This window comes from Mesorhizobium sp. LSJC285A00 (assembly GCF_000503155.1).
Lineage (GTDB): Bacteria > Pseudomonadota > Alphaproteobacteria > Rhizobiales > Rhizobiaceae > Mesorhizobium.
In genome coordinates, this window is the sequence record NZ_AYVK01000032.1 from 1 (window position 1) to 56,043 (window position 56,043).

Genomic DNA, 56,043 nt, shown 5'->3' on the forward strand with positions numbered 1-56,043 from the left:
CGCCAGAGGCAAAGGCGGCGGAAACGCCTGCAGTCGCCTCGGCCAGCGATGCGGCTCCGGTCGTGCCGGCATCGGCGCCGGCCCCCGCCGCCGTAGAGCCAGCCGATCCCACCGACGCCGCCATGGCGAGGACGCGTCGCCAGCTCGATTTGATCGACCAGATGCTTGGAGCAGCCCCGAAATGACCACCAATGTTGGCCAGGCCCTGCCGGCTCCCGCGCACGCCGGATCGAAGCAGTCGGCCTCAAACGCCAAGGGCGGCGACAAAAGCTTCGGCGACATGGTGCGCGGCGACGACGATGCGCCGACACCGATAGGCCAGGGAGCAATTGAGGCCGCGTCGCACGAGCCGCATTGGGCCAAACGCAGCCCTGCCGGTCCCGGCAAAAGCGAAATCCCACACACCCAGTCTGGCAAAACGGGGACGAAATCCGCTGCCGGCAAGGCCGCAAAAGAACATGCCGATAGTGGCCCGGACAAACCATCCAAGGACGCTGAGGTGGCCGGACGAGACGCGGATGCAGGATCGCTGCAGGATCATTTGCCACTGGTGCTGGCGTTGCACGATATCAGGCATTTCTCAACGGTCCGGACAAGCGGGAACGGCATCGCGACGAATGGACAGACTGGACAACCGGCGCCCGCTGGCGAGGCCATTTCTGCACAGACGTCGCCTCTGAAGAGACACCGCGCAGCGTCCGGCATTGACGACAGACTCGACACGACGACGCGATCCGAACGGGCCAAGCCCGGTACCAGCGTTTCCGCACAGGATCAGGCGCAAAAGCTGCCCGCGATCGGGCTCCAGTCCGGCAAACTGCCGCACCAGGATGGTCCGACGCCTCCTCTACCGGCGGACCAGACGGCAAGCGACGTTTCGGCACCCGAGGCAAAACGGTCCGCGCCGTCGGCGAAGTCCGTCGATGGAGCCCATTCCGCGGCATCGTCCACACAGGGAAAACAGCCGCCATTCGCTGCGCGCGTCGACATTGTCGCCGAACAGAGCTTCCCCGCGCCGGCGCATAGTCCGATAAACCAAACGACTTCGGCGCTTATCGACGCGCTGGCTTCGGATAACGGCCTGCGGCAAGCGGTTTCGACGCCGTCGACGACCGCCCAGACGGCCGGTTCTGTTGCCGTTCCGACACATATATTGAAGATCGAGCTTCACCCGGCAGAGCTCGGCATGGTCACCGCCAGTCTCAGGCTTTCCGGAGAACAACTTTCGATAGAATTGAAGCCCGAAACCCATGAGGCTTACCGCCGTCTCGCCACCGACAGCGACGCCATCGTGAAGTCGTTGCGCGGGCTCGGCTTCGATGTCGACAAGGTCACCATCCTGCAACCCTCGATAGCGATCCACGCAGCGGCCCGCAGCGATGCAGCGAACTCGCATCCAATGCCGCAAGGCCGCGACCAGTCCGCTTTTCAGCCCGGAAACTCGAGCGGCAACAATACGGGTTCGGGCGGCCAGCAGTCGGGAAGAAACCGCAATGACGATGCCCAGGAATTCGGCCGCGCTGGCGCGCCTGCTGGCGAGCGCGCTGGCGACGATATGTTTATCTAGCCTCGCCACCAAGCCGGCCACCGCCGCCACCAACCCTTGCGAGCCCGAGATTTTGCGTGCCGCCGACCGCTATGGCGTGCCCGCCGGCATCCTCTATGCGGTCGGGCTGACCGAGACCGGCAAGAAGGGTAGCTTGCAACCTAATGCGTTGAATATAGAGGGGAAAGCGGTATTTCCAAGGAACCGCACCGAGGCCCTGGCCACCTTCGAAGCAGCCCGGCGCGACGGCAAGACACTCATCGATCTCGGCTGCATGCAGATCAACCATCACTATCACGCCGCGCATTTCCGCAGCGTCGACGACATGCTCGACCCGCGCCAGAATGTCGACTATGCCGCACGCTTCCTGGCCAGCCTGCATGCGCGTCATGTCAGCTGGTCGATGGCCGTCGCCCGCTACCACGCCGGCCCCGACAATGATCCCGCGCAGAAATTCTATGTCTGCCGCGTCATCGCCAATATGGTCGCCACCGGCTTCGGCAAATGGACCCCGAACGCCCGCAATTTTTGCAACCTTTAGGTGAATCATCTCTTGCGAACGGCTGCAAATCCACGCCCGGCGGGTGACGTGCCACGTCACCCGTTCGGCAACCAACGATACAACCTCCTGATTGCGGTTATTTCGAAACTCGAAATAACTCCCAAGAAAATAGCTACAAGAAATGACGGTTGTTCAGGATTCCCTGCACCGGTTACGCCTCTTCCCACGGGGCAGATGATCTGATTCGGAGGCGGGGCCGATGATTGTAATCGTTGACGAGCGAGAGCTCGTAACTGAAGGCTATAATTCACTTTTCGATCGTGAGGGCGTTGCCTGTGCAGGCTTCGCGTCCGGTGAATTCGGCGAGTGGGTGACATCGGCCGCCGACACGGATTTGCGATCAGTCCGAGCCTTCCTCATCGGCGACTGCCGCGAAGGCGCCATCTCGCCACGCCAGATCCGCGACCGCACCGGCGCTCCGGTCATTGCGCTGAGCGAACAGCACTCGCTCGAGAATACGCTGCGGCTGTTCGAGAGCGGTGTCGACGACGTCATCCGCAAGCCGGTCCATATTCGGGAGATCCTGGCCCGCATCACCGCCATCCGCCGCCGCGCCTATGAGGACGTCAGCTACACCGAGATCGGCGCCATGCGCATCTTCATGGATGGCCGCGATCCCGAGATCGATGGCCAGCCGCTGCCTCTGCCGCGCCGCGAACGCCGCATCCTCGAATATCTGGCGAGCAACCGCGGACGCCGCGTCACCAAGACCCAGGTCTTCAACGCCATCTACGGCATCTTCGACGAAGAGGTCGAGGAGAACGTCGTCGAGAGCCACATCTCCAAATTGCGCAAGAAACTGCGCGAAAAGCTTGGTCAGGACCCAATAGATTCCAAGCGCTTCCTCGGCTACCGGCTGGTGTTCTGATGCCGGTCTGCGCCAGCCTCGCGCAAGACAAAAATTATATCCTCGCGACCACAGACATAGGCCCAACGATCTTGGGCATTGAGGAGACGTTTCGATGAGCCTTTACGGAATGATGCGGACCGGCGTTTCCGGCATGAACGCCCAGGCCAACCGCCTGTCCGCGACAGCCGACAACATCGCCAATTCCGACACCACCGGCTACAAGCGATCCTCGGCCGAGTTTTCGACGCTGATCATGCCGCAGGTCGGCGGCGCCTATAATTCCGGCGGCGTCAACACCACCATCCGCTCGGCCATCAGCGCCCAGGGCGTGCTGCAGTACACGACCTCGGTTTCCGACCTTGCGGTCAACGGCAACGGTTTCTTCGTCGTCCAGGACCCCAGCGGAACGCCTTTCCTCACCCGCGCCGGCGCATTCGTTCCCGACGCTCAGGGCAGACTGGTCAACGCCGCCGGCTACCAGCTGATGGCCTACAGCTACGCCAACGGCACACCGGCTGCCACCGCCAACGGTTTCGAAGGGCTGGTGCCGGTCCAGATCTCCGACCAGGAAATGACCGCGACGCCCAGCACCACGGGCAATTTCAATGCCAATCTGCCGGCTGGCGCCACGCCGCCCGCCGGTCCGCTGCCTTCCACCAACAGCCCGACCGCCGAATACACGTCGAAGTCCTCGATGGTCACCTACGACAATCTCGGCAACAAGAAGCTGCTCGACGTCTATTTCACCAACACCGGCACCGGCGCCTGGTCGGTCTCTGTGTTCGACCAGTCCCAGGCGACGCCGGGCACATCCTTCCCCTATACGGGCGGCGCGCTGGCCACGGCCAACCTGACCTTCGACACCACCACCGGCAAGCTAACCGGCGCGGTCGACAGCATAACGATCCCCGTACCGGGCGGTGCGTCGCTCGACCTCGATTTGTCCAAGCTGACTCAGCTCGGCACCGGCTTCACGGTCTCCGAAGCCAAGGTCAACGGCAACGCGCCCAGCACGATCGAAAAGATCCAGATCGGCGAGGACGGAGTCATTTACGCCCAGTATCAGGACGGCTCGACCAAGCCGCTGTTCAAGATCCCACTGGCCGACGTCCAGAGCGCCGACAACCTCACCGCACTGCCTGGCAATGTCTATGCGCAGTCCACCGACTCCGGCACCGTGCGCATCGGCTTCGCCAATGAAGGCAAGCTCGGCAGCATCATCTCCGGCGCGTTGGAAAATTCCAACGTCGATATCGCCGAGGAATTGACCAACATGATCGCGGCGCAGCGCAGCTACACCGCTAACTCGAAAGTGTTCCAGACCGGTTCCGACCTCATGGATGTCCTTGTCAACCTGAAGAGATAAACGACGGGCGCCAGGGGAATGAACCCAAACCAGAGCAGCGCGGTGCGCGGATTTCGAATTCAAGGCCACACCGGCAAACCGGCCGGGGTGGTCTGGAATTGCAGGTTTCCGAACGCCGACGCCGCCGACAGGGCAGAGACGTCATCCCCTCCCCACTGGCCTCGTGAAAGACCCGCATGTCGCTGACTTCCGCATTGACCATAGCCCAACAGTCGCTTCAGACCACATCGAAGCAGACCAGCGTCCTTTCCCGCAATATTGCCGACGCCAGCAACCCCGACTATGCCCGCCGCACGGCGGTCGTCGTCAGCAGCGCGCCCGGCGCCCGCTCGGTCGAGATCCAGCGCGCCACCAACGCCCTGCTGTTTCGCCAGAACCTTAGCGCGCAATCGGCATGGAGCGGCCAGAGCACGCTTTACAGCGGAATTGACCGCCTCGCCGTTGCAGTCAACGGCGTCGACAACGCCTCCTCTGCCTCGACCGCGATCGGCAAGCTGCAGAACGCGCTGCAGCTTTACGCCGCTACGCCATCCAACCAGAACCTCGGCTCCAGCGTCATCGACGCGGCCCAGCAGGTGGTGCGCGCTCTGAACGACGGCACCAACGCGATCCAGGATTTCCGCACCCAGGCCGATGGCGAGATATCAACGGCGGTTAACGATCTCAACTCGCTGCTTAGTCAGTTCCAGGACGCCAACAAGGCGGTCATCTCCGCAACCCGTTCGGGTACCGACGCATCCGACGCGCTCGACCAGCGCGACGCTTTGCTGAAGAAGATCGCGGACTATGTGCCGGTGTCGACCTTCACGCGTGGCGACAACGACATGGTCATCACCACCAGGGATGGCACGACACTGTTCGAGACCATTCCGCGCTCGGTAAGTTTCACCCCGTCGGCGGGCTACACGGCCGGCACACCAGGCAACACCATCTACATCGACAATGTGCCGGTCAGCGCCGGGGCTGGCGGCAACACCAGCGCCGACGGCAAGCTCGCCGGGCTCATCACCTTGCGCGACGGCGTCGCGGCGACGATGCAGAGCCAGCTCGACGAAGTGGCGCGCGGCCTCATCACCGCCTTTGCCGAAACAGCACCTTCGCAGCCCGACCGAACCGGCCTGTTCACCTGGTCGGGTGCGCCCGCCATTCCGGCCGCCGGCACGCTGATCGACGGGCTTGCCGGCTCGATCAAGGTCAACGCCGCAATGGACTCGAGCGTCGGCGGCAATCCGGTGCTGCTGCGCGACGGCGGCGCCAATGGTGCGGCCTATATCGCCAACACTGCCGGCAACGCCTCCTATTCGCAGCTCTTGATCGGCTATGGCGACAAGCTCGACAAGCCGATGCCTTTCGACGCTGCGGCCGGCATCACCGTCACGTCCAGCGTCTCCGACTACGCCGCCAATGCCATTGGCTGGTTCGAAGGCCAGCGCCAGCAGGCCTCGAGCAATGCAGACGCCAAGGAAGCGCTGGCATCGCGCACCGCCGAGGCGCTGTCCAACGACACCGGCGTCAATGTCGACCAGGAGATGTCGCTGCTGCTCGACCTCGAACACACCTATCAGGCCTCGGCGCGCATGATGAAAACCGTCGACGACATGCTGTCGGCCCTGCTCGATGCCGTAGGATAAGCCATGAAAGCCACATCCGTCTCATCAGCCGCCCTCTCCAACGCCGCGCGCTATCAGCAGATGCGCATGCAGGCCGAACTGGTCAAAGCCACCAAGGAATCGACGACCGGCACCGTCGCCGATGTCGGTCTGGCGCTCGGCGCGCGCACCTCGCAGGCGGTCACCTTCTCGCGCGACCTCGACCGGTTGAACGTCATCATCGATTCCAATTCGCTGGTCACCGCGCGGCTGTCCTCGACGCAGGCTGCGCTTGGCCAGCTTTCCGACACTGCGCAGAATTTGCTGACCGCGCTGACCGCCGCCGGCAATTCCTCGAGCACCATCACGCAGCAAGCCGGCAAGGCCGCCGTGCAGCAGATGACCTCTATCCTCAACGCCAGCGTCAACGGCGAATATCTGTTTGCCGGCACCAACACCGACGTCAAGCCGATCGACGATTTCACCGCCGCGGGCTCGCCGGCCAAGGCGGCGTTCGACGCTTCCTTCTCGTCGTATTTCGGCTTCACGCAGGCCGATCCGCTCGCTGCCAACATCACCGCCGCCCAGATGGACGGCTTCATCACCAGCAATGTCTTGCCGCAGTTCATGGGCTCCGGCTGGCAGGCCAACTGGTCGAACGCCACCGACCAGCAGATCGTCAGCCGCATTTCGCTGGGCGAAACCACCCAAACCTCGGCCAGCGCCAATGACGACAGCATCCGCAAGCTCGCCATGGCTTCCGCCCTGATCACCGGCCTGCTGTCCGGCAATATCAGCCAGGCGGCGAAGACCACCGTTGTCGGCCGCGCCCAGGCGATGGTCGGCGAGGCGCTGGGCGGGCTAGGGCAACTGCAGGCCGAGACCGGCCTTGCCGAGAAGCGGGTCTCCGACGCCAGCGACCGCATGAAGACGCAGGTCGACCTGTTCGAGCGCCATATCCTTGATCTGGAAGGCGTCGACCCCGCCGAGGCAGCCACCCGCGTCGCGGATCTGACGCAGCATATCGAGACGTCCTTCGCGCTGACCGCGCGCCTGCAGCAGATGAGCCTGCTGAACTACCTGACCTGACAATCTCAACCGCAACGGTAGAGCCAAACGATGTACCAATTCTCCTACGCCGACATCCAGACCGACTCCGTTGCCGATGCGAAAGATCGCGAGCGGCAGCTTTTGACCCGCTCGATCGAAATGCTGGCGGCGGCGGCGGCGGTCGGCCACACCTCGATGGAGGCGGTCGAAGCGCTGCACTTCACCAACCGGGTCTGGACCACCTTCGTCGAGGATCTCGGTTCCAGCGACAATGTCCTGCCCAAGGAACTGCGCGCCAACCTCATCTCCATCGGCCTGTGGCTGCTGCGCGAGGCCGAGGACATCCGCCAGGGCCGCACCGACAATTTCGAAGGGCTGATCGAAGTGTCCCAGATCATCCGGGACGGCATTCAATGACCAACACGCTGAAGATATCGCTGAAGCCGAACGAGAAGATCTACATCAACGGCGCCGTCATCCGCGTCGACCGCAAGGTCACCGTCGAGCTGATGAACGACGTACAGTTCCTGCTCGAGAACCATGTCATCCAGGCCGACGATGCCTTGACGCCGCTCAAGCAGCTCTATTTCATCCTGCAGGTGATGCTGATGAACCCGGCCGGCGCCATCGAGGCGCGCGCCATGTTCCGCCGCTCGCTGCCCTTGCTTTTGGCAAGCTTCGAGGATGAGCAGATCAGTGGCGCGCTGAAGCAGATCGACCGCATGGTCGGCGAAGACCATATCTATGAAGCGCTGAAGGCTATCCGTGCGCTTTATCCGCTCGAACGCCGCGCACTTGGCGGCAATGACGATGTTCAGGGTGCGAAGCGCCCGCTGGCCGTGGGAGCACAATACTGATGAATGTGGACATGACGACGACGATCCCCACGGGCGCCAACCAGGGCACCCAGCAGACGTCGAAGACAGCGGTCGACTACCAGTCGTTCCTGAAGCTGTTGATCGCCGAGATGAAGAACCAGGATCCGACGAAACCGATGGATTCGACGCAGTATGTCGCCCAGCTCGCCACCTTCTCGCAGGTAGAGCAATCGGTGCAGACCAACACCAAGCTCGACCAGATCATGCAGTCCTCGGCGCTGTCGCAGGCCGATGCCTTGATCGGCCGCTCGATCACCTCGGCCGACGGCAAGACGACCGGCGTCGTGGCCTCGGTCAAGCTTGCAAGCAACGGCGTGATCGCCGTGTTGCAGAACGGCACCGAAGTGCCGGTCGGCGCGGGCGTTTCGATAAAGCCGGCCAGCTAGACAGTTCCATAGAGGCGCGCTCACATGAACGAGGCCGACGCACTCGACATCGTCCAGTACGCGGTATGGACGGTGCTTGTTGCTTCCGCGCCGGTGGTGCTGGTCGCCATGGTGGTCGGCATCGGCATTGCCCTGATCCAGGCCCTGACCCAGATCCAGGAAATCACCCTGACCTTCGTGCCCAAGATCGTCGCCATCATGCTGGTCGTGGCGCTGACCGGTCCGTTCATCGGCAGCCAGATCTCGGCCTTCACCAACGTCATTTTCGAGCGCATTGAAAACGGGTTCTAGGCAGCGCTTGCAGGCGGCTGTGTTCCGGCTAGATTGCAGGCCATGACTCAGGCAGAACTCACCGGCAGGCCATGTGCGGAATAGCCGGCGTCTGGCGCAAACGAAACCCGATCGACGCCAACGACCTGTCGGATGTCGCCAGCATGATGCAGGCGTTGGTACATCGCGGCCCCGACGATCATGACAGCTGGCACAACAATCGGCTGGCGCTCGGTCACCGCCGACTTACCATCATCGATCCCTCGCCCGCCGCCCGTGAGCCGATGCTGACTTCTTCCGGCGATGGCGTTCTCGTCTACAATGGCGAGGTCTACAATTACCGCTCGCTGCGCGAAACGCTGCAGGCGCAAGGCGTCGTCTTTCGAACCATCTGCGATGCCGAAGTGGTTCTCGAAGCCTTGCATCACTGGGGCCCCGAAAAAGCCGTGCCGCTGTTCGACGGGATGTTTTCCTTCGCCTATTTCGACGCTCGCAGCAGTGCGCTGTGGCTTGCGCGTGACCGTCTTGGAATCAAGCCGATGTCGGTGGCCGACACGCCGGAGCGAATCCTGTTCGCCTCGGAGGACAAGGCGATCCTCGCCTGCGACGGTTTTCCGCGCGACATCGACAGCCGCGAGATCACCTTGCGGCTTGCCTGGCAGAGCCGCGATTCCAGCTACAGCCTGTTCGACCGCATCGAGCGCCTGCCGCCCGCCGGCCTGTGGAAGATCACCGATGGCGTTATCGAGAAGCGCCGCTTCTGGCATGTGCTGGACGTGCTGGAGACCGCGCGCATTACCGGCGATGCATCCGCTGATGCTGAACACATGGCGACGCTCGAGGCGTTGCTCAAGGACAGCGTCGGACTTCACTGCATCGCCGATACCAGCGTTGCCACCGCCTGCAGCAGCGGTGTCGATTCCGGCCTGATAACGGCGCTGGCAAAGCGGTTCAGGCCGGAAGTCCACGGTTATGTCGTCGACCCGCAGCTCGGCAACAGCGAGGCCGAAGACGCCGAACGCACCGGCCGCCATGTCGGCGTGCCCTTGCGCCGGGTGCCGGTCGACAGGAACCGGTTTTTCGAACTTTGGCCAAGGGTAATCTGGCATCTTGAAAGCGATGGCTGGCACGCCAGCCATGTCGCACTGCTGGCGCTTGCCGAACGATGCCGGGCCGATGGCGTCAAGGTGCTGCTCACCGGCGAAGGCGCAGACGAATTGTTTGGCGGCTACCCCTTGCAGGCCTTGAGCATGAAGAAGTGGCGTTCCTGGTCGTGGCCCCGGCGCCTGGTCCATTCGAAGCGCTCGCTCGACCGGAGATTCGAGCAACAGCGTCATGCCCCCTACAAGGTCTCGGCTGGAAGCCACTCACAAATGGATCGCAGCATGGTCCTGCGTGCTTTGTCGCCGGAGCTGAATTTTCTGCAAACCGAGATCTTCGACCGCCTGGAGCCGGTTATGCCGCCCGCGGATCGCGCCTTTCTCGGTAGTTGCCTCTACGACCTCTATTCGCATCTGCAGGACATCCTGCACCGGCACGACCGGCTGAGCATGGCGGCGTCCGTGGAACTGCGGGTCCCGTTCCTGGAAAACCGCCTGATCGACTTCGCCATCCATTTGCCGAGGCGGCAGAAATACCGCGACAAAACAGGAAAATGGCTTTTGCGAAAGGTCGCTGAAAAGCATATTCCGCGCCAGAACGTCCAGGCGCGCAAGATCGGCTTCGAGATGTCCTCGCAATTTTCGGCCGGCACGGAGACTTTGCTACGCGGCGGTTTCCTGCACGATGCCTTGAAATGGCCCGCCGCGAATTTGGAGGACATGGTCCAGTTGGCGCGGCGCGAGCCACCGTCCAGGCTGCGGCTTGTCGGCATGGAGCTTTTCCTGCGCCTTCACGCCGGCGGCGAGACGACAGGCACGCTGACCGAAGCCTTGCATACCGCTGCCCGGGACAGAAGCTGACTTCGCGCGCGGCCGACAGCCCCGCGCAGTGGACCAATGAGAACATCGCTCTGGGTAGCGGACCATTCCCGGCTGACGTATTTTCGCCTTGCTATCCTGTTGTTGGACCATGATCTTTTTCGAAGACGCGTTCGCCCTTTTGGATGTCGTGCTCTATTTCAAACGGATGCCATGATTGTCGTCCCCGCGGACGAAACCAGCACGTTAAGGTGGGACAGGTCTGATGATCGATGACGAGCCGGACAGCGAACGCGTTTCGGCGCTGGCGCCGTTCCGACACGGCATCTTCCGCGCCGTCTGGTCGGCCAGCCTGGTGTCGAATTTCGGTGGCCTGATCCAGGGCGTCGGCGCCGCCTGGATGATGACCACCATCGCCACGTCGCCCTATCAGGTGGCGCTGGTCCAGGCCTCGGCCACTCTGCCGATCATGCTGTTTGCACTCGTCGCCGGCGCCATCGCCGACAGCTTCAACCGGCGCAAGGTGATGCTGATCGCCCAAATCTTCATGCTGGTCGTCTCTGCACTTCTAACGCTGTTCACCTGGAACGGCTGGATGACGCCGTGGACGCTGCTTGCCTTCACCTTCCTAATCGACAGCGGCACGGCGCTCAACAACCCGTCCTGGCAGGCATCGGTCGGCGACATGGTGCCGCGCAACAAGCTGCCGGCCGCGGTTGCACTCAATTCACTGGGCTTCAACCTGACACGCAGCGTCGGCCCGGCGATCGGCGGCATCATCGTTGCCGCCGCTGGTGCGGCTGCTGCGTTCGCCGCCAATGCGCTGAGCTATATAGGTCTCATCATCGTGCTCTTCCGCTGGAAGCCGGAGCTGCCGGTCTCGACGCTGCCGCGCGAGACGCTGGGCGCCGCCATGGGCGCCGGCCTGCGCTATGTCGCCATGTCGCCCAACATCGGCAAGGTGCTGGTCAGGGGCTCCGCCTTCGGCTTCAGCGCCGGCGCGGTTTTGGCGCTGCTGCCGCTGGTGGCGCGCGACGTCGTCAAGGGCGATGCCTTGACCTACGGCATCATGCTCGGCGCCTTCGGCATCGGCGCCGTCGGCGGCGCGCTGATAAGCGTGCGTCTCAGACAATTGCTGTCCAGCGAGACGATGGTGCGGATGGCCTTCGCCGGCTTTGCCGTCTGCGCCTTCAATGCCGCCATCAGCCTCAATGCCTGGCAGACTGCGGCGGGTTTGCTCATCGGCGGCGCCTGCTGGGTGATCGCGCTGTCGCATTTCAACGTCACGGTGCAGATGTCGACGCCGCGCTGGGTCGTCGGCCGGGTGCTGTCGGTCTACCAGACGGCGACCTTCGGCGGCATTGCGCTGGGCAGCTGGATCTGGGGCGTCGTTGCCGATGCGCATGGCGCCGAAACCGCGCTGATTGCGGCGGCCATCGCGATGCTTGTTGGCGGCGCCATCGGCCTGTTCCTGCCGCTGCCGCAGCAGACGACTCTCAACCTCGACCCGCTCAACCGCTTCAAGGAGCCGCATCTCGGCCTCGACCTGAAGCCGCGCAGCGGCCCCATCGCCATCATGATAGAGTACATTATCCGCGACGAAGATGTACCCGAATTCCTCGCCACCATGGCCGAGCGCGGGCGCATCCGCCGCCGCGACGGCGCCCGCAACTGGACGCTGGCTCGGGACCTAGAAAATCCCGCAGTCTGGATCGAACACTACCACACGCCGACCTGGCTGGAATACATCCGCCACAACCGGCGCGCCACCCATGCCGACGCCGTCGTCGGCGAGCGGGTGCGGGCGCTGCACAGCGGCGACGAACCGCCGCGCGTGCGCCGCCTGATCGAGCGCCCGACGACCGCCGGCACCGCGCTGGTCTCGCCGAAGGGGCCGATCGATCACTGAGCTCGCCATAGCCGTAGCGCCGGTCAGCCGGCGCTCTGGATCATGTAGAGCTTGCGCGTGGTCTCGCGTATCAGCCACTCGCCCTTCCAGCCCTGCGGCAGGACGAGGAGATCGCCCGGACCGAGTTCCCGCACCTCGCCATCGATGCGGCTCAGTTCCACGCGCCCCGAAATGATGTGGCAGATCTCCGACGAGTCCGAACGATCGGCGGTGAAGCGGCCGGGCGTGCATTCCCAGATGCCGACATCGACAGTCCCGTCAGGCGATTGAAAGAACGAGCGCACGGCCTCGACCTGATCGCCTTCAATCGAGCTTGGCTTAGGAGAGAACGCGCCGATCTCGGCCTTGGCGAGATCGTGGAAGGTCGAAAGATCGATCAAGTCTAGCTCCATGGATAAGAGCAATTCCAGGAAAGGGGTCTGCCCCGGAATTGCGTGAGAACAAATGGCTTTAGTGGCCGGTGATGCTGTCGGCCAACGCGGCCAGCTTCGAGGTGCGCGCAAGCCCTGCCGCCTCGCGGCCATCGGCAATGCGATAAAGCTGGTACATCGAATGCACGCCCAGCCAGCGGAAGGGCTCCGGTTCCCATGGCCTGACCTTGCGGTTGACCCAGGGCAGCTTCGTCAGCTCGGTGTTTGCCCCGAGAACAAGGTCAGCCAGCGTGCGCCCCGAAAGGTTGGAGCTGGACACGCCGAGGCCGACATAGCCGCCGGCCCAGCCGATGCGGGTCGCGGGATCGAGGCCGACCGTGGTGCACCAGTCGCGCGGCACGCCGAGCACGCCGCACCAGGCGTGATCGATGCGGCATCCCTTGGTCTGCGGCAAGAGCGTCGTCAGGATCGTGTGCAGCTGGTCGATCGTGGCCTGCTGCGTCTGGCCGTTGACGTCGGTGCGCGAGCCGTAGCGATAAGGCACGCCGCGTCCGCCCATCGTGATGCGTCCCTCACGCGTGCGCTGGGCATAGCAATAGGCATGCGCCGCATTGCCGAGCAGTTCGTGCCCTTCCCAACCGATGTCGCGCCACAGGTCGGGCGGCAGCGGCTCAGTCACGATCTGCGCGCTGTTGAGCGCCAGCCAGGTCCGCTCCTCGCCGGGGATGCCTGATGTAAAACCCTCGGTCGCGCGGATGATCGTCTCCGCCTGCACCGTACCGCGGTCTGTCGTCACGCTGCCCTTGGCGATGCTTGTCACCGTCGTCTTCTCATAGATCGGCACGCCCAGCCGCTCGACGGCATCGGCAAGCCCACGCACCAGCTTGGCCGGCTGCACCCGCGCCTGGCCATGGACGACGAAGCCGCCCATGACGTTACGGATGTTGATGCGCGTGCGCGTTGAGGCGGCGTCCAGCATCTCGACGCGGTTCGGGTCGACATCCCAGGAACGGATCGTCTCGCATTCTTCGCGCACGCGCTCCAACTGCGCTGCGTTGGTGGCCACCGTCAGATTGTCGACGCGGCGAATGTCGGCGTCGATGCCTTCCTCGGTCGCGACCCGGATCACTTCATCAACGCAGCCTGCCATCGCCGCCTGCATCGCCATCACGCCTTCGCGGCTCGATGTCTTGAGATATTTTTCGCGCGACCAGCTGAAGCCGCCCGACAGCCAGCCGCCATTGCGCCCCGAAGCGCCGAAGCCGGCAATTTCGCGCTCGACGATCACGACGCGCAGCGATGGCTTCGCCTTTTTCAGATAGTAGGCGGTCCACAGGCCGGTATAGCCGGCGCCGACAATGGCGACATCGGCCTCGATGTTTCCAGGCAAGGGCGGGCGCGGAACGGGAACCGCCCCCAGATCCGCATACCAGAACGATATGTCGCCGTTGCGCTTGGCTTGCATGGAATGACTTTCAGATGGGATCAGGCCAGATGGGATCAGGTGAGTGTGGTGTCGGCGCTTGCGTCGTCCGCCAGCAGCTTGGCGTCGCTGCCGTCGAAGCAGAGCTCGACCTTGTCGCCGAGGCCAAAACTCTCGCCGGTCACCGGTGAGCGCACGATCGCGGCCGAGCCGTCGGCGAGCTTAACTTCGTATTTCGATTCCGAGCCGAGATAGATGGCTTCCGCGATCGTCCCCGACAGGCGGTTGGCGCCATTGGCAGCACTTTGGCCGGCTCTTTGGATCGCGAGCTTTTCGGGACGCAGCAGCATCACCGGACTGGCTTCTCCCGACAGCTTACGCGGTACCGTCACCGTCTCGCCGGCGATGCTCAGCGCGGTGCTGTTGCCATCGCTGCGCGCCTTGCCGCGCAGCACGGTGGAATCGCCGATGAAGCGGCCGACGAACAGCGTTGCCGGCTCGTCATAGAGCTGACGGCCGGTGCCGACCTGCTCGATGCGCCCGCGGTTGAACACGGCGATGCGGTCGGACAGCACCAGCGCCTCTTCCTGATCATGCGTGACATAGACGAAGGTGGTGCCGAGCTCGCGGTGGATGCGCTTGATCTCGAGCTGCAGCCATTCGCGCAGCTTCTTGTCGAGCGCGCCGAGCGGCTCGTCCATCAAGAGCAGCGGCGGGTCGAAGACGATGGCGCGTGCCAACGCCACGCGCTGCTGCTGGCCTCCCGACAATTCGCTGGGATAGCGATGCGCAAAATCGCCCATCTTGACCATGTCGAGCGCCCTTGCCACGCGTGTCTGCCGCGTCGCCTGGTCGACGCCGCGCAGCGTCAGCGGATAGGCGACGTTGCGGCCGACGCTCATATGCGGGAACAGCGCGTAGTGCTGGAAGACGACGCCGATGTTGCGCTTGTGCGCCGGCACGCCGACGACGCTCTTTTCCCCAACCAAAAGCTTGCCGCTGGTGACGTCGGTAAAACCGGCGATCACGTTGAGCGTCGTCGTCTTGCCCGAACCACTGGGGCCAAGCAGCGTCATGAACTCGCCGGGCTCGATGCGCAGCGACACGCCGTCCAGCGCCTTGAAGCCGCCATAGGCCTTGCTGATCGCTTCGAGATCGATCGAGGCGCCCTTGCTTGTCGGCTTCGGATTCATTGGCGTCCTTTCCGCTCGCGGCCAAGAAGGAGCATGCCGCCGGCGATCAGGATCGTGGTCGCGAAAAGCAGGATCGTGCCGACGGCCGCCACCGTCGGGTCGGCATCGCGCGTAATCGAGGCGAAGATCTGCACCGGCAATGTCTTGAGATAGGGGTTCGTGATGAACAGCGACACGACAATCTCGTCGAACGAGGTGGCGAAGGCGAACAGCAGGCCCGAGAGCACGCCCGGCGCGATCAGCGGCAGCGTCACCGTGCGAAACGTGGTCAGTGCGCCGGCGCCCAGGCTGGCTGCGGCTGTCTCCAGCCGGCGGTCGAACACTTCGAGACTGGCCGAGACCGCGATCAGCACGAAGGGCAGCGCAAGGATGGTGTGGGCCAGCACGAAGCCGAGCAGCGTCCCGACGAGCTGCGTGTCGAGATAGACGGCATAGATGCCGATCGCCAGCACCACGCCCGGCACCACCATCGGCGTCAGCATCAGCATACGCAAAAGGTTCGCCGGCCGCGCCTTCATGCGGTCGAGGCCGAAGGTGGCAAGCGTGCCGAGCACCGTCGCCAGCACCGCCACGATCGAGGCGACCTTCAGCGAATTCAGGAAGCTGTTCGACCAGTCCGGATTGGTGGCGAAATTCTGGTACCACTGCCAGGAAAAGCCTTGCGGCGGAAACGCCAGCGATTTGTTTTCGTTGAACGACATCGGCACCACGACCAGCGTCGGCGCCACCAGCCATATCGCCACCAGCAGGCAGACGAGCCCGAGAAGAACGCGGGTGAGCGGCTTCATCTCCATCAGCGCCGCCCCGCTTCCCGATGCCTGGACCGCATCACAGGTGCTGCCAGCGCCAGCAGCACGAAGGTGGTGACCAGCAGAACGACGCCCATGGCGCCGCCCCTGCCCCATTGCAGCAGGCTCAGCACCTGCGTCTGCACCAGCGTCGACAGCATGGTCGAGCGCGGGCCGCCGAGCAAAGCCGGCGTGATGTAGAAGCCGAGCGACAGGATGAAGACGATGACCGCGCCGGCATAGACGCCGGGCAGCGACAGCGGCAGATAGACGGTGAAGAACGCGCGCGACGGCCGCGCACCGAGGCTTTGCGCCGCACGCATCAGCCTGAGGTCGATGCCTTGCATCACGGAATAGAGCGGCAGGATCATGAACGGCAACAGCACCTGCGCCATGCCGATGACCACGCCGGTCTGGGTGCGGATCAGCTTGACCGCGCCGAACCCGACCGAGCGCAGCAACGAATTGATGACGCCCGAATCCTGCAGCAGGATCACCCATGACAGCGTTCGCACCACACCACTCACCCAGAACGGGATCAGCACGCAAAGCACAAGCACCAGCCGGACGCGCGGCCCGACCGCGGTCATCAGATAGGCATAGGGATAGGCCGCGATGACGCAGACCAGCGTCACCCAGGCCGAAATGACGAAAGTCCGCTGCAGCACTGTCAGGTTGACCGGCGCGCCGAAGAACCAGGCATAGTTCTGCAGCCCCCACTCAGGTTCCGACAGGCTGCGCAGCACGATGGTGAGCAGCGGATACCCGATCACCGCGACGAGCAGGATGAGCGCCGGCGCCGTGAGCGCGAACGGCCGCCATGCCCGACCCGACCGCGCATGGGCGGCGGGTTGGGCGATGGGTTCGGACGCGCTCACGGCCTGGCTCTCACTTGGCTGTTCAGTTGCCGGCCATCAGCGCCGACCACTTCTCCTGCGCCACCGGGAAGTTCTCGACCCAGAACTTGATGTTCTGCTTGTAACCCTGCTTCTGGCGCTCGGGCGTGTTGGTCAGGAAGGCGGCGACCGACGCATCGACCTTGGGCTGCGCGTCATTGTTGATCGGCGTATAGGAGGTCTGCTGCGCCAGGATCTCCTGCGCCCCCTTGCCGAGATAGGCATTGAGCAGCGCATAAGCCGCATCCGTATCCTTGACGCCGACCGGAATGGTCATCTGGTCCATCACCACCAGCCAGTCCTGCCAGGCCGGCGCATATTTGGCGCCGTTCTTCACCGCCGTCATGGCACGTCCGGTCCACATCATCAGCATGTCGGCTTCGCCAGATTCGGCAAGCTGCTGCGATTCAGCGCCGGTCTTCCAATAGATCGTGTCGGGACCGAGCTTGCGGATGACATCGATGGCCTTGTCGATGTCGGCCACCGTCATCGCCTTCGGGTCGCCGCCAGAGGCCTTCAACGCCTGCTCCAGCAGGCCGCCCGTCGGGTCGCCCGAACCGTCGAGCGCGCGCGTGCCGGGGAATTTTGCCGTGTCGAAGAAATCGGCCCAGTTCTTGGGCGGGTTATCCCCATACTTCTCCTTGTTGTACATCAGCACGACGCCGTAGTTCATGGCCGGCACCGAGCATTCGCCGACCTGGCCCTCGGGCACCTTGGAGACGTCGAGCTTGCTGAAATCAAGCTTCTGGAACAGCTTGCCGCAATAGACGTAAGGCGGCAGGTCGGCGGTGTCGACGACGTCCCAGGTGACGTTGCCGGATTCGACCTGCGCCTGCAGCTTGGCGATCTCTGTCGGCCCGTCATTGAGCAGCGTGGCGCCGGACTTTCCGACGAACTCCTTGAGCGCGGCGGCCTGGCCGTCCTGGTAGATGCCGCCATAAGAGACGAGCGTCAGCGTCTTGCCCTTGAGCGAGCCTTCCTTGACCTCACCCGCGACAGGCTTTTCCTGCGCGAACGCTGCGGTTGCCAGAACGCCGAGCGCCAGCACGGCGCCAAGGCCAAGATGTCTTGTTTTCAGCATGATTATTGTTCTCCCATTTGACCCGCATGGATTGAACCTACCTGGCTGCGAGCGGTTTCCAGGCCCTGTATTGATCGAGTTCGGCGCGCACCGAAGTCGGTGGCGCAATGATCCACATCACCTCGGCTCGGCCACTGCCGATGTTCTCTGAGCGATGTGCTGTCGATGTCGCGTATTCGATGCTGTCGCCCTCTTCCAGCACATGCCTGACATCGCCGAGCGAAACCTCGACGATGCCGCGCAGCACGACGAGCATCTCGTGCGCGTCGCCATGGGTGTAGAGCGCTGGGCCGGTCGAGCCGCCGATTTCGAACTCGCCGACATAGACTTCCATGTCGCTTAAAGGGGGACGCGAGAGCAGCATCTTGCGGCAGCCGTCGCTGGGCGGCAGGCTCGGCCGCTCGCTGCGCAGCAAGACCCCGCGCTGCCCGGCGGCACTATCCTCGAACAGCATCGCCACGCTTACACCCAGCGCCGAGGCCATCTGGTTGAGCGAGGCGGTGCTGGCGCCGGTCAGGCCGCGNAGCATCGCCACGCTTACACCCAGCGCCGAGGCCATCTGGTTGAGCGAGGCGGTGCTGGCGCCGGTCAGGCCGCGCTCGAGCTGGCTGATGAAGCTGGCGCTGGTCCCGGTCAGCTCGGCGAGTTCGCGCAGCGAAAGCCGCCGGCCGAGACGCAGGCTCTTCAGCCGCTGGCCCAGCATCTGATGGGCATGCGTCGCCGTCGAGGCGACGCCATTCTTGACCGGAGCCTGGTCGGTGCTCATCCCGTCTTTTTCTCCCACTGAACAATTTGTACAGTGACACTGTACACGTGGCAAGCGCCGAGTAGGGACATTTAAGATGCCGGCCGAGGCCTAGTCTTCGCCCGGTCGCGCCGCGCCTTGTCGAGTTCCTCCGCGTAGCGCCGCATCAGATGGCCCTCGGTCAAAAGCCCGACAACGGCCCGGTTGTCGAAATTCTCGACCACCGCCAGTTCCTCGGCGACGGCGCGCTGGATGGTTTCGGCGGTGGACCGGACGTTCATGGTCGGCACCAGCACCGCATGCCGGAATTTGGCCGGCGCCAGCACCGGCGTCTCACCATCGGACGGATCGCTGTGCAGTTCGGCGACGATCAGCACGCCGACATAATGCCGGCTGCTTGCGGCGCCATTCTGGCGCTGAGGCGCAGTCAGGCTTGCCGCCCCGCTTCAATTCCCCGCGAGCGTGTCGAGGTATATGAGCGATCGCTTACGCAATCGACGCAGCTGTGTTATTTTTGGCCGTCTCTATTTCCCTCAAGGAGGAGAAGATGAGTGCGCGGGGATTTTTTTCATTAGCTGTTGGCATGATTTTTTTGAGCTCGTCTGCGGTGAGCAATTCAAGCATGGATATGCCGGTTAGGTCTGTTGTGTCACACCCGATGTCTCTTTTTTTGGCGGGAGGCAATCCGGAAAACCAAAGCCGGCCGGCAAAGGAATTTATCCAGACTGCACAACAAGATGTTTGCTGTCCCGGCGGCTACCCTTGGTATCGCAATTCGACGAACACCTGCTACGGCAGCTATGAAGACTGCCACGATACCGATGGCGGCGGATGGTCCTGCAGACAGGTCAACGCCTGCTAGATTTTCTTGGGCCCACGCCTTCTTGACTGTGCCCGGTCCTCAGATCGGCTTCGGCTCGCCGGCCTCATAGAGCATGAGGTTGCGCTCGCCTATGCCGAGCGATGCCCAGCTCGCCCGCCAATCGGCGATGTGAGGCGAGCGGAAATGCGCGTCGAGCGCGGCCCTGTCGCTCCACACCTCGGTTACATGGATGAGCCCGACGTCGAGCACGTCCTGCGCGTAGGAGTATTCGATGCAGCCGGGCTCCGCACGGCTGCCCAGTATCATGCGCCGCATGGCCGGCCTTGCCTCGTCGAGCAGTTGCGCAGGCAGGCGAATGGTGCCGATGATCACCAGCATGATCTCTCTCCTCAAGGCCTCTGTCGTCCTGGCAAGTAACCAGTCCTCCCACCCTCGCGCAAGCTTGACCGGTTAGGCTCGAAGGGCTGTCGCGTGCTCGGCAGGCTTGTGATTGGGGACGATATGGCCGTCAGCGAAAGCTTAGCGACAGGAACAGTGGCCAAGAACGGCCGCGATGTCTTCTTCGCCATCGGCATCGTCATCATCCTGGCCGTGCTGTTCCTCCCGATCCCGGCCTTCCTCATCGACATCGGCCTCGCCTTCTCGATCGCACTGTCGGTGCTGATCCTGATGGTGGCGCTGTGGATCCAGCGGCCGCTCGATTTCTCGTCCTTCCCGACCGTGCTGCTGATCGCCACCATGCTACGGCTATCGCTCAACATCGCCACCACGCGCATGATCCTGTCGCACGGCAATGAGGGCACGCACGCCGCCGGCTATGTCATCGCCGGCTTCTCCAAACTTGTGATGGCCAGCGATTTCGTCATCGGCCTGATCGTCTTCATGATCCTGATTGTGGTCAACTTCATCGTCATCACCAAAGGCGCCACCCGTATTGCCGAAGTCGGCGCCCGCTTCACCCTCGACGCGATCCCCGGCAAGCAGATGTCGATCGACGCCGACCTGTCCGCCGGCATGATCGACGACAAGACAGCGCAACTGCGCCGCCGCGAGCTGGAAGAGGAATCCTCCTTCTTCGGCTCGATGGACGGCGCCTCGAAATTCGTCCGCGGCGACGCCATTGCCGGCCTCATCATCACCGCCATCAACATCGTCGGCGGCATCGCCATCGGTTACATCAGGCACGGCATGGGCATGGGCGAAGCCGCCGATGTCTTCATCAAGCTGTCGGTCGGCGACGGCCTGGTCACCCAGATCCCGGCGCTTATCGTTTCGCTCGCCGCCGGCCTGCTGGTGTCCAAGGGCGGCACGCGCGGCTCGACCAACCAGGCGGTGTTCGGCCAGCTCGGCGCGCATCCGCGCGCGCTCTATGTCGCGGCCTCGCTGCTCGTCCTGCTCGGCCTGATGCCCGGCCTGCCGTTCTTCCCGTTCTTCACGCTGGCTGCAGGCATGGCCGGTCTTGGCTACGTCATCCCGATGCGCGCCAACCGCGAGGCTGCCGCCGCCGAAGCGATCAAGGATCTGGAGAAGGCGAACAAAGTCGAGGAAGAGAAGAACTCGGTCAAGGCTTCGCTGACCACCGCCGAGATCGAGCTTCTGATCGGCAAGCAGCTGTCGACGCGGCTGCTGGTGTCGCATCAGGAACTGGTGTTCCGCATGGCCAAGATGCGCAAGAAATTTGCCACGCAATACGGCTTCGTCGTGCCGGAAGTGCGCGTCGCCGACGATTTCGGCATCCCGCCGAAAAGCTATCAGATCAAGGTCCACGGCACCGTCGTCGCCGAATATCAGATGCGCGTCGGCGAGATCATGGTGCTGCTGGGGAACCGGGATTTGCCCGACGTTCCCGGCGAGGAAATCCGCGAGCCGGCCTTCGGCATGCGCGCCTTCTCGGTGCTGGAAACCTTCGCCGAGGATCTGAAGCGCGAGAACTATACCTTTGCCGACAACATGTCGGTGCTGCTCACCCATTTGTCCGAGGTGATCCGCAACAACCTGCCGCAGCTTCTGTCCTACAAGGACATGAAGGCGCTGCTCGAGCGCCAGGATCCGGAATACCGCAAGCTGGCCGACGAGATATGCACCTCGCACATCTCCTACCCCGGCCTGCAGGCGGTGCTGAAACTGCTGCTGGCCGAACGCGTATCGATCCGCAACCTGCATTTGATCATCGAGGCTATCGCCGAGATCGCGCCGCATGTGCGCCGCACCGAGCAGATCGTCGAGCATGTCCGCATCCGCATGGCCCAGCAGATCTGCGGCGATCTCTCCGAAGGCGGCATGCTCAAGGTGCTGCGGCTCGGCAACCGCTGGGACCTCGCCTTCCACCAGAGCCTCAAGCGCGACGCCAAGGGCGAGGTGCGCGAGTTCGACATCGACCCGCGCCAGCTGGAGGAATTCGGCCAGGACGCGACCAAGGCGATCCGCAAGCATCTCGAGGCCGGCGAGCGTTTTGTCCTCGTCACCGCGCCCGATGCGCGGCCTTATGTGCGCATGATCATCGAGCGCCTGTTCACGACGCTTCCCGTTCTCTCCCATGTCGAAATCGCCAAGGGCGTCGAGATCAAGGTGCTCGGGACGATCTCGTGAACATCCTGTCGCAAGGCGTCGTCATCGCCGCCTTCCTCGCCTTCTGTCGCATCGGCGCCTGCTTCATGCTGGTGCCGGGTCTGTCCAGCGCCCGCGTGCCGGTCCAGGTCCGGCTGTTCGTGTCGATCGCCGCCACCGGTGGCCTGCTCGCCTTCCTGTGGGACAAGATCTTTCCCTTCGTCGATGCGCGTCCGCAGGTGCTGGCGCCGATGATCATCTCCGAACTTTTGGTCGGCGGGCTGATCGGCGCGGTGACGAGGCTCTACATGGAGGCGCTGCGCTTCATGGGTTCGGCCATCGCCATGCTGATCGGCTATGGCGGCACCGGCGGCCCCGCCATCGAGGAGCCGGAGCCGCAGGCGGCCCTCGCCGCCATCATCTCGTTTTCAGCGTTGCTGCTGCTCTTCGTCTTCGATTTCGACCACGAGATCATCCGCGCTCTGGTCGCCTCCTACACGGTGGCGCCGGTCAACGTCTTCTTCAACCCGCAGGCCGCACTGGTCGATCTCACCGACACGGTGTCGGACGCCTTCTTCCTGGTCATCCGGCTCGGCAGCCCGTTCATCGCCTATGCCATCCTCGTCAATTTGACCATCGGCTTCGTCAACAAGTTGACGCCGCAGATTCCGGTCTACTTCATCTCGCTGCCTTTCGTCATCGCCGGCGGCATGATCATCTTCTACTTCGCCATCGGCACCATGCTGTCGCTGTTCGTCGACGGCTTTGTCGATCTGACGCTGGCGAGGTGAGATGAGCACGCGCAAGGAACGGCTGAAGAAACTGGTCAAGGTGCAGGAGCAGCTGAAGGCCCTGCACGAGACGCGCCATGCGGCCTTCCTGGCGGCAGCCGCAACCGCCGAAACCGAGGCCAAGGAACTTGTCCAGCATTTCGACGCCGACCAGTCGATGGCGGTGCTGTTCCCTGACCTCTACCATCGCCGCATCGCCAATGCGCTGGTCCGGCAGGAAGCGAGCCTGGAAAGCGCCAGGCAGGAGGTCACGCTCATCGCCACTGCGACGGCGCGCACCAACATGGTCGAACGTGCCTACAAGGACGTGCGAAGCCGCGACGAACGCGAACGCTCCGACCGCGACCGGCTCGATCTGATCGCGCAGAGGCGAGGCGGCGAGTAGCTGCAGTTCCAGTAAATGCAAGCATTTCCGGCGGCCTGTCGACAGGCTGGCTTGCGCGCATTGGACGTTCCGCGGTTTACCGCGATCTTAAACGCGTCAGCTTCGAGCGAGATGACCTCTGCATCTGCGCAGCCCGATATCCTACGAATAGGCTTTGGTTAGTGGCCGCTTTTTGAAGAACCGCCGAAGATTGGACAACGTCCTTACAGCTGGTCTCTCCTCAAGCAGCAGATCAATAATCCCGTTGGCTGCGGCATCCGATCGAAAACGCTCTGCCCATTCTTCTGTCAGGCCATCGCGCTGGATCTGAATCGAAGAAGCCGGTCTCTCGGCGGGAGCTCCAACACCCATATGCTCAGCGACCGCTTCCAAAAAAGGTGTCGGATCCTCAAACATCTCCTCATAGACGACATGCTTGTGGGGCAGCCCAAGCATGTCGAGATATTTCGACCAGAACGAGTACCCATCTTCAAGAGAAATGCAGGCTCGGGAGATCTCCGCGAAATCGTAGGCGGCTTTCGCTCCCGTTCCCCTTGCTCTGTTGGTCCATTGCCTGGAAACACTGGCGCGATAGTACGAAATGGCCTGTCGGAGCCGGTCTCGCCGTTCAAGGAAAATCAACCCGATTTCGTGCTTCTTCAGCGTTTCAAACAGAAAGTCTTTCTCAAACGTTTCTCGCGTTTCACGCAGATGGCCAGGGAACAGCTTGATGGCGAAACGCCCGTTTTCTGACAATCCGGCCTTGAGGACGGCGCTTTCCAGCTCGTCATAAGAGCGGGCCACGAATTTGAGATGGTCTGGATCCAGCCATTCCCCGAAACACCCCATGGAACCTGTGGCATTCGCAAGGCTTCCAAGCCATTCGGAGCCGCTTCTCGGTACGGTTAAAAGCGCAACGCCCTTCAAAGAGTATCTCCTCCAACAGCAATGGGTTTATAACGGCGTTCCTCGCAGAACAAATCTCAATTTGCCGCTAGGCAAAGCCGAACGCCCGAAAAACAGTCGCCGGCCGGCGAGCAAGCGAACCGGCGCGCTCCTGTTCACCGGAAAGTTGCCGCAAGAAGGCGCCCGCGCCAAACTGCGGCTTGACCCGAACCTGCAAATCGCAACTGCTGATGTCGGGTGGGGGCATACGGATGAAAGACATTTCAGTGATCATCCCTGCACACAATGCAGGGCGTTCGATCGCTTCGACGATCCGGTCGCTGGCTTCGGAAGCCGACCTCATCGAGGAAATCCTGATCGTCGACGACGGATCGGCGGACGGCACCGCTGAAATCGCCGAACAGACCGGCCGGCAAAGCGGGCTTCCGGTGTTGGTCAAACGGGTGGACCGATTTCAGGCGGGCGCCGCCCGCAATGTCGGCATAAAGACGGCCGTCTCGCCATGGCTCTACTTCATCGACGCCGACGACATCCATCTGAAGGACGGGCTGCGCAACTTGCTGCGCAAGGGCACCGAGCATGGGAGCACCGGAATAGTGGTCGGCTCGTATATCAGGCGCACAGATGGCGTTGACCGGCTCATAGACGCGCCAGCCGGATATGGTCCATCAAAGCTCGAAAACGCAGGCAATTATCTCATTGACAAATGCGAGACGATCAACGTCGGCGCTGCCCTGATCAGAAGCCTGGCGATCGGCACAGTCCGCTTTCCCGAAGGCGTCGCCTACGAGGAGGACACACTGTTCTGGGCAAGGCTGTTGACCCAGGCCGGCGTCGACAAGGTGCCCAACCCGGTGCTGACCTACCAAATATCGACTGCACGGGCCGACAATCGGCTTTTGGTCCAGCCCGCTACGCAGTTTTTCATTTGGCGCAAGGCATTGCGCGAGCTTGGCACTGTTCGGATCGACGAGGATACATTGCGCAGGCGGGAAGCTCTTCTGGCCATCAAGATTGCCCGCGTCCATTACCTCCACGGCAGTTTCCGCACAGCTGAACGATTTCTCATGATCGCCAGGCCTTTGCCGAAGACCGCAAGGACGCAATGGCGGTTCTGGCGGTATCGGCTCAAGCTATGGCTCAATCGGTCGACGAGAACGCCTGAAGGGCCAGGTGGGTCGCACAAAGAGTCGCTGGATCTTCGAACGTAATCGGGCCGGCTTTCTTCAGGAGCGTGATGAACAGGTCGAAATTCTCAGCGGTTGTGGGCAGGCTATCGTGGGTGAGGATAACGCAATCCCGCTTCGCTCGAACTTCGCGAAGCGCGCTCCTGATCCACCCCTTCGGCTGGCGGTGAGGATCCCAATCGTTTGGATCCACATCCCACAGAAGGGTGCGATGCCCGAGTTCATCCGCAATCTCTGAAACGACCCGGCTCAAAGCCCCGAAAGGCGGACGAAAAATCTTCCCTCCCGGCGTGAATGCGGAAATCAGACTACCGGTGCTCTCGATCTCCTGGCGAACTTCCGCTGGTTTAAGCTCGGTCAGACGGCGATGCGAAAACGTATGGTTTCCGATCCGGTGTCCCGCATCGAAGACGCGCTGGACGATGGCCGGATGAGCGGCCACCTTTTCTCCAATCACGAAGAACGTAGCCTTGATCCGATGAAGGTCGAGCACCTTCAAAATCTGCTCGGTATGACCGGGCTCCGGACCATCGTCGAGCGTAAGCCAGACGCGCTTCGGCAATTTCCCGGCGTCACGCTTCCGGGCGTCAAACGGTGATGAGAAGCGTGGGATTTTCATCTTGCCGGCCATGCACCCCGAAATAGTCAGGCTTCTGTTCCAATGCCCAGCCCCCCTGAAAGCAACAGCCTCGGCTCGGCGCATGTGGCCGTGTCTACCAAAGCTCTCCGACAAACAGGCGCGCCGCTTCCTCGTGCCCATGGGATAAGAAAGGATCGCCGCCGAAAGCTTTGGCATGTGACGACCATGCTGCTTGCTGGCCCGGTGCTCGTGCTATGGCGATGGCTTCGACGAGCGCCCGAAAAGAGTACGCGCCGGCGATGACGACGCCGGCATCGGCCTTTTCGACCAAGGGAGCAAACCCGCACGTATCGGTGGTGATCACCGGAAGTGCATTGGCAAGGGCTTCGACGATGACCGTTCCCGTGGTTTCGATTCGGGCAGGATGAATGAGAAGATCCGCCGCAGCCATAACAGCCGGTATGTCGTCTCGGATTCCAATGATCTTTGTTCGGCCCCGGGCGTGTATTGTCACCTTCTGGATCAGGCGGCTGCCCATGCCGCTGACAGGCACGACGCCCACCACCACCCAGACCGAGTCGGGAAATGCCTCCAGCGCGGCCGCCACCCTGTCGAAGCCCTTTACCCAAGCCGAGGAGCCGATCGACAGCCATACCTTGCTGTTTGGCGCAATGCCCAATTCAGCCCGGATGCGTTCGCGCGTTCCGTCGGTGCGTAGATGCGGCATGCGCCTCGTCGGATCGAGATTGGGCGAAATGCGTCGAAACCGACTCTCCGGCGTTTTCCAGACGCTCTGATACTCATTTTGCTGGCGCTCGGTCAGCATGATGAGGCTGGTGCGCGAACTTGGCGAAAAGCAAAGCTGCTCCAGCCGCATCTGGGTTCGGTGGCGTGGTGAAAAAGGGCGCCACGCGCCTGTCTTGATCTTCGCGTAAGAGCGATCGCCGGAATAATAGATGTCGAGCATCGGAAGCTTGTTGAAACCGATGATCCGGTCAAACCCCTGGCGATGCGCCTTCAGCGCGGCGCCAAGCGCGATATCCCTTCCGGGATTGGTGCGATTGTTGGCTTCTACAATCTGGATCGAACAGCCGGGGTCTGCGATCGACCCGCGTATTTCCGTGGTCAGGATCGTAACCTCATGCCCCGCCGCCACGATATTCCTGGCGATAGAGAGGCAATCCCGTTGCAGCCCGCCGAAAGTCGACAGGTTGCTGATCGCTATCCCGAAGCGCATTCACCAGCCCTCGGAACGGAAGTAATCCCGGCAAAACACTATATTTGGCCCCCACAGTCGAACGCTTTGAAAACAAAGGAATGCGACAAAAACAAGAATGTAGCGTTCACGCTTTGGTGAAAAAACCTCGGAGTTTTCGAGGCTTGTGAGGGGCTCCGGTATGCAATGGTGGATCGCGACCAACTGCGTGAAACACGTTGGCTTATAGGTACGCTATCGGCGTGTTCACTGTTGCATCGGCGTCCAGTTCGGATTTCGATGTCTGCGCAGTGTCCGGATCGACCATCGACCTTGCCAACGCTGCCAGATTGGAACGCACCTGTTCCGCGCCGTAAAGTTGGCGTGCCCGTTCCTCCGCTGCAGCGCCGATGCTGGCCGACCTTTCATCGCTGCTCATCAACTCGACCATCGCTTCGGCAAAGGCCCCTTCCTCATTGGCAAGGACCACTTCCTTGCCATCGATGAAACCGAGCCCTTCCGCTCCGATGGAAGTTGAAACGACCGGTCGGCCGTACAGCGCAGCCTCAATGATCTTGATCCGTGTGCCGCCGCCACGCTTGACCGGACAGACAACAACCCTTGCCCTCGCATAGGCAGATGAAAGATCCGTAACGAATCCTAGCGTCTCTACCCCTGCGCCGGCGTCATCTATTCCAAGTTCGCGGCCGCCATCACCGGCGATGAGGAGCCGCGCTCGCGGCAGCCGTGCCCGGACCAGCGGAAAAACCTTTCCAACAAGCCAGAGGATAGCCTCGGCATTCGGTGGATATCGGGTGTAGCCGACAAAAAGAGCCGTTGGCTCGGAAGGCATCGGGGAACGGCCGGTCATCACGGCAGCATTGGGTGCGACTTCGATGCGGGCGCCCGGCGAAAGCTCTTCGACGATTTTGCGATCATGCTCGGAACACACGAGGCCCACCGTCGCAAACCCCGCGACGAGTCTTTCTGTTCGGCGTGCGACCGCGGACACCAGGCTCAGTTTAAGGCGTTTCGCGGGAGAGCGCTCCATCTGGCGAGACCTGCCAAGGGCGACATGTTCGAGGTCATCGAAGTCGACGAGCACCGGAGGCAAATCCATCACCGTGCGGATCAGAGCCGCTGTCGACGCCAATCGATGCGCCAGGATGAGGTCGGGCTTCAACTCGCTGATCGCCTGCTCAAGCCGGGAAACTTCCGCCATACGGCTGGAACGCATCGTGACCCGGCCCTCCGTGAAACTGACTGCGCCGCGCGTCGCGGCGATCACGTCGCGGATGCCAAGATCGCGCGGCCAGCGCCGGAACCAAGACGGCAGAGCGGGCGGTGAAATCAGTATGATCCGCCCGGCAACAGACCATGACCGCCGAAAATCCTCGACGGATTGACGTTGCCGGTCTTCGTTTTCGGACCAGTGCAACGGCCACATGAAAACGAAATCGACGGAACCGACACTACCCAGCGCATCGGCGTGACGCCGGAGCCTCTGGAAGACGCCATGGACCATCTGGTCCGGCAGGTGGGGAAAATACTCCGACACGATCAGGGTTTTGATTGATTGCGTCACTTCGAATTTGCCCGGTTGCGGAACTGAGGTTTACGGGCTCTTTGCCGAGTAAAGGCGACGCTTGTCCCTGCCGTCCAGCCACCCTGTGAAGCGCCACCATGAAAGGCGATTGTCTCGTAAAGATGGCGCTGGGAGCGGTCCCCCGTTTCCGACGCCGTTGCAACGTGGTTTCGCAGCAGGCGGAGAAAGCGCTGCGGTCCGTAGGCAGGCGCTGCGGCTTGCAAAGCTGCGCGAGGAGTGACAAGCCTGCCGGTGAACCTGCTGTCCAGGGCCTGCAAGGCGCAACAGCGCGTCGTGGCACCGGCTTTCAACGCAAGAGCCCTTATGTCAGAGCGAGCCTGCACGGTCATCATTCCAACCTACAATCGCCTGCCTTATCTGCTGAAGGCGGTCGCCTCGGTTACGGCTCAGACGTTCGGGGACTGGGAGCTGCTCATTGTCGACGACGGAAGCACGGACGACACCTTGGCCGCTATCACTGCGCTCTCTCTGGCCGAGCCACGTCTGCGCATTTTGCGAAACCCCGGCACGAGCGGACCGGCCGGCGCGCGCAACGCCGCGATTCGCGAGGCGCGCGGACTGTATATCGCGTTTCTGGACAGCGATGATCGGTGGGACGACGACAAGCTGGCGCAATTCATTGCGGCGGCCAACACCCGGCCCGACGCGATCCTGATTGGCAGCGACTATCGCATGGTCGACGAGCTTGCCGACACGTCCATGACCGCCTGCGACATGATCTTCGGTACCATGATGCCGTGGTGGGAAACCTATGATCGGACCGCATCTCTTCTGCCATGCCGGGAACTCAAGGCGGACCGTTCCCTGCTGGCCCGCTCTGATGTCGTGCTGACCACGACCATCGCCGGATACCTTTGGATTCACACCTCCTCGACGATGGTTCGGCGCGACGCGATACTGGCGGCGGGAGGGTTCGATGAAAGCCTCGCCCGCACCGAGGACATCGACCTTTGGCTGCGGCTCAACACGCGCGGACCCTTCGTCTATATCGACCGGCAATTGGCGACCTATGACGTCACTGGGCGCGATACGGCAGAAGGCGAACGCTACCAGACGCATTCAGAATCACGACATCATGACGAATACACGGAGTGGAAGCACCATCTCGCGCTCATGCTGCGCATTCGAAAACAATACCGGCTTTCTCCAGCGCTTAACGCTCTGATGGAAGACCGGCTCGACTATTTTGACAAAAATTGTGCCAGGGCCGCCTGGCGGACAGGCCGGAAAACCCTCTGGCTCAAGCACTGGATTTCGAGCCTGCGGCGGGCGATCGGGCTTGTGCGTTCCGATAGGTGAGAACGCGCGGAAATGGCTGCGGCAGGCCTGAGCCATCGAGCGGGATGTCAAGTGCCCTAAGGACCGCGGGCAAGCGTGCGCTGCGTGAGAAGCTGGTCGCCACGATCTGCGCGGCAGCCTGACCAAGACGGCTCACCGTCGCTGCTTCGGCGTCCAGAAATTCCTTCAGCTTTTCGCCCAACAAGCTCGCCGTCGATATGTCGGACACAAAGCCGTTACTGCCGTCTTTGATCAGCTCCAGCGCGCTCGCCATGGGATGGGCGACACAGGGTAGGCCTGTCGCCATCGCCTCCAGCAGGCTGAGGGAAAAACCCTCGACTGAGCTGGCCAGTACGAAGAGGTCAAGCGCATGGTAGATCGCACGCGGATCGTTTTGCCAGCCGAGCAATTTGATCCGGTCAGCAGCTCCGGACGAGCGCACTTTGTTTTCCACTTCGGAGCGAAACCAGCCATCCCCGGCGATGATCAGAGCGACGTTGGCGGCGGGCCGACTCGCGCGAAGAGCCGAGAAAGCATCAATCAGGACATCGATATTTTTTTCCGGCCCGAACCGGCCGACATAGCCGATCGTTCGCACATCGTCTGACAGTCCAAGCCGTTCGCGCGCTTGGCGCCTTTCATTGACAGTCGGTGGTGCGAAGATGGGGTCTACCCAATTAGCACAGACGCGGACCTTGTCGGGAGCCATGCCAAACTCTTTCGTCGCGATCTCTGACAATTCGCTCGACACGCCGATGGTGCGTTGGACGCAGGCATTCATGACCGCGCCATATCTGCACTTCGAAAACATGGATCGCCACGCGGCCTCGCGCGGCCTGTGTTCGATGGTGTAAATTCGCCGGCCCGCGGCCTTGGCCATGAGCAACTCGACGACAGGCGTTTCCGCGAAAGCACCACGGCAGAAAATGATATCGTGGCCGGGATGCCTGACCAGCACAGACCACCAAAGGATGTATCTTGAGATCGGGAACCGTCTCGGTTTGACGATGAGCCTTTGATAAGAAAGGCCCTCGACAAGCTCTACATCGATTGTCTCAGGGGAAAGGAGCTCGGAAAAATAGTCGGTGTTGACGGAAATGATCTTGACGGGAAACCCAAGCGAAGCGGCGGTGTGGGCCACGTCGGCGGTATGGATATGAAGACCGCCAGGATCCCCGCTCCCGCCGACAAACAAGAGGCGTCTTCTTTTCACTTTGGGATCTCACTGAATCCGCCACTCTGGCGGTGATAAACCGCACAACGGGTGCGGTAAAGGATTGGGCCGGGATTACAAGTGGGATAGCCGCCTCGTCGAACAGGCTTCGGTAAGCAGGCCTTCACCGTCCGGGGTCATTGAAGACCACCCGTGTGGACGGCCGCTATTGGCGCGTAGTAGACGAGCTGACAGCATTCCGCCTCCCCTCTCCCTCGCAAGCCTGCCACAAGCTTGTTGCGGCATGGTCGCTCAGGAAACCCGGCAAAGAGGCGGACTTTCTTGGCGATTTCTCCACCCAGTGACATCGTTCTCGATGTTGCCCGAGCCGTCGACCCGGCGGATATCGAGGCTGCCCGTGCCGCGCTGGCCAAGCGGGCCAACGGCGTTGGCGGTAATTTTTCTGTCGACATGGCTGCTTCGGTCGATGCCGGCTCGATTCTGTCGCGCGCCACCGCCGACAAGGCCGCCGCAAATGCCGATCCCGCCAGCAAGTTCAAGAAGTTCGAGGCGATGGTCTTGCAGACCTTCATCCAGAACATGCTGCCCAAGGACACAGAGGGCGTCTACGGCAAGGGGCTGGCCGGCGACATGTGGAAATCGCAGCTTGCCGAGCGTGTCGCCGACGTCATGGCCGAGCGCGGAGGGATCGGCATCGCCAAATCGCTGCTCGCCGACCACTACAAGGACGGCAAGCGCACCGTGCCGATCGGCCCGGTGTCAACCGGGCCGCACAAGACCGAGATCGACCAGCAGACCCGGCTGTCCACCTCGCTGGTCGAGGAATTGCAGCGCAAGGCCGCACGGTCGATGACCGGCGACGAGACGACCATCAAAACCGAAATCAAGATCTAGACCAGGATTTTCAATGGCCGATTTTTCAAAATACTCTTCCAACCTGCCGGCGCGTACGTCCGAAGCGCCGATCCCGTTTGCACGGCCGGGCAACCTTGCCGCCATCATCGGCCGCATCGAGGAAGCGGTCGAGGAAGAGACGGCCGGTTTGAAGAACGACACCAGCTATGACCTCAAGGCCTCCAACGCCCGCAAGAGCCGCTACCTCTATGAGCTGACCCGCGCCATGAAGGGCGCCAACGAGATCGAATTCCTGGAACAGCATCGCGACAGTCTGGCGCGGCTGCGCCAGAAGCTCGCGAAAAACGAGGCTGCAATCCTCGCCCACCTCAACGCGGTCAACGAAGTCGCCACGCTGTTGAAGAACGCCATTCAGCGCGCCGAAGCCGACGGCACCTATTCGGCCGGCGAATTCGGTTGGGCGAGCTGATGATCTCGGCAACAGGCGGGAACAACCGGTGATCAAATTCATCGCTGCCGCGATCTGGATCTGCGCCGCCACGCTTGGCGCGGTGTTCTATTCGTTCCAGGCGGCCGGTGAGCGCGGCGTCGGCGAGACGCCGAAACCGATGCTGGGTGGCCTCGACTACGTCAAGACCGACATCATCTCGGTGCCGCTGATCCGCGATTCCAAGATCGACGGCTATTTCCTCACCAAGCTCGTCTACACGGTCGAGCCGGCCGAGATAAAGAAGATGTCGATCCCGGCCGAAGCGCTGATGACCGATCAGGTCTATTCCTATCTCTACTCCAATCCTCAGATCGACTTCACCAAGAAGGAAACCATCGATCTCGATGCCTTCCGCAAGGCCATACGCGACACCGTCAACGCCCGCGTCGGCGCCGACCTGGTGCATGAAGTGCTGATCGACCAGGTCAACTTCCTGACCAAGGATGAAATCCGCGACAACGCCATGCGCCGCCGCAAGGATCCGGCCACGCGGACCGAACCGGCCCCGGCGGAATCGGCCCAGGCCGAGGCGGCGAAGCCCGCTGCTGAACACTAACCTTCATCGCAGGGTGAATGTTCTCTGCCGCATTCCTTCCGACTGAAACGAGATGACGCATCGCGCGTTGACGTTTACGTCAACTCGAAGCTATATGCGCCAAGCGACCAGGATCGCGGCACGCGCGAGACAGCGACTTCGGCGGAGGCCGGTCACTGAAGCGCGGCAAAACGCAACGAGACCAGGAGAACAGTCATGAGCGTTCAGGACATTGCCGAGAAGATGAGGTCGCGCGTGGCGAGCGCCGGGTTCGAACATTCCGTGAAGTTCGATACCGGCAGTGACGGCGTCATCGTCATCGACGGCGCAACCGTCTCGACCACCGACGCGCCGACCGACTGCACCATAAAGCTGTCGCTCGACGATCTGGATTCGCTGATCGCCGGCGACCTCAACCCGACCATGGCGTTCATGTCCGGCAAGATAAAGGTCGAAGGCGATATGTCGGTCGCCATGGCGCTCAGCCAACTGATCGGCTGAGCCCTTCGCAAAAACAAAACGCCGCCCTCGCTGAAATGCAAAGGACCGGCGGCGTTTGTTTTTGGACAATCAGGCGGCCAGCGACAGCCTCTGTGCCTTGAGCTTGCGACCTGCAGCCCTCAGCGTGCGACGCGCGCCGTCGAGCGCACCATCGATCAGTTCCAGCGCCAGCAGGCGGTGCCGCTCGTACGGACCAGGCATGGCGAGCGCGCCGGTCTTCTCCGCCGAGAAGCCGAAGCGGCCATAGTAAGGCGCATCGCCGACCAGCAGCACCGCGGCATGGCCGAGACGCGCGGCCTCGGCCAAAGCATGGCGCATCAGCGCCGAGCCGATGCCGGCGTTCTTCAGCGCCGGATCGACGGCGAGCGGCCCTAGCAGGAGCGCCGCCGGGCCGCCCTCGCCCAGCCTTACATCCCAAAGCCGCACAGTGCCGATCACCGCGCCCGCCGCATCACGCGCCACGAAGGCGAGGCCTTCGGAAGGCCGGCGGCCACGCCGCAGCTTCTCCGACGATTTCTTGCGCCGCATCGGCCCCATGGCGCGATCGAGCAACGCTTCACGCGATGCAATGTCTGCCGCAGTTTCGGCGACGACAACAATGGCGCGGGCACTCTCCCCCCTCGAGGGGGAGATGTCGCCGAAGGCGACAGAGGAGGTCGGCACGACCTGACGCGACACCGCGTCGTGGACCAGGGATGCCGGCGCTTCACGCGAGACGACCCCCTCTGGCCTGCCTGCCATCTCCCCCTCAAGGGGGGAGATTCCCACGGCACCATCAATGTAATTTACAATGTCCATTTCCGCGATCCTTCACGAGCGGAGCTTGTTCCACAGGCGAACCCGAGCGGACGCAAACGTCCGCCTGAGGTGATCTGAAGGCCGAAGCCGTCAGATCACGTAGGATCGGAGAGGCTCGAAGCCGTTGAAGGCGACCGCCGAGTAGGTGGTCGTGTAGGCGCCGGTGCCTTCGATCAGCACATCGTCGCCGATGGTCAGCGACAGAGGCAGCGGATACGGCGTCTTCTCGTACATCACGTCGGCCGAATCGCAGGTCGGGCCGGCGAGCACGCAAGGTGCGGTCTCCGAACCGTCATGGCGGGTGACGATCGGATAGCGGATCGCCTCGTCCATCGTCTCGGCCAGACCGCCGAACTTGCCGATGTCGAGGAACACCCAGCGCACATTGTCGTTTTCAGCCTTCTTCGAGATCAGCACGACTTCCGACTTGATGACGCCGGCATTGCCGACCATGCCGCGACCCGGCTCGATGATGGTCTCAGGGATCGCATTGCCGAAATGCTTGCGCAGCGCCGAGAAGATGGCCTGGCCATAGGCCTGGGCCGCCGGCACGTCACGCAGATAGCGCGTCGGGAAACCGCCGCCCATATTGACCATCTTGAGGACGATGCCTTCGTCGGCGAGCGTGGCGAACACCTTCTTGGCGTCGGCCAGCGCACGGTCCCACGCCGTCAGGTCGGTCTGCTGCGAGCCGACATGGAACGACACGCCATAGGCGTCGAGGCCGAGCGTCCTGGCATGGCGCAGCACGTCGACGGCCATCGCCGGCACGCAGCCGAACTTGCGCGACAGCGGCCACTCGGCGCCTTCGCCGTCGGTCAGCACGCGGCAGAACACGCGGGCGCCGGGAGCGACGCGGGCGATCTTGTCGACTTCCTCGACGCAGTCGACGGCGAACAACCGGATGCCGAGCTGGTAGGCGCGTGCAATATCACGCTCCTTCTTGATGGTGTTGCCGAAGGAGATGCGGTCCGCCGGCGCACCGGCATCCATCGCCATCTCGACCTCGGCAACGGAAGCGGTGTCGAAGGACGAGCCCATCGCAGCAAGCAGGCGCAGGATCTCCGGCGCAGGGTTTGCTTTCACCGCATAGTAGATTCTGGAATCGGGCAGCGCCTTCTCGAAGGCACGGAAATTGTCGCGCACGACATCGAGGTCGACGACGAGGCAGGGGCCGGACGGACGTCGGGTGGCGAGGAAGTCGAGGATGCGCTGGGTGGCCATCGGGGTCTCTCCATTAACGCCTTGCGGCGCGCAATAAGGCTGCGGGACGCGGGCTTTCGGCCTCGCGAACACGCGGTCAAACAAAGGCGGGACGGAAATCCATGGAACCAGCCGGTGGAGACCCCGGAACCATGAAACGCCGTCTCGCGGCGGTGAACCTTGGCCTTGCCCGGCCTCGGTTCGCTTTGTCTGCCTTGGCTTGGATGGGAGACCCGTCCGCACTGCCGGCAATGAAGGTGTGCCTCTTCAGTAACCCCGGTCTTTGGACGACCGGCAGAACACCAGAAAGGCCCGCACCGTCGTTGCTTCAAGGTGTCCTCGGGCTGGCGGTTGGCCGCTAGACCGACTGGAGGGGTTAGCTCCAGTTACCTTACCGATTTCCCTCACCATTCGAGGATCGGCGGACACCCACAGGCACGTGCGACTTTGGGCAAGCGCGATATAAGATCGAAAGATTTCACAATCAATAAAAATCGTACTCCAGGTTGTAAAAATTCCGGCATCGAACAATGCTGGGCCTACTGTATACGGATATCGAACGATGCCAGGCACGCACGGCCCGCTCAACGCCTTTCTCGACCTGCGTCGAATGCCGGTGGCCAATGCGGAACTGGGGCCACTGGCCGGGCTGCGCCTGGCTGTGAAGGACATTTACGACGTCGCCGGCTACCGCACCGGTTGCGGCAATCCGGTGAAGTTCGCCGAGTCCCACGCCGCGTCCAGCACGGCACCGGCCGTGCAGATGATTCTCGACGCCGGCGCGCGTTTCATCGGCAAGACGCAGACCGACGAGTTCGCTTTCTCGCTGATGGGCCAGAACGCGCATTTTCCGTTTCCGGTGAACCCGGCCGCTCCCGATCGCGTCACCGGCGGCTCGTCCTCCGGATCGGCGGCGGCGGTGGCCGGCAAGCTTGCCGATATCGCTACCGGCTCGGACACCGGCGGCTCGATCCGCGCCCCGGCGAGCTTTTGCGGGTTGATCGGGCTGCGCACCACGCATGGCCGCATCTCGCTCGAAGGCACGATGAAGCTGGCGCCGAGCTTCGATACGTTCGGATGGTTCGCCGACGACATCGAAACCTATGAGACGATCGGCAAATTGCTGCTCGGCCGCGACCCGCATCCGTATCCGCTCACCCGGCCGCTTTCGATCCGCTGGCTGGACGCTTTCGTGGCCGGCCCCGCCGAGGCAGCCGAATATGCCAGGATGAGAGCGCTGGCCGCCAGTCTTGTCGGTGAGCCGGCGCCGGTAGAGTACAGCTTCGCCTCCTTCCCCGACGAGCTCTACTGGTGCTTTCGCCGCCTCCAGGCCGCCGAGGCCTGGCAGCAGCATGGCGCCTGGATCATTTCTGGCGAGCGCGATCTCGGGCCGGGCGTCGAGGAGCGCTTTGGTTTTGGCCGCACGATCGACGAAAAGACCGCGCGGGCCGAGGCGGTGCGCCGCCTGACGTTCCGCTCCGAGCTAGCCGCGCTGCTCGGCCAGGACGGGTTTCTTGTCCTGCCCACCGTTCCAGGCCCCGCACCTCTGGTCAAAAGCGAGCCGCAGCAGCTCCAGGCCTACCGCGAAAGGGCCTTGCATCTTTTGTGCCTTTCGGGTCTGTCAGGCTTTCCGCAAATCACCCTGCCGCTGGGCTCGGTTGACGGTGCCCCTTTCGGCCTCTCGCTGCTCGGCCCTCCCGGCAGCGACATTGCCCTGATACGGCTCGGCCGGCGAATTCTCGATGCGGCACGAAAGGCCTGATGATGGATACACTGACCCGCATGCGCGCCTTCATCGACGTCGTCGAGGCCGAAGGCTTTTCGGCGGCCGCGCGCAAGATCGGTCGCTCCAAGGCGCTGCTGTCGAAATATGTGCGCGAACTCGAGGACGAACTCGGCGCGCTGCTGCTCAACCGCACCACGCGGCAGTTCTCGTTGACTGAGGCCGGCCATACCTATTACAGCCGCGCTTCGGAAATCGTGCGCGAGGTCGACAGCCTAGCCGACGCCGTGCGCGAATCCTCCGGCGACGTGCGCGGCAGGATCAAGCTCTCCGCGGCGCGCACCTTCGCCGACGCGCCGATAGGCCAGTCGCTCATCGACTTCGCCAAACAGCATCCCGACATCGTGCTCGACATCCATCTCGACGACCGCTTTGTCGATCTGGTCGAGGAAGGTTTCGATCTTGCCGTGCGCATCTCGCGGCTGGAGAACTCATCGCTGATCGCCCGCCGCCTGGGGCCGTTTTCGATCAAGCTTTGCGCCTCGCCGGAGCTGATCGCCAAGCACGGCAAGCCGACGCGCCCGCAGGATCTCGCCAACTTGCCCTGCATCGTCGACACCAATGGCCGCTCGCTCGCCAACTGGCGCTTCAGGGGCGATGGCGAGGAGTCTGTCAGTGTCAACGTATCGGGTCCGATCGAGGTCAACAGCCCGATGGCCGCGCGAGCCGCCGCCGTGTCCGGTCTGGGCTTCACCATCCTGCCGGATTTCATCGCCGCACCCGACCTCGCATCCGGGCTGCTGGTGTCCTTGCTCGACGACCGCATCCAGTCGGGCAGCGGCATTTTCGCCGTCTACCCGCACCGCCGCTATCTGCCGGCCAAGGTCCGTGTCTTCGTCGATTTCCTGGTGCAATGGTTCAAGAACCGCGAGAGCGCTTGAGCCGGTCCTGCCGTGCCGCGGTCCCAATTTCGCCCCGTTTCTGGTAACCTCTCGAAATCTCTCCGAGGCCGATGGAACAGCGACCGAGAATGCATCTGAAACGGCACGCAATCATGCTGGCTTCGGCCCTGGCGACGACTTTTGCCTCCGTCGGAGCGGCTGGCGCGCATCCTCATGTCTTCGCCGAGGCCCGCCTCGACGTGATCCTCTCGCCGGATCACCAAAGTGTGAAAGCGCTGCGTCACCTCTGGCGTTTCGATGATCTGTTTTCGAGTACGGTGATGATGGAGTTCGACAAGAACTCCGACCTGAAGCTTGACGACAAGGAGCTGAAGGATGTCGCCGACACCGTTCATGCCTCGCTGGCCGAATTCAACTATTTCCAGCTCGTCACCGTCGACGGCAAGGACGTGCCTATGACGCCGCCACCGCATCTGATGGCCAATTTCGACAACGACCAGTTGATCATCCTGTTCGAATCCGAACCCAAGGTGCCGATCAAGCTCGCCGGCAAGATCGATTTCGGCGTCTACGATCCAACCTTCTACACAGCGATCGACTTCACCGAGGATAGCAACATCACGGTGGAAGGCCTGCCCTCGAACTGCACCAAGAGCGTCATCCGGCCCGACCCGGACGAGGCGATCAAGGAAAACCAGAAGACCCTGACGGACGCGTTCTTCAACGACCCGACAGGCACCGACATGAGCAAGATCTTCGCCACCAAGCTCGAACTGAATTGCCCGCCAGAAGGATAGATCCGGTGATGAAAACGTCCCTGCGTTTGGCATTCGGCCTCGTGGCCGCTGCCCTGCTGATGACGCACTTTCTCGGGCAGGCCCATGCCCAGAGTTCACTCGGCATCGGTGTCAATGACGGCATGGCGCCCACCACCGGCCCGTTCGCCCACATCCTGATGTGGATCAATCTGCGCCAGCAGGAATTCTACCGCGCATTGGCCACGGCGATGAAAGCAATGCGCGAGGACGGCAGCAAGATGTGGCTGCTGATCGGCCTGTCCTTCGCCTACGGCATTTTCCACGCCGCCGGCCCCGGCCACGGCAAGGCGGTGATCTCGTCCTACATGGTGGCCAATGAAGTGGCGCTCAGGCGCGGTATCCTGCTGTCCTTCGTCTCAGCGCTGCTGCAGGGCCTGACCGCGATCCTGGTGATGCTGCTTGCCTATTTCGTCCTGCGCGGCACCGCCATCTCGATGACCGACGCAGCCTGGTTCATGGAGATCATGAGCTATGTATTCGTCACTTTGTTCGGCGCCTGGCTGCTGTGGCGCAAGCTCGGGCCTACGGTCCTGCGCTGGTTCGGCAAGGCGCCCGCCTACAGCCTGTCGGCAGCCCACGCCGGTCATTCCCATGGCGGCCATTCGCATGCCGCTCACAGCCACGCGGCGCATGCGCATTCGCATGCCTTGCATGTGCATCACGACCATTCGCATGATCATCACGATCACGCTGCGCACGACCACGACACACACGATCATTCCCATCACGACCACGCTCATCACAATCACGCCGCTCACGATCAACCGGCCGGCGAGGTCTGCGACACGTGCGGCCATTCGCATGCGCCTGATCCGGCGCTGCTGTCGGGCGATCGCTTCGACTGGCGCACGGCCTGGTCGGCTGTAGCCGCCGTCGGCATCCGCCCCTGCTCCGGCGCGCTGATTGTGCTCAGCTTCGCGCTGCTCAACGGCCTGTGGCTCGGCGGCCTGCTGTCGGTGCTGGCGATGTCTATCGGCACCGCCATCACAGTCTCGGCGTTGGCGACGATCGCGGTGACAGCCAAGAACTGGGCGGTCTATTTCGCCGGCGATGGCCGCATGGGCAACCGTATCCACACAGTCGTCGAAATCGGCGGCGCCGCGTTCGTCTTCCTGTTCGGGCTGTTGCTGTTGTCGGCGTGCCTGTCCGGAACTGTATGACCTCGGCGGGTCAGGCCTGACCCGCGATCATTCCGCCCAGTTCATCCTCGATATGAGCGCGGATGATTTCATCGAAACTGTTTTCGGCGCTGAAGCCGAAGTCCCTTGCACGGCGCGACTCGAAGCGCGTCGGCCAACCCTTGACGATCGCCCAGATGGTCTCATCCGGCTGTTCGCGGATCAGCTTCACGACCTTGGTGCCCGCAATGCGTTCCAGCGCCTCGATCTGCTCGCCGACGGTGACGGCAACGCCCGGCATGGTGAGGTTGCGGCGTGGCCCGACGGCGGCACTGTCGATCCCGGCGGCATGGATCAGGAAGTTCACCGCCGAGCGCGGGCTGGCATGGGTGTGCAGCACCGAGCGCGGCACTGGCAGGATCGCCTCATGGCCGCTCAGCGGCTCGCGGATGATGCCGGAGAAGAACCCTGACGCCGCCTTGTTCGGCTTGCCGGGCCGCACGCAAATGGTCGGCAGCCTTATGCCGATGCCGTCGAAGAAGCCGCGCCTGGAATAGTCGGCCAGCAGCGCTTCGCTCATCTGCTTCTGCGTGCCGTAGGAGGTTAGCGGCGTAGGATGAAAATCGTCCGGGATCACATCCGGGAACGGCGCGCCGAACACGGCGATAGACGAGGTGAAGACGAGGCGCGGCGCAAAGCCCGCCAGCCGCACGGCGTCGAACAGCGCCCGTGTGCCGTCGAGATTGACGCGGTAGCCGAGATCGAAATTGGCTTCCGCCTCACCCGACACGATGCCGGCGAGATGGAACATGACGTCGGGGCGTGAGGCGACCAGGCTCTCGGCAGCACCGGCGTCGGCAAGGTCGCCGGTATGCGTGGCGATGCTGATGCCATCCATCGCCGGCGCCTGCGGCGGCACGATGTCGTGCAGGTCGAGCCCGGTGATCTTGCGGCCGTTGAGCGTGCCGTCCTTGGCCAGCCGGTCGACAAGTTTGCGGCCGACCATGCCGGCGGCGCCAGTAATCAGGATGCGCATTTCAAAGCCTCTTATTTGCCCTTGTTCTGGCTGCGACCCCGCAACCAGAACACCAGAAAGAATGCCAGCACGAAGGCGATGCCGACGATGCCGGCAAGTACGGTCGAGATATTGCCGACAGCCAGCATCACCGTCGGCAGATAGAACGCCGCGATGCCGAACAGCAGCATGATCCAGGCTGCGGCAATCAGCGCGTTTCTGTTGTCGCGATCCATCATGCCGTCCCGTTACAGCGGGAACTCGTCAACTCGGATGCCAATACCATGAAATTCCCTGTCAGTGGTAATGGCCGTGATGCGGTGGCGCACCATGGTCGTGGTCATGATCGTGCTCGTCATAGCTGTCAGCGCACTGGCCGAATTCCGGCTCGACGGTGGCGTGGCTGATGCCGTGTTCGGCGGCGAGCCGCTTCTTGATGGCGCTGACCGCCTGGTGCGCATCGACGCCATCATTGAGGCAGGCGTGCAGCGTCGCCATGTTGCTGGACCCGTCCAGCGACCAGACATGCATGTGATGCACTTCGCGCACGCCTTTGACGGTGCCGGCAATGTCCTTGGCGATGAGGTCGCGGTCGAGGCTTGCCGGCACGCCTTCGAGAAGCACATGAGCGGCTTCGCGCATCAGCGACCACGCGGTGGACAAGATCAGCACGGAGACCAGCACCGACAGAATCGGGTCGATCGGCGTCCAGCCGGTCGCCAGAATGACCAGCGCCGCCACGATCGCCGCCGCCGAGCCGAGCAGGTCGCCCAGCACATGCAGGATGGCGCCGCGCATGTTGAGACTGTCGCGGTCGCCGCCATGCAGCACGAAGAACGAGGCGATGTTGACCAGGAGCCCTATGATCGCCACCACCAGCATCGGCCCGCCCAGCACCGGCGCCGGCGTCATCAGCCGGCCCCAGGCTTCGTAGACGATCCACAGCGCAATGGCGAAGATGGCGATGCCGTTGGTGTAGGCGACCAGCGTCTTGACCCGGCCGAAGCCATAGGTGAGGCGCACGGTCGCCGGCCGTCCGCCAAGATGGAAGGCATACCAGGCAAGGCCGAGCGCGATCGAATCGGCGAGCATGTGGCCGGCATCCGCCAGCAGCGCCAGCGATCCCGTCAAAAGGCCGCCAAGCACTTCGGCGACCATGAAGCCGGCGGTCAGGCAGGCTGCGATCAGCACACGTTTCTTGTCGGTCGAGCCATGCACGTGACCGGCGCCGTGGCTGTGGCCGGCATGCGAACCATGATCATGGCTGTGCGCCATCGCCGAAACTCCTGCTACGCGCCGAACTCGGCGCGGAAATCCTCGAGCCGCCGCTTCTGCCGGCCTTCGCCATCGAAATTGGCAGGATCGAGCCATGCCTCATAGGCTTTGCGCAGCGCCGGCCATTCCTTGTCGATGATCGAGTACCATGCGGTATCGCGGTTTTCACCCTTGACCACAAGATGCTGGCGGAAAATGCCCTCGAACTTGAAGCCGAACCGTTCCGCCGCGCGCTTTGACGGCTCGTTGCGGTTGTTGCATTTCCACTCGTAGCGGCGATAGCCGAGCCCGTCGAAAATATACTTCATGAACAGGAACTGCGCCTCGGTCGCTGCCGGCTTGCGCGAGATCAGCGGCCCCCAATAGATGTTGCCGATCTCGATGACGCCATAGGTGGGATCGATGCGCATCAGCGTCTGTCGCCCGGCGGCCTTGCCGCTGGCCTTGTCGATGACGGTGAAGAACAGCGGATCCTCGCTCGCCTCGACCTTGTCCAGCCATGGCTGGAAATCGGCGCGGGTTTGCGGTGGGTAGTCGGGCAGCCAAGCAAAGCGGCCGTCAATGTCAGGCACCGACGACGCCTCGTAAAGGCCGTCGCCATGCTTTTCGGCGCTCAGCGGTTCGAGCCGGACATAGCGGCCGTCAATGGGCTTGCGCTCGGGCCGCGGACGCGCTTGCCAATCTTTGAGATTTTCCGACACGCAAAACTCCAATCCGTTTGACTTTTGTGAGCAGACGCTCACAAAAACGCGACCTAACAGCAAGAACCACACGGACGGGAAAAATGCTCCACACGATTTCGGCCTTCGACCGCCTCGGCGAGGAAAACGCCTTTGCCGTGCTGGCGCGGGCGACCGCACTGGCTCAACAGGGCCGCGATATCGTCAATCTCGGCATCGGCCAGCCCGACTTCAAAACGCCGCAGCACATTGTCGACGCAGCGATCAAGGCGCTGCGCGACGGTCACCATGGCTACACCCCGGCCAACGGCCTGCTGGCGACGCGCGAAGCGGTGGTGCGGCGCACGCTGGCCACCACCGGCGTCGAGGTCTCGCCGGAAAATGTGATGATCCTGCCCGGCGGCAAGCCGACCATGTTCGCGGCGATCCTGATGTTCGGCGAACCCGGCGCCGAGATCCTCTATCCCGACCCTGGCTTTCCCATCTATCGCTCGATGATCGAGTTCACCGGCGCCGCGCCCATTCCGGTGCCGATCCGCGAAGAGAACGGCTTTGCCTTCTCGGCCGAGGAGACGCTGGGGCTGATCACCTCGAAGACGAGGCTGCTAATCCTCAACTCACCGGCCAACCCGACCGGCGGCGTCACGCCGCGCGCCGAGATCGAGAAGCTGGTAGAGGGGCTGCAAGCGCATCCGCAGGTCGCTATCCTCTCCGACGAAATCTACGACGTCATGACCTATGACGGCGAGACGCATTTTTCGCTGCTCAATTTTCCGGAAATTCGCGACCGGCTGATCGTGCTCAACGGCTGGTCGAAGACATGGGCGATGACCGGCTGGCGCATGGGCTGGTCGATCTGGCCGAATGGCGACAAGGGCGCGCATCTCTACGACAAGGTGCGCAAGCTGGCGGTCAATTGCTGGTCCTGCGTCAACGCGCCGAGCCAGTTCGCCGGCATCGCCGCCATCGACGGCCCGCAGGACGATGTCGACAAGATGATGCGCGCCTTCGACAACCGCAGGAAGATCGTGGTCGAGGGGCTGAACGCGCTGCCCGGCGTCTCCTGCATCACGCCCAAGGGCGCATTCTATGCCTTCCCGAATGTTTCGAAGACCGGCTGGAAGGCCAAGAAGCTCGCCTCGGCACTGCTCGAGGAGGCCGGCGTGGCGCTGATCGGCGGCCCCGATTTCGGCATTCTCGGCGAAGGCTACATCAGGCTCTCCTACGCCAATTCCGAAGAGAACATCTTGCGCGCGCTGGAGCGGATCGAGTCGTTTTTGAAGAGGTAGGCCTTCGGCTCTTCACCCACGCCCCACGAACGGCATCTTGGTCGCCATCACCGTCATGAACAGCACATTGGCATCGAGCGGCAGGCTGGCCATGTGGACGACGGCGTCGGCGACGCGCTGGACGTCCATCACCGCTTCGGCGGCGATGGTGCCATTGGCCTGCGGCACGCCGACCGTCATTGCGTGCGCCATATCGGTCAGCGCGTTGCCTATGTCGATCTGGCCGCAGGCGATGTCATAGGGCCGGCCGTCGAGCGCCAGCGTCTTGGTCAGCCCCGATATGGCGTGCTTGGTCGCGGTGTAGGGCACCGAGCCCGGCCGTGGCGCATAGGCCGACACAGAGCCATTGTTGATGATGCGGCCGCCCATTGGCTTTTGCTTGCGCATGACGCCGAAGGCGGCGCGGGCGCATAGGAACGATCCGGTGAGATTGACGCCGACAATATCGTTCCAGACCTCGACCGGGATCTCGTCGATCGGCGTCGACTTGTAGCTCATGCCGGCATTGTTGAAGAGCAGGTCGACGCGGCCGAAGGCTGCGGCCACCGTCTCGAACAGGTCATCGACTTCGCCGGCCTTGCTGATGTCGCAGGCAACTGCCAGCGCCTTGGCGTCCGCTTTCCCGGCTTCGGTAATGGCGGCGTCGAGCACCGCTTTGCGGCGGCCGCAAAACACCGTGTTCCAGCCCGCCTTGAGCAGCGCCGTGGCGACGCTCTTGCCGATGCCGGTGCCGGCGCCGGTGACGATGGCGGTTTTCTCTGTGAGGGCTGTCATGGATTTTGCTCCTGCGCGCCGCGCATCCCGGCACAGATCGGGGTGCATCCGAATGCACCGACCCATCGCAAATGAGGGCGATCATGGCAAGCCGGACACTAATGCATGTCGCTCAAAAGTGGCCCCGGTTCTGAGAGAACGACATGCATCCGGACAAAAACATGAAGCGCCACGCGCTTTATGTGATCGGTCCGACAAAAAGGGCGGTCATTGGCGACCGCCCCCTGATCTGAACCGGGCTTGGGAGGAGGAAAAGCCGATCCGACTAACTAAAATCATGCGCTTCCTCGGTAAACGAGACGTTAACGCTTTTCCCGCCGCGGCTGCGTTGTCTACCAGCGCGGGTTCGGCGCCGTGCCTGACGGAACCGGCACCTTGGCCGCCGACACCGTCGCCTCGACATGATCGACGAGCGCATCCGGCAGGCCGAGCCGGCCGGCGAGCAGGTCGAGATAGCCGCGTTCGGCGCGCGTATCGGGGTCGATCGTCAGTCGGGACGCCGTGTAGAGCTCGAGCCTCTGCTCATCGGTCTTGGCGCCTGCGACCAGCGTATCGAGGTCGAGCGGGCTGTCCAGCTCGGCCATCAGAAACTTTTCCGCTTCCGTGCCGATGCCGGCCAGACTGAGCTTGCCGGCGATCTTTTGGCGTTCCGCGTCATCGACATGGCCATCGGCCTTGGCCGCCGAGATCATCGCCCGCACCAGGGTCAGCGTGAACTCGTCCTCCCCCTGTGGCGCCTGTGAAGGATGAAAGCCGGTGTCGGCGGGCGGCGGCAGCAATTCCGGCTGGCCGGCCGCCGGCGCCTGCTCGGGTGCATTGCCGGCCTTGTAATTCTGGTAGGCCTTGTAGGCGAGACCGCCGATCGCAGCCAGTCCGCCGAGCTTCACGGCCGTGCCGGTGACCTGCCGTCCCGTGCCGGTTCCAAGCAGCACCGCGGCCAGCGCACCGGCGGCCAGCGGATTGTCCTTGGCCATCTGCACAGCCTGCCCGGCCTTGTCGCGAACGGTGCCGGTTGTGCCGGGAACTTGCGAGCCGAGCAGATCGTCGAGAAGCTTCTTGGGGTCGAACATGGTGCCTCCAGAAAAGGGCCCGCGCCAACGTGGACGGGCAGGTTTTGGACGTTGCAGACGTAGGTCCCGATTGTTGACATTACAATGACGGACCGGCGCTTTGCTATCGGCGCCGGCAATGCCGCAAATCAAATTCGATGTGTCGAAACCCGCCTCGGCTTCGGTTAGTGTCGCCGCAACGTCGGCGAGGGAGGAGTTTTGCCGTGACCGATCAGCCAGACCGCGACCAAGCACGAGATCCCCAGGATCTGGAGCGCCTGCTAATTGATCGGCAATGGGCGGGAGACATTGAGGGCATGGTAGCGCTGTTCGAACCCGATGCCGTCATCGACACCGGAGCAGCCGAATTGACGCGTGGCCATGAGGCGATCCGCGCTTTGTTCGAAGCCTTTGCCGCGAGCTGGCGAAAATTCCAGCGCGGCGAGCAGCGCCCGGCGGCCATTAACGGCGACCTCGCGTTGACGTCGACCAGGCTTGCCGACGGCTCGATAACCTCAGAGGTCGCGCGCCGGCAGGCCGACGGCACATGGCTGTGGGTGATCGACCGCTATTCTGTCGTGTGGTGATCCAGTCAGGGCGTCGGCGGCACTTAACTGCCGATATGTCCCCTGCCCTGCGCCTGCGCAAGTTCGACCTGGCGCTGGCGCTCGGCATAGCGGGTGCGATCCTCATCCGAGCGTGCCTCGTAGCAATGCGGGCATGACACGCCGGTGGAAAAATGCGGCGACAGCCGGTTCTCCGGCGTCAGCGGATGCCGGCAGGCGCGGCAGAGTTCGGCCTCGCCTTTGGTCAACCCATGCGACACCGAGACCCGCTCGTCGAAGACGAAACACTCGCCCTGCCACAGGCTGTCTTCGGCCGGCACCTCTTCAAGATATCTGAGGATGCCGCCCTTGAGATGGAACACATCCTCGAAGCCGAGCGACTTCACATAGGCCGTCGCCTTTTCGCAGCGGATGCCGCCGGTGCAGAACATCGCAACCTTGCGGCCGTCGAGTTGGTCGCGGTGTTTTTCCACCCAGGCCGGGAATTCGCGAAAGCTCGACGTGCGCGGGTCCACCGCGCCCTCGAACGTCCCGATCGACACTTCGTACGCGTTGCGTGTGTCGATGACGATGGTGCCGGGGTCCGAGATCAGCGCGTTCCAGTCGGCCGGCGCGACATAGGTCCCCGCACCCGTCGCCGGGTCGAGGTCTTCGACGCCCATGGTGACGATCTCGCGCTTCAGCCGCACCTTCATGCGATGGAACGGCATTTCGGCGGCAGTGCTGTATTTGACCTCGAGATCGGCAAGACCCTCGATGGCCTCGAGATAAGCGATCAGGTCGGCTATGTCGGCTTCGCTGCCGGCGACCGTGCCGTTAATGCCCTCCTGCGCCAGAAGCAGCGTGCCCTTGATGCCGCGCCCGCAGCAGAAGGCGGCAAGCGGCGTGCGCAAGACCCGCAGCGCGTCGAAGTCGCCCAGCCTCGCAAATTTGTAGAGCGCGGCGACGCGCACGGGTTCATGGTTGGTCATCGCCAAGCCACTAGACCGTGGTCAAAGCGGATTCAAGGCAGAGCTAAAGACACTTCGTCGGTATTCGCCCGCAGGCTCGTTGGCCGACATGTGACATCGCGGCAGGCCGGGTTTCGTGGACTCGGAATCGGCCTTCTGCTAATCGGTTGAAATCACCCAGGGAGAGAAAAGCCAATGCCCAGCAAGACCGAAAAGCTCCTGTCGCTGCTCAATGGCCAGCCGGTCATTCCGGTGCTGAAGATCGCCAATGTCGCGGACGCCGTCCCGCTCGCCCGGGCGCTGGCCGCCGGCGGCCTGCCGGCGATCGAGATCACGTTGAGAACCGCCGATGCGCTGGAAGCGATCCGCCGCGTGGCCGGTGAGGTCGAGGGCGCCATTGTCGGCGCCGGCACAATTCTCGATGCCAAGCAGTTCGACCAGGCAGCGGCGGCTGGCTCGAAGTTCATCGTCAGCCCCGGCATCACGCGCGAGTTGCTGGCGGCGGCCAAGGACAGCGACGTTCCCTTGCTGCCCGGCGCCATCACGCCCGGCGAGATCATGGCTGCCCGCGAGGCCGGCCTGCGGTTCCTGAAATTCTTCCCGGCCGAACAATCCGGCGGCATCGCCTCGCTGAAGGCCTTTGCCTCGCCGCTGGCCGACGTGAAATTCTGCCCGACCGGCGGCATCTCGGCCAAGAACGCCGCCGACTATCTCAGCCTGTCCAACGTTATCTGCGTCGGCGGCTCGTGGGTGGCGCCGGACGAGTTGGTCAAGGCCGGCAAGTGGGATGAGATCGAGGCGCTCGCACAGAGCGCGAGCAAGCTCGGAAAATAACCTCCGCTACTTTATCTTTGCGCAATCCCAAGGGAAGCGCTCCGCGCTTTCCCGGGAAAATCACAGTGTTCCCGGAATTGCACTCGGCACAAAAACCCGCCAGCTGCGCCGACCGGGTTTGCTACGCGTTGAGATTTTGGTTCCCGCTCAAGGGCTCGAACCTCGATTCACGCCTTCAAAGGGCGCTGTCCTACCATTAGACGAAGCGGGAATGCAGCTTGGTGGTTAGCATTCTGTGGCGATGGAAGCCAGTGCTCGAGATCTCGCTAAAAACAAAAGCCGCACGGGTTGCCCAGCGCGGCTTCGAGTCGATAACGCCCCGGTCACGCCCTTACTTCGTCTGGAAGCGGGCGACCGAAAGGAATTTTACGGCATTGCCGGTGAAGCGGTTGGCATCGGCCATCTGGTTGTCCGCCTGGAAGCCTGCGGTGTAGACCTCGCTCGGCGGCGTATGCACGATGTTGTAGGCATAGCGCGGCGCAGTCGTCGGGCTGGAAACGGTGGCGATGTTGTCGCCGCTGCTCAGCGCCCAGCGCGTCGCCTGCGGTTCGGCCGCCACCACCACTGCCTTCGGTCCTGGCTTCAGGTCGCGAGCCGAAGCCCTGGCTTCCTTGCGTGTCGTCTTGACGCCGGCGCCGATCACCGAGGCTGGATCGGTACCGGCGGGACGGGCAGCAATAGCACCGCGCGGCGATGCGGCATCGACACCTGACGGATCGTTGAACGCCGAGCGAGGCTCGAGCGACGCAACCTGATAGTCGTCGGTAGCACCGGCTGTATCGGCGGCGCTGGCCTGTTCGAGAACCGCCTTGACCTCGTCCGGACGCTGCGACGGCAGCACCGAGAACGCGTCGGTTGCGGTCTGCTTGTGGGCAGCCGTATCGGCCAGCGCCAGCAGAACGCCCTTGTCCTGCGGCGCAAGCTCAGCCGGCGGCGAAGAGCGGTCGGGACGCCAGGTCGGCAACGGGACGTTGACCGCGACCTGCGCCGGAGCGGCAGCTTGATCGGCCCCCTGGTCGGCATTGCTCGCATCGGCCGTGCCGAACGGCACATTGGCCGGCGCCTGCGCCGTCGCCACCGTCTGTTCGGTGGTGGCATCGGCCACGCCGAACGGCACGGTCTCAGGTTGTTGCGCGCCGACATCGGCCTTCGGCCGCGGTGCGAAAGCGGGCAGCGGCACTTCCTTGGCGGGCAGCGCGGCGATGATCGTCTCCGGCGTGTCCTGCGGCTCCGAATCGTCAGCGCTGTCGTCGGCAAGCTGCGGAATGTTGGCGCGCTTGGCGTTCTGCGGCGACACGATCGCGATGCCAGGCAGATTGCTGTTGTTGTTGCTCGTGGCAGCCAGCACCGGCTTCACGCTTCTCGGCGGCGGCGCGGCGGTAGCGACATCGGCGCTGTCGTCGGCTTCGTCTTCACCGCCACCGCCAAAGAACGCGGACAGGAAGCCACCGGATTTCTTGGTGCTGCCGCCTGCGCTGGCCATCATGATGGCAGGAGAACCGGCGCCCTTGCGCGCCTTGTAGGAGGCGAGCGCTTGGTCATAACCCGGCAACGGCCTGCCGTCGCTCGGCACATGCAGCGTCTTGCCATTGGGGAACAGGCTGACCAGTTCCTGGCGGCTGATGCCTGGCCAATGCCGCACATTGCCGACGTCCATGTGGACGAAGGGCGAACCCGACGACGGATAGTAGCCGACGCCGCCGCCCTGCATCTTCAGGCCGATGTTGCGCAGCTTTTTCAGCGGCACACCCGGAATGTAGAAGTCCATCGCCTTGCCCAGCATATGCTGGCTTTCCTTGGCGACACCGCGGCTGCGGCTGCGCAGCATCGAATTGGTCGACGGCGAGCGATAGCCGCAAACGACCTGGATGTAGTCGGTGGCGCCGGCCTGCCGGTAAGCTTCCCAGACCAGATCGAGCAGGCGCGGATCCATCTTGGTCGGTTCGTTGCGACGCCAGTCGCGCAGGATGATGTTGATCTTCCTGAGGCCTGCCGGATCGTAGCGGCCATTGCGCTTGTAGACGATCTCGGCCTTTTCGTGCGTGTGGAGGTGATAGAGCTTGAGCGAGCGCGTTTCAGCGCTGGCGCCGGCAGCAGTTGCGGCGAGGAAAGCGAACGCAACGATCAACGCTGCCAGCCATCTCGGCCAGACGCCCATGTGATCGCGCCGCCCGTTTCTGTGTCGTTCGACTTTGTTCAAATCAAAAGGCCTTGCAGGCTGCCGTTTGTCCCCGGATTTGTCCAAACGGATGCGTGGTTCTCACATCCGAATATCGATCCTAATGGTTAATCATCGCTTATTGAAGCCGAAATGCGGTAACACCGTGGCGATATCCCGTCAAAAATAATACACAGGATTTCTTGGTAAACTGCTGGTTTAGATCAAGATTCAGCCTTTTCCCGCTACACGATCTGTTACCGCTGGCCTTAATGCGTGAACAACGCTGTCCGCATCAGCCATATTCCCGCCCCAACCCTTGTGCAGCGCCGGATGTGGCATGGCAAGCTGGTCCCGGCCTTGCGTTGGCAAGCTGTGGAATTCGGCGTTCAGGAGGCAAGGCGGTCGAGGCGGCCGGTTTCCGGGTCGATGCCGTATTCCTTGAGCTTGCGGTAGAGCGTCGAGCGGCCGATGCCGAGACGCCGTGCGACCTCGCTCATCTGGCCGTTGTAATGGTCGATGGCGAGCTTGATCATTTCGAGTTCGACATCGGCCAGCGCACGCACATTGCCACGCTCGTCCAGCGCCCTCAATGTGCCGAAACGCTGAAGCAACCTGGCCGGAGGGGCGAGCTCGGCAGCTGCAGTACCGGCATCATCAGTCTGCGCGCCATCGCCTTGCGATCCGGTGCTCAAGGCCATGCCGGGGTCCGACAAGGACGCATCGGCGTCGAGATTGACGGTGCCGTCGACCTGCGCCCGGATCTGCGGAAATTCGTCAGTCGTGAGCACATCGCCTTCGGCAAGCACCGAGGCCCTGAACACGGCGTTTTCCAGCTGCCTGATGTTTCCCGGCCAATCATAGGCCTGCAGCATGGCCAGTGCGGCATCCGAGATGCCGTGCAGGCGATTGCCCGCCGGCGCCACCTTGTCCATGAAATGCTTGACCAGATAGGGGATGTCGTCGCGGCGGTCGCGCAGCGGCGGCACGACGATCGGGTAAACGTTGAGCCGGTAGAACAGGTCCTCGCGAAACTTGCCGTCCTTGACCTGCTGCAGAAGGTTGCGGTGCGTGGCCGAGATCAGCCTGATGTCGACCCTGACGGTGGAACGGCCGCCGACCGGATCGACCTCGCCATCCTGCACGGCGCGCAACAGCTTGACCTGCACGTCGAGCGGCAGGTCGCCGATCTCATCCAGGAACAGGGTGCCCGAATGCGCCTCGACGAACTTGCCGGTGTGCTTTTCGGTGGCGCCGGTGAACGAACCTTTTTCGTGACCGAACAGGATCGATTCGACCAGATTGTCGGGGATGGCGCCGCAATTGACGGTGACGAACGGCTTTGTGCGGCGTTCGCCGCTGCCCTGGATGGCGCGCGCCACCAATTCCTTGCCGACGCCCGATTCGCCCTCGATCAGGATCGGGATGTTGGAGGCCGCAGCCTTCTGGCCGAGGCGGATCACCCGGTCCATCGCCGGGCTGTGCGTGATCATGTCCTTGAAGGTCAGGTGGCCGCCGCGACGCCGCGACGTGCGCTTGACCTCGTCCTCGACCGCCTCGACCTTGAGCGCGTTGCCGACCGCGGTCTGCAGCCGGTCGGGAGACGCCGGCTTGACGACAAAATCGAAGGCGCCGTGGCGCATCGCCGAGACCACCGTTTCTATGCCGCCCTGCGCAGTCTGCACAATGACGGGAACAGTGATGCCGCGCTCGCGCATCGCCTTCAGCACGCCGATGCCGTCGAGGCCCGGCATGACAAGGTCGAGGATGACTGCCGAAATATCCCTCGCATTGGGTCCGTCAAGCGCGCTCAGACCGGCCTCGCCGCCATCGGCAACGATGGCGCTGTGGCCGAATTTCGTCACCGCCGCTTCGAGCAGCCGGCGCTGCACGGGATCGTCATCGACTATAAGAATGGAACCTGTCATGACTGATTTGAGTTGCCCGCCTGGGAAATTCCCATGGATCATCTTGGCACAGGGTTCTAAACAAGGTTTCAAAAAACCCGGTGAACGAATTCCTTAGGATTTGACCGGCTTGTCCTTTCCCCTTGATTCCAGAAGGTAATTGTTGATGAGCAGGATTCTCGGTCGGCAGCTTGCGGCGGTAGCGTCCGGTCAGGGCGCGGCGGAACTTGGCGACCTGCCGGAATGGAATCTCGCCGATCTTTATTCCGGCATGGAGGCGCCCGAACTGAAGCGTGACCTTGCCAAGGCGGCGGCCGACGCCGTCGCCTTCGAGAACCGCTGGAAGGGCACACTGGCTGCGGAGGCCGGGCGCGGAAGCGCCGGCAGGCTTGGCGAGGCGCTGACAGCCTATGAGGCGCTGGAGGAACTGATCGGCCGCATCGTCTCCTATGCCGGCCTGATCTATGCCGGCAACACCGCCGATCCGCAGCGCGCAAAGCTCTATGGCGACATCCAGGAAAAGATGACCGACGCCAGCGCGCATCTTCTGTTCTTCGCGCTGGAACTGAACCTGATCGATGACAAGGCGCTCGAATCCGCCCTCGCCGCCGACGCCGGCTTTGCCCATTACCGGCCCTGGGTGCTCGACCTCAGAATGGACAAGCCCTACCAGCTCGAGGATCGGGTCGAGCAGCTGTTCCATGAGAAGTCGATCACCGGGCGCGGTGCCTGGAACCGGCTGTTCGACGAGACGATGACCGATCTGCGTTTCGACATAGACGGCGAGGAACTGACGCTTGAGCCGGCGCTGAACCGCCTGCAGGACGCCGATGGGGAGGTCCGCCGCCGCGCTTCCGAAGCGCTGGCCACAACCTTCCGCAAGAGCCTGCGCACCTTCACGCTGATCACCAACACGCTGGCCAAGGACAAGGAGATTTCCGACCGCTGGCGCGGCTTCGAGGACATCGCCGACTCACGCCATCTCGCCAACCGTGTCGAGCGCAGCGTGGTCGACGCGCTGGCATCGGCCGTGCGCGAGGCCTATCCGCGCCTGTCTCATCGCTACTACGCGATGAAGGCGCGCTGGCTGGGCATGGAGGTGATGAACCACTGGGACCGCAACGCGCCCTTGCCCGAAACGCCGCAAGCGGTGATTCCTTGGGATGATGCCAGGAACACTGTGCTATCGGCCTATCAGCGCTTTTCCCCCGACATGGCGGAGATCGCCCGCACCTTCTTCGACCGCAACTGGATCGACGCGCCGGTCAGGCCCGGCAAGTCGCCCGGCGCCTTCGCCCATCCGACCGTGCCTTCGGCGCACCCTTACGTGCTGCTCAACTACATGGGCAAGCCGCGCGATGTGATGACGCTGGCGCATGAACTCGGCCACGGCGTGCATCAGGTGCTGGCCGGCGGCCAGGGCGCGCTGATGGCTTCGACGCCGCTGACTTTGGCCGAGACGGCCTCGGTGTTCGGCGAGATGCTGACCTTCCGTTCGCTGCTCGACCAGACCACCGACAAGCGCCAGCGCAAGGCGATGCTCGCCCAGAAGGTCGAGGACATGATCAACACGGTCGTGCGCCAGATCGCCTTCTACGAGTTCGAACGCAAGGTGCATGCAGAGCGCAAGAACGGCGAACTGACCTCCGACAAGCTCGGCCAGTTCTGGCTCGAGGTGCAGGCCGAAAGCCTGGGGCCGGCGATCAAGCTGCGCGAGGGCTATGAGGTCTTCTGGACCTACATCCCGCACTTCGTCCACTCCCCCTTCTACGTCTACGCCTATGCCTTTGGCGACTGCCTGGTGAACTCGCTCTACGCGGTCTACCAGAACGCTGAGCATGGCTTCCAGGATAAGTATTTCGAGATGTTGCGCGCCGGCGGCACCAAGCATCACTCGGAGCTTCTCGCGCCCTTCGGCCTCGACGCCACCGACCCCGCCTTCTGGCAGATCGGGCTTGGCGTGATCGGCGGCCTGATCGACGAGTTGGAAGCGCTCGACAGTTAATGCGCGCACCCATTGGACCGATGGCGCAGAGTGGCAGGTTCAGCAGCGGCCTCGACTTTGCAGAATCGCAGAACAGTTTAGCCGGAATGCATGTGACGGCAGCTCTGTTCTTGTTCTAAATATCTGTTCTTGAATAACTCTCCGGCGAAAATTCCGTTAGCTTTCCCGAAACCGTATGATAGCTTTCCGACTGAAGCTCAGCCGGGCGCGCGGCTTAAGGCCGGACAGTATCCCGGCCCATGGCAGCGGTCTGACGAATGCGACAGCGACGGTTGGCAATGGGCGGAAAGCCGAACGCCGACACTCGACGACAGACCGGCTGTTCCCTGAGCCGCCGAACCACATTGGATGATCCGATCTGCCAAGGTCATGACTTGGGACGGCGGCGGACGGATCCGACTGGAGAGAGACGATGACCTTCTTTTACATTGTCCTGGCGTTCCTTGTAGGTGTGTTGGTTGGCTGGTTTATCTGGGGCCGGCTGCGCGGCGAACTCGACAGCCTGCGCGGCGATCTCGACCGCACCCGCAGCGAGCGTGACAGACTGCGCGCCGACGCCGATCGCCTGACTGGCGAACTCGACGCCTGCGGCAAGACCCGCGCCGATCTCGAACGGCGGCTGCGTGAAACATCAGCTCCATCCGCCAAGCCTTCAAGTTCGGCGCCGGCCGCCCTGGTATCGACAGCGGCAACGGCCAAGTCCGCCCCGGCCGCGAAACCGACCCCCGCCAAACCCGCCGCGGCCAAACCAGCTGCGGCCAAATCCGCGGCCGCAAAACCAGCGGCCAGCAAACCTGCCGCCGCCAAGGCCGCGCCCAAAGCCGCGGCTTCAAAGCCCGCCGCCGTCCCGAAGAAGGCCGCCCCGGCAGCTGGAAAGGCCGACAATCTGCGTCGCCTGATCGGTATCGGCCCGGTCAACGACAAACTGCTCAAGGGCCTTGGCGTCACGACCTACGCGCAGATCGCCGGCTGGACCGCGGCCGACGTCAAGCGCATCGAGGACACGCTGAATTTCGACGGCCGCATCGCTCGCGAAAAGTGGGTCGAGCAGGCCAAGCTGCTTGCCGCCGGCGACGAAAAGGAGTTCGCACGCCAATTCCCGAGCGCCGGGACCGCCAACAACAGCTGATCTGTCATCGGCAACATAAGCAGAAGGCGGCGCTCTCGGGCGCCGTCTTTGTTTTTGCATTCGCCACTGTCTTTGCGCCCTGCGACGCCGCTCCCTCGATTGCACGCCGCCCGGCCCCCATATAGAGCGGTTCTGGCGTCATCGACCGCAGTACCCGAGCCCCATGCCCCTGCCCTCTGCCATTTTCCGCAACGAT

General features: G+C 62.9%; 57 protein-coding genes, 1 tRNA gene and 1 pseudogene (1 of these 59 only partly in view). 33 read left to right on the top strand and 26 right to left on the bottom strand.

The window, feature by feature from the left end:
• The 13 genes and pseudogenes from X726_RS01000000167305 to X726_RS146050 all read left to right on the top strand — a co-directional run.
• A pseudogene (locus X726_RS01000000167305) lies at positions 1 to 185 on the top strand (chemotaxis protein MotC); the annotation flags it as partial.
• Entirely contained in the window at positions 182 to 1,567 is a 1,386-nt protein-coding gene (locus X726_RS146105; RefSeq protein ID WP_023671886.1) for a flagellar hook-length control protein FliK, read from the top strand. The pseudogene X726_RS01000000167305 and the gene X726_RS146105, both read left to right, overlap by 4 nt.
• Complete coding sequence (locus X726_RS146100) at positions 1,494 to 2,087, top strand: transglycosylase SLT domain-containing protein (protein WP_245272150.1); 594 nt, start codon at positions 1,494 to 1,496, stop codon at positions 2,085 to 2,087. The genes X726_RS146105 and X726_RS146100 overlap by 74 nt, the downstream gene beginning before the upstream one ends.
• Positions 2,088 to 2,307: 220 nt before the next feature.
• Positions 2,308 to 2,976: a response regulator transcription factor gene (locus tag X726_RS146095; protein ID WP_023671888.1), complete on the top strand. Its 669-nt coding sequence runs from the start codon at positions 2,308 to 2,310 to the stop codon at positions 2,974 to 2,976.
• A 94-nt stretch (positions 2,977 to 3,070) separates the two neighbouring features.
• Positions 3,071 to 4,324 (top strand): flagellar hook protein FlgE, encoded by a 1,254-nt coding sequence (locus X726_RS146090; RefSeq protein ID WP_023671890.1) that lies wholly within the window; start codon positions 3,071 to 3,073, stop codon positions 4,322 to 4,324.
• Positions 4,325 to 4,500: 176 nt separating this feature from the next.
• Positions 4,501 to 5,955: a flagellar hook-associated protein FlgK gene (gene flgK, locus X726_RS146085; RefSeq protein WP_023671891.1), complete on the top strand. Its 1,455-nt coding sequence runs from the start codon at positions 4,501 to 4,503 to the stop codon at positions 5,953 to 5,955.
• Between the two features lie 3 nt (positions 5,956 to 5,958).
• Positions 5,959 to 7,002: a flagellar hook-associated family protein gene (locus X726_RS146080; RefSeq protein ID WP_023671892.1), complete on the top strand. Its 1,044-nt coding sequence runs from the start codon at positions 5,959 to 5,961 to the stop codon at positions 7,000 to 7,002.
• Positions 7,003 to 7,032: 30 nt separating this feature from the next.
• A complete protein-coding gene (gene flaF, locus X726_RS146075) occupies positions 7,033 to 7,380 on the top strand; it encodes a flagellar biosynthesis regulator FlaF (RefSeq protein ID WP_023671893.1) in 348 nt (115 codons plus the stop codon).
• Positions 7,377 to 7,820 carry a flagellar biosynthesis repressor FlbT gene (gene flbT, locus X726_RS146070; RefSeq protein WP_023671894.1) on the top strand — a complete coding sequence of 148 codons (444 nt, stop codon included), beginning with the start codon at positions 7,377 to 7,379 and terminating at the stop codon, positions 7,818 to 7,820. Before flaF ends, flbT begins: the two co-directional genes overlap by 4 nt.
• Positions 7,820 to 8,227: a flagellar hook assembly protein FlgD gene (flgD, locus tag X726_RS146065; RefSeq protein ID WP_023671895.1), complete on the top strand. Its 408-nt coding sequence runs from the start codon at positions 7,820 to 7,822 to the stop codon at positions 8,225 to 8,227. The genes flbT and flgD overlap by 1 nt, the downstream gene beginning before the upstream one ends.
• 24 nt (positions 8,228 to 8,251) lie before the next feature.
• Complete coding sequence (gene fliQ, locus X726_RS146060) at positions 8,252 to 8,518, top strand: flagellar biosynthesis protein FliQ (RefSeq protein ID WP_023671896.1); 267 nt, start codon at positions 8,252 to 8,254, stop codon at positions 8,516 to 8,518.
• A 71-nt stretch (positions 8,519 to 8,589) separates the two neighbouring features.
• Positions 8,590 to 10,458, top strand: coding sequence for an asparagine synthase (glutamine-hydrolyzing) (asnB, locus tag X726_RS146055; protein WP_023671897.1), 1,869 nt, complete (start codon positions 8,590 to 8,592; stop codon positions 10,456 to 10,458).
• Positions 10,459 to 10,681: 223 nt separating this feature from the next.
• A complete protein-coding gene (locus X726_RS146050) occupies positions 10,682 to 12,325 on the top strand; it encodes an MFS transporter (RefSeq protein WP_023671898.1) in 1,644 nt (547 codons plus the stop codon).
• Positions 12,326 to 12,348: 23 nt separating this feature from the next.
• Here X726_RS146050 and X726_RS146045 read toward each other — a convergent pair whose 3' ends face one another.
• The 8 genes from X726_RS146045 to X726_RS146010 all read right to left on the bottom strand — a co-directional run bounded on the left by X726_RS146045 (position 12,349) and on the right by X726_RS146010 (position 19,199).
• Entirely contained in the window at positions 12,349 to 12,717 is a 369-nt protein-coding gene (locus tag X726_RS146045) for a cupin domain-containing protein (RefSeq protein ID WP_081725355.1), read from the bottom strand.
• Positions 12,718 to 12,775: 58 nt separating this feature from the next.
• On the bottom strand, positions 12,776 to 14,161 hold the full coding sequence (locus X726_RS146040; protein WP_023671900.1) for an FAD-binding oxidoreductase: 1,386 nt from the start codon (positions 14,159 to 14,161) through the stop codon (positions 12,776 to 12,778).
• Positions 14,162 to 14,196: 35 nt separating this feature from the next.
• On the bottom strand, positions 14,197 to 15,312 hold the full coding sequence (locus X726_RS146035; RefSeq protein ID WP_023671901.1) for an ABC transporter ATP-binding protein: 1,116 nt from the start codon (positions 15,310 to 15,312) through the stop codon (positions 14,197 to 14,199).
• The gene (locus X726_RS146030) at positions 15,309 to 16,106 is read right to left on the bottom strand and encodes an ABC transporter permease (protein WP_023671902.1); all 798 of its coding nucleotides are present in this window, start codon (positions 16,104 to 16,106) and stop codon (positions 15,309 to 15,311) included. The genes X726_RS146035 and X726_RS146030 overlap by 4 nt, the downstream gene beginning before the upstream one ends.
• Positions 16,106 to 16,978 (bottom strand): ABC transporter permease, encoded by an 873-nt coding sequence (locus X726_RS146025; RefSeq protein ID WP_023671903.1) that lies wholly within the window; start codon positions 16,976 to 16,978, stop codon positions 16,106 to 16,108. The genes X726_RS146030 and X726_RS146025 overlap by 1 nt, the downstream gene beginning before the upstream one ends.
• Before the next feature lie 22 nt (positions 16,979 to 17,000).
• A complete protein-coding gene (locus X726_RS146020; RefSeq protein WP_023671904.1) occupies positions 17,001 to 18,077 on the bottom strand; it encodes an extracellular solute-binding protein in 1,077 nt (358 codons plus the stop codon).
• Positions 18,078 to 18,114: 37 nt separating this feature from the next.
• Positions 18,115 to 18,843 (bottom strand): XRE family transcriptional regulator, encoded by a 729-nt coding sequence (locus X726_RS146015; RefSeq protein WP_031215268.1) that lies wholly within the window; start codon positions 18,841 to 18,843, stop codon positions 18,115 to 18,117.
• A 71-nt stretch (positions 18,844 to 18,914) separates the two neighbouring features.
• Complete coding sequence (locus tag X726_RS146010; RefSeq protein WP_023671906.1) at positions 18,915 to 19,199, bottom strand: hypothetical protein; 285 nt, start codon at positions 19,197 to 19,199, stop codon at positions 18,915 to 18,917.
• A 170-nt stretch (positions 19,200 to 19,369) separates the two neighbouring features.
• Between X726_RS146010 and X726_RS1000000170695 the strand changes: the two genes are divergently transcribed.
• On the top strand, positions 19,370 to 19,684 hold the full coding sequence (locus X726_RS1000000170695; protein WP_155921527.1) for a hypothetical protein: 315 nt from the start codon (positions 19,370 to 19,372) through the stop codon (positions 19,682 to 19,684).
• 39 nt (positions 19,685 to 19,723) lie between these two features.
• Here the strand turns inward: X726_RS1000000170695 and X726_RS146005 are convergent, their stop codons facing one another.
• Positions 19,724 to 20,023, bottom strand: coding sequence for a putative quinol monooxygenase (locus X726_RS146005; protein ID WP_023671907.1), 300 nt, complete (start codon positions 20,021 to 20,023; stop codon positions 19,724 to 19,726).
• Between the two features lie 123 nt (positions 20,024 to 20,146).
• On the opposite strand from X726_RS146005, the gene flhA reads away from it, so the two are divergent.
• From flhA to X726_RS145990, 3 genes are read left to right on the top strand one after another with little or no spacing between them, the layout of a single operon-like run.
• Entirely contained in the window at positions 20,147 to 22,234 is a 2,088-nt protein-coding gene (gene flhA, locus X726_RS146000; RefSeq protein ID WP_023671908.1) for a flagellar biosynthesis protein FlhA, read from the top strand.
• Entirely contained in the window at positions 22,231 to 22,983 is a 753-nt protein-coding gene (fliR, locus tag X726_RS145995; protein WP_023671909.1) for a flagellar biosynthetic protein FliR, read from the top strand. Before flhA ends, fliR begins: the two co-directional genes overlap by 4 nt.
• A 1-nt stretch (position 22,984) precedes the next feature.
• A complete protein-coding gene (locus X726_RS145990) occupies positions 22,985 to 23,368 on the top strand; it encodes a hypothetical protein (RefSeq protein ID WP_023671910.1) in 384 nt (127 codons plus the stop codon).
• Positions 23,369 to 23,509: 141 nt separating this feature from the next.
• Here X726_RS145990 and X726_RS145985 read toward each other — a convergent pair whose 3' ends face one another.
• On the bottom strand, positions 23,510 to 24,274 hold the full coding sequence (locus X726_RS145985; protein WP_023671911.1) for a Stf0 family sulfotransferase: 765 nt from the start codon (positions 24,272 to 24,274) through the stop codon (positions 23,510 to 23,512).
• Between the two features lie 230 nt (positions 24,275 to 24,504).
• On the opposite strand from X726_RS145985, the gene X726_RS145980 reads away from it, so the two are divergent.
• Entirely contained in the window at positions 24,505 to 25,464 is a 960-nt protein-coding gene (locus X726_RS145980) for a glycosyltransferase family 2 protein (protein ID WP_023671912.1), read from the top strand.
• Here X726_RS145980 and X726_RS0135980 read toward each other — a convergent pair.
• The 3 genes from X726_RS0135980 to X726_RS145970 all read right to left on the bottom strand — a co-directional run bounded on the left by X726_RS0135980 (position 25,394) and on the right by X726_RS145970 (position 28,800).
• On the bottom strand, positions 25,394 to 26,071 hold the full coding sequence (locus tag X726_RS0135980; protein WP_023804733.1) for a polysaccharide deacetylase family protein: 678 nt from the start codon (positions 26,069 to 26,071) through the stop codon (positions 25,394 to 25,396). The genes X726_RS145980 and X726_RS0135980 overlap by 71 nt on opposite strands.
• A gap of 82 nt (positions 26,072 to 26,153) precedes the next feature.
• The gene (locus tag X726_RS145975; RefSeq protein WP_023671914.1) at positions 26,154 to 27,257 is read right to left on the bottom strand and encodes a glycosyltransferase family 4 protein; all 1,104 of its coding nucleotides are present in this window, start codon (positions 27,255 to 27,257) and stop codon (positions 26,154 to 26,156) included.
• 202 nt (positions 27,258 to 27,459) lie between these two features.
• On the bottom strand, positions 27,460 to 28,800 hold the full coding sequence (locus X726_RS145970; protein ID WP_023671915.1) for a glycosyltransferase: 1,341 nt from the start codon (positions 28,798 to 28,800) through the stop codon (positions 27,460 to 27,462).
• 252 nt (positions 28,801 to 29,052) lie between these two features.
• Between X726_RS145970 and X726_RS1000000168200 the strand changes: the two genes are divergently transcribed.
• A complete protein-coding gene (locus X726_RS1000000168200) occupies positions 29,053 to 30,120 on the top strand; it encodes a glycosyltransferase (RefSeq protein ID WP_156940701.1) in 1,068 nt (355 codons plus the stop codon).
• On the opposite strand, the gene X726_RS1000000168205 is transcribed toward X726_RS1000000168200, so the two are convergent.
• Complete coding sequence (locus X726_RS1000000168205) at positions 30,062 to 31,312, bottom strand: glycosyltransferase family 4 protein (protein ID WP_084630874.1); 1,251 nt, start codon at positions 31,310 to 31,312, stop codon at positions 30,062 to 30,064. The genes X726_RS1000000168200 and X726_RS1000000168205 overlap by 59 nt on opposite strands.
• Before the next feature lie 282 nt (positions 31,313 to 31,594).
• Between X726_RS1000000168205 and X726_RS145965 the strand changes: the two genes are divergently transcribed.
• The 4 genes from X726_RS145965 to X726_RS145950 all read left to right on the top strand — a co-directional run bounded on the left by X726_RS145965 (position 31,595) and on the right by X726_RS145950 (position 33,654).
• Positions 31,595 to 32,167 carry a rod-binding protein gene (locus tag X726_RS145965; RefSeq protein ID WP_023671918.1) on the top strand — a complete coding sequence of 191 codons (573 nt, stop codon included), beginning with the start codon at positions 31,595 to 31,597 and terminating at the stop codon, positions 32,165 to 32,167.
• Between the two features lie 13 nt (positions 32,168 to 32,180).
• The gene (locus X726_RS145960) at positions 32,181 to 32,597 is read left to right on the top strand and encodes a hypothetical protein (RefSeq protein WP_023671919.1); all 417 of its coding nucleotides are present in this window, start codon (positions 32,181 to 32,183) and stop codon (positions 32,595 to 32,597) included.
• 28 nt (positions 32,598 to 32,625) lie between these two features.
• On the top strand, positions 32,626 to 33,174 hold the full coding sequence (locus X726_RS145955; protein WP_023671920.1) for a hypothetical protein: 549 nt from the start codon (positions 32,626 to 32,628) through the stop codon (positions 33,172 to 33,174).
• A gap of 195 nt (positions 33,175 to 33,369) precedes the next feature.
• A complete protein-coding gene (locus X726_RS145950; RefSeq protein WP_023671921.1) occupies positions 33,370 to 33,654 on the top strand; it encodes an SCP2 sterol-binding domain-containing protein in 285 nt (94 codons plus the stop codon).
• 69 nt (positions 33,655 to 33,723) lie between these two features.
• Here the strand turns inward: X726_RS145950 and X726_RS145945 are convergent, their stop codons facing one another.
• Both X726_RS145945 and odc2 read right to left on the bottom strand, forming a co-directional pair.
• Complete coding sequence (locus X726_RS145945) at positions 33,724 to 34,395, bottom strand: N-acetyltransferase (RefSeq protein ID WP_023671922.1); 672 nt, start codon at positions 34,393 to 34,395, stop codon at positions 33,724 to 33,726.
• Positions 34,396 to 34,542: 147 nt separating this feature from the next.
• Positions 34,543 to 35,676, bottom strand: coding sequence for an ornithine/lysine decarboxylase (gene odc2, locus X726_RS145940; RefSeq protein ID WP_023671923.1), 1,134 nt, complete (start codon positions 35,674 to 35,676; stop codon positions 34,543 to 34,545).
• A 541-nt stretch (positions 35,677 to 36,217) separates the two neighbouring features.
• Here odc2 and X726_RS145935 point away from each other — a divergent pair.
• The 4 genes from X726_RS145935 to X726_RS145920 all read left to right on the top strand — a co-directional run bounded on the left by X726_RS145935 (position 36,218) and on the right by X726_RS145920 (position 40,258).
• Entirely contained in the window at positions 36,218 to 37,417 is a 1,200-nt protein-coding gene (locus tag X726_RS145935; RefSeq protein ID WP_023671924.1) for an amidase, read from the top strand.
• Between the two features lie 2 nt (positions 37,418 to 37,419).
• Complete coding sequence (locus tag X726_RS145930) at positions 37,420 to 38,319, top strand: LysR family transcriptional regulator (RefSeq protein WP_023671925.1); 900 nt, start codon at positions 37,420 to 37,422, stop codon at positions 38,317 to 38,319.
• Positions 38,320 to 38,408: 89 nt separating this feature from the next.
• On the top strand, positions 38,409 to 39,077 hold the full coding sequence (locus X726_RS145925) for a DUF1007 family protein (RefSeq protein WP_023671926.1): 669 nt from the start codon (positions 38,409 to 38,411) through the stop codon (positions 39,075 to 39,077).
• Positions 39,074 to 40,258 (top strand): nickel/cobalt transporter, encoded by a 1,185-nt coding sequence (locus tag X726_RS145920; protein ID WP_023671927.1) that lies wholly within the window; start codon positions 39,074 to 39,076, stop codon positions 40,256 to 40,258. The genes X726_RS145925 and X726_RS145920 overlap by 4 nt, the downstream gene beginning before the upstream one ends.
• Positions 40,259 to 40,268: 10 nt before the next feature.
• Here X726_RS145920 and denD read toward each other — a convergent pair whose 3' ends face one another.
• Genes denD through X726_RS145900 form a run of 4 tightly spaced genes read right to left on the bottom strand, consistent with a single transcriptional unit; the run spans position 40,269 to position 43,207 of the window.
• Complete coding sequence (denD, locus tag X726_RS145915; RefSeq protein WP_023671928.1) at positions 40,269 to 41,252, bottom strand: D-erythronate dehydrogenase; 984 nt, start codon at positions 41,250 to 41,252, stop codon at positions 40,269 to 40,271.
• A gap of 11 nt (positions 41,253 to 41,263) precedes the next feature.
• The gene (locus X726_RS145910) at positions 41,264 to 41,470 is read right to left on the bottom strand and encodes a hypothetical protein (protein ID WP_023671929.1); all 207 of its coding nucleotides are present in this window, start codon (positions 41,468 to 41,470) and stop codon (positions 41,264 to 41,266) included.
• Between the two features lie 58 nt (positions 41,471 to 41,528).
• Positions 41,529 to 42,506, bottom strand: a complete 978-nt coding sequence (locus X726_RS145905) for a cation diffusion facilitator family transporter (protein ID WP_023671930.1) — start codon at positions 42,504 to 42,506, stop codon at positions 41,529 to 41,531.
• A 14-nt stretch (positions 42,507 to 42,520) separates the two neighbouring features.
• Complete coding sequence (locus X726_RS145900) at positions 42,521 to 43,207, bottom strand: GNAT family protein (RefSeq protein WP_023671931.1); 687 nt, start codon at positions 43,205 to 43,207, stop codon at positions 42,521 to 42,523.
• A gap of 83 nt (positions 43,208 to 43,290) precedes the next feature.
• On the opposite strand from X726_RS145900, the gene X726_RS145895 reads away from it, so the two are divergent.
• Positions 43,291 to 44,475 (top strand): pyridoxal phosphate-dependent aminotransferase, encoded by a 1,185-nt coding sequence (locus X726_RS145895; protein WP_023671932.1) that lies wholly within the window; start codon positions 43,291 to 43,293, stop codon positions 44,473 to 44,475.
• Positions 44,476 to 44,487: 12 nt separating this feature from the next.
• Here X726_RS145895 and X726_RS145890 read toward each other — a convergent pair whose 3' ends face one another.
• Entirely contained in the window at positions 44,488 to 45,249 is a 762-nt protein-coding gene (locus X726_RS145890) for an SDR family oxidoreductase (RefSeq protein WP_023671933.1), read from the bottom strand.
• A gap of 332 nt (positions 45,250 to 45,581) precedes the next feature.
• Positions 45,582 to 46,319, bottom strand: coding sequence for a tellurite resistance TerB family protein (locus tag X726_RS145885; RefSeq protein ID WP_023671935.1), 738 nt, complete (start codon positions 46,317 to 46,319; stop codon positions 45,582 to 45,584).
• A 203-nt stretch (positions 46,320 to 46,522) separates the two neighbouring features.
• Here X726_RS145885 and X726_RS145880 point away from each other — a divergent pair, with 203 nt between their 5' ends.
• Positions 46,523 to 46,885 carry a nuclear transport factor 2 family protein gene (locus X726_RS145880; RefSeq protein WP_023671936.1) on the top strand — a complete coding sequence of 121 codons (363 nt, stop codon included), beginning with the start codon at positions 46,523 to 46,525 and terminating at the stop codon, positions 46,883 to 46,885.
• Positions 46,886 to 46,908: 23 nt separating this feature from the next.
• Here the strand turns inward: X726_RS145880 and X726_RS145875 are convergent, their stop codons facing one another.
• The gene (locus X726_RS145875; RefSeq protein ID WP_023671937.1) at positions 46,909 to 47,835 is read right to left on the bottom strand and encodes a rhodanese-related sulfurtransferase; all 927 of its coding nucleotides are present in this window, start codon (positions 47,833 to 47,835) and stop codon (positions 46,909 to 46,911) included.
• A 174-nt stretch (positions 47,836 to 48,009) separates the two neighbouring features.
• On the opposite strand from X726_RS145875, the gene X726_RS145870 reads away from it, so the two are divergent.
• A complete protein-coding gene (locus X726_RS145870; RefSeq protein ID WP_023671938.1) occupies positions 48,010 to 48,648 on the top strand; it encodes a 2-dehydro-3-deoxy-phosphogluconate aldolase in 639 nt (212 codons plus the stop codon).
• Between the two features lie 137 nt (positions 48,649 to 48,785).
• On the opposite strand, the gene X726_RS145865 is transcribed toward X726_RS145870, so the two are convergent.
• The 3 genes from X726_RS145865 to X726_RS145855 form a co-directional block, all read right to left on the bottom strand.
• A tRNA-Gln gene (locus X726_RS145865) sits at positions 48,786 to 48,859 on the bottom strand.
• Between the two features lie 120 nt (positions 48,860 to 48,979).
• Positions 48,980 to 50,806 carry a DUF882 domain-containing protein gene (locus X726_RS145860; protein ID WP_023671939.1) on the bottom strand — a complete coding sequence of 609 codons (1,827 nt, stop codon included), beginning with the start codon at positions 50,804 to 50,806 and terminating at the stop codon, positions 48,980 to 48,982.
• 389 nt (positions 50,807 to 51,195) lie between these two features.
• Positions 51,196 to 52,734, bottom strand: coding sequence for a sigma-54 dependent transcriptional regulator (locus X726_RS145855; RefSeq protein WP_023671940.1), 1,539 nt, complete (start codon positions 52,732 to 52,734; stop codon positions 51,196 to 51,198).
• 145 nt (positions 52,735 to 52,879) lie between these two features.
• Here X726_RS145855 and X726_RS145850 point away from each other — a divergent pair, with 145 nt between their 5' ends.
• The 3 genes from X726_RS145850 to X726_RS145840 form a co-directional block, all read left to right on the top strand.
• The gene (locus X726_RS145850; protein WP_023671941.1) at positions 52,880 to 54,718 is read left to right on the top strand and encodes a M3 family oligoendopeptidase; all 1,839 of its coding nucleotides are present in this window, start codon (positions 52,880 to 52,882) and stop codon (positions 54,716 to 54,718) included.
• A 412-nt stretch (positions 54,719 to 55,130) separates the two neighbouring features.
• Positions 55,131 to 55,847: a protein in NADH-ubiquinone oxidoreductase complex gene (locus tag X726_RS145845; RefSeq protein WP_023671943.1), complete on the top strand. Its 717-nt coding sequence runs from the start codon at positions 55,131 to 55,133 to the stop codon at positions 55,845 to 55,847.
• A 163-nt stretch (positions 55,848 to 56,010) separates the two neighbouring features.
• Positions 56,011 to 56,043: the 5' portion of an aminodeoxychorismate synthase component I gene (locus tag X726_RS145840; RefSeq protein ID WP_023671944.1), read on the top strand. 1,113 nt of this gene lie beyond the right edge of the window; 33 of the gene's 1,146 nt are visible here — the first part of the coding sequence; it begins with the start codon at positions 56,011 to 56,013; its stop codon lies off the right edge, out of view.

What these genes read in the sequence shown, in the direction of transcription:
- X726_RS146105 (WP_023671886.1), top strand. Translation starts at nt 182, where the DNA reads ATGACCACCAATGTTGGCCAGGCCCTGCCGGCTCCCGCGCACGCCGGA.
- X726_RS146100 (WP_245272150.1), top strand. Translation starts at nt 1,494, where the DNA reads ATGACGATGCCCAGGAATTCGGCCGCGCTGGCGCGCCTGCTGGCGAGC.
- X726_RS146095 (WP_023671888.1), top strand. Translation starts at nt 2,308, where the DNA reads ATGATTGTAATCGTTGACGAGCGAGAGCTCGTAACTGAAGGCTATAAT.
- X726_RS146090 (WP_023671890.1), top strand. Translation starts at nt 3,071, where the DNA reads ATGAGCCTTTACGGAATGATGCGGACCGGCGTTTCCGGCATGAACGCC.
- flgK (WP_023671891.1), top strand. Translation starts at nt 4,501, where the DNA reads ATGTCGCTGACTTCCGCATTGACCATAGCCCAACAGTCGCTTCAGACC.
- X726_RS146080 (WP_023671892.1), top strand. Translation starts at nt 5,959, where the DNA reads ATGAAAGCCACATCCGTCTCATCAGCCGCCCTCTCCAACGCCGCGCGC.
- flaF (WP_023671893.1), top strand. Translation starts at nt 7,033, where the DNA reads ATGTACCAATTCTCCTACGCCGACATCCAGACCGACTCCGTTGCCGAT.
- flbT (WP_023671894.1), top strand. Translation starts at nt 7,377, where the DNA reads ATGACCAACACGCTGAAGATATCGCTGAAGCCGAACGAGAAGATCTAC.
- flgD (WP_023671895.1), top strand. Translation starts at nt 7,820, where the DNA reads ATGAATGTGGACATGACGACGACGATCCCCACGGGCGCCAACCAGGGC.
- fliQ (WP_023671896.1), top strand. Translation starts at nt 8,252, where the DNA reads ATGAACGAGGCCGACGCACTCGACATCGTCCAGTACGCGGTATGGACG.
- asnB (WP_023671897.1), top strand. Translation starts at nt 8,590, where the DNA reads ATGTGCGGAATAGCCGGCGTCTGGCGCAAACGAAACCCGATCGACGCC.
- X726_RS146050 (WP_023671898.1), top strand. Translation starts at nt 10,682, where the DNA reads ATGATCGATGACGAGCCGGACAGCGAACGCGTTTCGGCGCTGGCGCCG.
- X726_RS146045 (WP_081725355.1), bottom strand. Translation starts at nt 12,717, where the DNA reads ATGGAGCTAGACTTGATCGATCTTTCGACCTTCCACGATCTCGCCAAG.
- X726_RS146040 (WP_023671900.1), bottom strand. Translation starts at nt 14,161, where the DNA reads ATGCAAGCCAAGCGCAACGGCGACATATCGTTCTGGTATGCGGATCTG.
- X726_RS146035 (WP_023671901.1), bottom strand. Translation starts at nt 15,312, where the DNA reads ATGAATCCGAAGCCGACAAGCAAGGGCGCCTCGATCGATCTCGAAGCG.
- X726_RS146030 (WP_023671902.1), bottom strand. Translation starts at nt 16,106, where the DNA reads ATGGAGATGAAGCCGCTCACCCGCGTTCTTCTCGGGCTCGTCTGCCTG.
- X726_RS146020 (WP_023671904.1), bottom strand. Translation starts at nt 18,077, where the DNA reads ATGCTGAAAACAAGACATCTTGGCCTTGGCGCCGTGCTGGCGCTCGGC.
- X726_RS1000000170695 (WP_155921527.1), top strand. Translation starts at nt 19,370, where the DNA reads ATGAGTGCGCGGGGATTTTTTTCATTAGCTGTTGGCATGATTTTTTTG.
- X726_RS146005 (WP_023671907.1), bottom strand. Translation starts at nt 20,023, where the DNA reads ATGCTGGTGATCATCGGCACCATTCGCCTGCCTGCGCAACTGCTCGAC.
- flhA (WP_023671908.1), top strand. Translation starts at nt 20,147, where the DNA reads ATGGCCGTCAGCGAAAGCTTAGCGACAGGAACAGTGGCCAAGAACGGC.
- X726_RS145990 (WP_023671910.1), top strand. Translation starts at nt 22,985, where the DNA reads ATGAGCACGCGCAAGGAACGGCTGAAGAAACTGGTCAAGGTGCAGGAG.
- X726_RS145980 (WP_023671912.1), top strand. Translation starts at nt 24,505, where the DNA reads ATGAAAGACATTTCAGTGATCATCCCTGCACACAATGCAGGGCGTTCG.
- X726_RS0135980 (WP_023804733.1), bottom strand. Translation starts at nt 26,071, where the DNA reads ATGGCCGGCAAGATGAAAATCCCACGCTTCTCATCACCGTTTGACGCC.
- X726_RS145975 (WP_023671914.1), bottom strand. Translation starts at nt 27,257, where the DNA reads ATGCGCTTCGGGATAGCGATCAGCAACCTGTCGACTTTCGGCGGGCTG.
- X726_RS145960 (WP_023671919.1), top strand. Translation starts at nt 32,181, where the DNA reads ATGGCCGATTTTTCAAAATACTCTTCCAACCTGCCGGCGCGTACGTCC.
- X726_RS145950 (WP_023671921.1), top strand. Translation starts at nt 33,370, where the DNA reads ATGAGCGTTCAGGACATTGCCGAGAAGATGAGGTCGCGCGTGGCGAGC.
- X726_RS145945 (WP_023671922.1), bottom strand. Translation starts at nt 34,395, where the DNA reads ATGGCAGGCAGGCCAGAGGGGGTCGTCTCGCGTGAAGCGCCGGCATCC.
- odc2 (WP_023671923.1), bottom strand. Translation starts at nt 35,676, where the DNA reads ATGGCCACCCAGCGCATCCTCGACTTCCTCGCCACCCGACGTCCGTCC.
- X726_RS145935 (WP_023671924.1), top strand. Translation starts at nt 36,218, where the DNA reads ATGCCAGGCACGCACGGCCCGCTCAACGCCTTTCTCGACCTGCGTCGA.
- X726_RS145930 (WP_023671925.1), top strand. Translation starts at nt 37,420, where the DNA reads ATGGATACACTGACCCGCATGCGCGCCTTCATCGACGTCGTCGAGGCC.
- X726_RS145925 (WP_023671926.1), top strand. Translation starts at nt 38,409, where the DNA reads ATGCATCTGAAACGGCACGCAATCATGCTGGCTTCGGCCCTGGCGACG.
- denD (WP_023671928.1), bottom strand. Translation starts at nt 41,252, where the DNA reads ATGCGCATCCTGATTACTGGCGCCGCCGGCATGGTCGGCCGCAAACTT.
- X726_RS145910 (WP_023671929.1), bottom strand. Translation starts at nt 41,470, where the DNA reads ATGATGGATCGCGACAACAGAAACGCGCTGATTGCCGCAGCCTGGATC.
- X726_RS145905 (WP_023671930.1), bottom strand. Translation starts at nt 42,506, where the DNA reads ATGGCGCACAGCCATGATCATGGTTCGCATGCCGGCCACAGCCACGGC.
- X726_RS145895 (WP_023671932.1), top strand. Translation starts at nt 43,291, where the DNA reads ATGCTCCACACGATTTCGGCCTTCGACCGCCTCGGCGAGGAAAACGCC.
- X726_RS145890 (WP_023671933.1), bottom strand. Translation starts at nt 45,249, where the DNA reads ATGACAGCCCTCACAGAGAAAACCGCCATCGTCACCGGCGCCGGCACC.
- X726_RS145885 (WP_023671935.1), bottom strand. Translation starts at nt 46,319, where the DNA reads ATGTTCGACCCCAAGAAGCTTCTCGACGATCTGCTCGGCTCGCAAGTT.
- X726_RS145875 (WP_023671937.1), bottom strand. Translation starts at nt 47,835, where the DNA reads ATGACCAACCATGAACCCGTGCGCGTCGCCGCGCTCTACAAATTTGCG.
- X726_RS145870 (WP_023671938.1), top strand. Translation starts at nt 48,010, where the DNA reads ATGCCCAGCAAGACCGAAAAGCTCCTGTCGCTGCTCAATGGCCAGCCG.
- X726_RS145860 (WP_023671939.1), bottom strand. Translation starts at nt 50,806, where the DNA reads ATGGGCGTCTGGCCGAGATGGCTGGCAGCGTTGATCGTTGCGTTCGCT.
- X726_RS145855 (WP_023671940.1), bottom strand. Translation starts at nt 52,734, where the DNA reads ATGACAGGTTCCATTCTTATAGTCGATGACGATCCCGTGCAGCGCCGG.
- X726_RS145850 (WP_023671941.1), top strand. Translation starts at nt 52,880, where the DNA reads ATGAGCAGGATTCTCGGTCGGCAGCTTGCGGCGGTAGCGTCCGGTCAG.
- X726_RS145845 (WP_023671943.1), top strand. Translation starts at nt 55,131, where the DNA reads ATGACCTTCTTTTACATTGTCCTGGCGTTCCTTGTAGGTGTGTTGGTT.